General features: G+C 62.7%; 52 protein-coding genes (2 of these 52 only partly in view). 23 read left to right on the top strand and 29 right to left on the bottom strand.

All coding sequences use genetic code 11. The features are described from left to right. The 4 genes from AC1DYJ_RS04135 to AC1DYJ_RS04120 all read left to right on the top strand — a co-directional run. On the top strand, window positions 1–1749 hold the 3' portion of the coding sequence (locus AC1DYJ_RS04135) for a thiamine pyrophosphate-dependent enzyme (RefSeq protein WP_477280133.1). It extends 405 nt beyond the left edge of the window; the window shows 1749 of its 2154 coding nt (coding positions 406–2154); its start codon lies off the left edge, out of view; it ends in the stop codon at window positions 1747–1749. Next, on the top strand, window positions 1742–3340 hold the full coding sequence (locus AC1DYJ_RS04130) for an indolepyruvate oxidoreductase subunit beta family protein (RefSeq protein ID WP_477280132.1): 1599 nt from the start codon (window positions 1742–1744) through the stop codon (window positions 3338–3340). Before AC1DYJ_RS04135 ends, AC1DYJ_RS04130 begins: the two co-directional genes overlap by 8 nt. Before the next feature lie 416 nt (window positions 3341–3756). Next, entirely contained in the window at window positions 3757–4230 is a 474-nt protein-coding gene (locus AC1DYJ_RS04125) for a hypothetical protein (RefSeq protein WP_477280131.1), read from the top strand. 144 nt (window positions 4231–4374) lie between these two features. Next, window positions 4375–6387: a sigma-54-dependent Fis family transcriptional regulator gene (locus tag AC1DYJ_RS04120; RefSeq protein ID WP_477280130.1), complete on the top strand. Its 2013-nt coding sequence runs from the start codon at window positions 4375–4377 to the stop codon at window positions 6385–6387. Window positions 6388–6389: 2 nt separating this feature from the next. Here the strand turns inward: AC1DYJ_RS04120 and AC1DYJ_RS04115 are convergent, their stop codons facing one another. From AC1DYJ_RS04115 to AC1DYJ_RS04075, 9 genes are all read right to left on the bottom strand, one after another. Further along, entirely contained in the window at window positions 6390–6980 is a 591-nt protein-coding gene (locus AC1DYJ_RS04115) for a DUF1097 domain-containing protein (protein WP_477280129.1), read from the bottom strand. 142 nt (window positions 6981–7122) lie between these two features. Continuing rightward, window positions 7123–8166, bottom strand: a complete 1044-nt coding sequence (locus tag AC1DYJ_RS04110) for an NAD(P)-dependent alcohol dehydrogenase (RefSeq protein WP_477280128.1) — start codon at window positions 8164–8166, stop codon at window positions 7123–7125. Window positions 8167–8218: 52 nt separating this feature from the next. Beyond that, entirely contained in the window at window positions 8219–9850 is a 1632-nt protein-coding gene (gene groEL, locus AC1DYJ_RS04105; protein ID WP_477425954.1) for a chaperonin GroEL, read from the bottom strand. 77 nt (window positions 9851–9927) lie between these two features. Further along, entirely contained in the window at window positions 9928–10725 is a 798-nt protein-coding gene (locus AC1DYJ_RS04100; RefSeq protein WP_477280126.1) for an iron-sulfur cluster assembly protein, read from the bottom strand. Between the two features lie 5 nt (window positions 10726–10730). Beyond that, the gene (locus AC1DYJ_RS04095) at window positions 10731–11753 is read right to left on the bottom strand and encodes an amidohydrolase family protein (RefSeq protein WP_477280125.1); all 1023 of its coding nucleotides are present in this window, start codon (window positions 11751–11753) and stop codon (window positions 10731–10733) included. A gap of 71 nt (window positions 11754–11824) precedes the next feature. Next, window positions 11825–12196, bottom strand: a complete 372-nt coding sequence (locus AC1DYJ_RS04090; RefSeq protein WP_477280124.1) for an MmoB/DmpM family protein — start codon at window positions 12194–12196, stop codon at window positions 11825–11827. 17 nt (window positions 12197–12213) lie between these two features. Beyond that, window positions 12214–13272, bottom strand: a complete 1059-nt coding sequence (locus tag AC1DYJ_RS04085; protein WP_477280123.1) for an aromatic/alkene monooxygenase hydroxylase subunit beta — start codon at window positions 13270–13272, stop codon at window positions 12214–12216. A 47-nt stretch (window positions 13273–13319) separates the two neighbouring features. Continuing rightward, complete coding sequence (locus tag AC1DYJ_RS04080; protein WP_477280122.1) at window positions 13320–14381, bottom strand: 2Fe-2S iron-sulfur cluster-binding protein; 1062 nt, start codon at window positions 14379–14381, stop codon at window positions 13320–13322. Between the two features lie 54 nt (window positions 14382–14435). Beyond that, complete coding sequence (locus AC1DYJ_RS04075) at window positions 14436–16109, bottom strand: aromatic/alkene/methane monooxygenase hydroxylase/oxygenase subunit alpha (protein ID WP_477280121.1); 1674 nt, start codon at window positions 16107–16109, stop codon at window positions 14436–14438. A 544-nt stretch (window positions 16110–16653) separates the two neighbouring features. Between AC1DYJ_RS04075 and AC1DYJ_RS04070 the strand changes: the two genes are divergently transcribed. Genes AC1DYJ_RS04070 through AC1DYJ_RS04055 form a run of 4 tightly spaced genes read left to right on the top strand, consistent with a single transcriptional unit; the run spans window position 16654 to window position 18794 of the window. After that, window positions 16654–17127: a hypothetical protein gene (locus AC1DYJ_RS04070; protein WP_477280120.1), complete on the top strand. Its 474-nt coding sequence runs from the start codon at window positions 16654–16656 to the stop codon at window positions 17125–17127. Continuing rightward, the gene (locus AC1DYJ_RS04065; RefSeq protein WP_477280119.1) at window positions 17124–17447 is read left to right on the top strand and encodes a hypothetical protein; all 324 of its coding nucleotides are present in this window, start codon (window positions 17124–17126) and stop codon (window positions 17445–17447) included. The genes AC1DYJ_RS04070 and AC1DYJ_RS04065 overlap by 4 nt, the downstream gene beginning before the upstream one ends. A 13-nt stretch (window positions 17448–17460) precedes the next feature. Beyond that, the gene (locus AC1DYJ_RS04060) at window positions 17461–18588 is read left to right on the top strand and encodes a WD40 repeat domain-containing protein (RefSeq protein ID WP_477280118.1); all 1128 of its coding nucleotides are present in this window, start codon (window positions 17461–17463) and stop codon (window positions 18586–18588) included. 32 nt (window positions 18589–18620) lie between these two features. Then, a complete protein-coding gene (locus AC1DYJ_RS04055) occupies window positions 18621–18794 on the top strand; it encodes a hypothetical protein (RefSeq protein WP_477280117.1) in 174 nt (57 codons plus the stop codon). A gap of 37 nt (window positions 18795–18831) precedes the next feature. Here the strand turns inward: AC1DYJ_RS04055 and AC1DYJ_RS04050 are convergent, their stop codons facing one another. Beyond that, window positions 18832–19728: a LysR family transcriptional regulator gene (locus AC1DYJ_RS04050; RefSeq protein ID WP_477280116.1), complete on the bottom strand. Its 897-nt coding sequence runs from the start codon at window positions 19726–19728 to the stop codon at window positions 18832–18834. 288 nt (window positions 19729–20016) lie between these two features. Between AC1DYJ_RS04050 and AC1DYJ_RS04045 the strand changes: the two genes are divergently transcribed. The 10 genes from AC1DYJ_RS04045 (at window position 20017) to apnL (ending at window position 30459) form a co-directional block, all read left to right on the top strand. Continuing rightward, the gene (locus AC1DYJ_RS04045; protein ID WP_477280115.1) at window positions 20017–20751 is read left to right on the top strand and encodes an SDR family NAD(P)-dependent oxidoreductase; all 735 of its coding nucleotides are present in this window, start codon (window positions 20017–20019) and stop codon (window positions 20749–20751) included. 172 nt (window positions 20752–20923) lie between these two features. Beyond that, window positions 20924–21523 carry an NADPH-dependent F420 reductase gene (locus tag AC1DYJ_RS04040; protein ID WP_477280114.1) on the top strand — a complete coding sequence of 200 codons (600 nt, stop codon included), beginning with the start codon at window positions 20924–20926 and terminating at the stop codon, window positions 21521–21523. Between the two features lie 328 nt (window positions 21524–21851). Next, entirely contained in the window at window positions 21852–22052 is a 201-nt protein-coding gene (locus AC1DYJ_RS04035) for a hypothetical protein (RefSeq protein ID WP_477280113.1), read from the top strand. A 62-nt stretch (window positions 22053–22114) separates the two neighbouring features. Then, entirely contained in the window at window positions 22115–22942 is an 828-nt protein-coding gene (locus tag AC1DYJ_RS04030; RefSeq protein WP_477280112.1) for a phosphogluconate dehydrogenase C-terminal domain-containing protein, read from the top strand. Between the two features lie 299 nt (window positions 22943–23241). Continuing rightward, on the top strand, window positions 23242–24183 hold the full coding sequence (locus AC1DYJ_RS04025) for a substrate-binding domain-containing protein (protein WP_477280111.1): 942 nt from the start codon (window positions 23242–23244) through the stop codon (window positions 24181–24183). Between the two features lie 80 nt (window positions 24184–24263). After that, window positions 24264–24923, top strand: a complete 660-nt coding sequence (locus tag AC1DYJ_RS04020; protein ID WP_477280110.1) for a DUF2291 family protein — start codon at window positions 24264–24266, stop codon at window positions 24921–24923. After that, on the top strand, window positions 24920–26476 hold the full coding sequence (locus AC1DYJ_RS04015; RefSeq protein ID WP_477280109.1) for a sugar ABC transporter ATP-binding protein: 1557 nt from the start codon (window positions 24920–24922) through the stop codon (window positions 26474–26476). The genes AC1DYJ_RS04020 and AC1DYJ_RS04015 overlap by 4 nt, the downstream gene beginning before the upstream one ends. After that, the gene (locus tag AC1DYJ_RS04010; RefSeq protein WP_477280108.1) at window positions 26469–27533 is read left to right on the top strand and encodes an ABC transporter permease; all 1065 of its coding nucleotides are present in this window, start codon (window positions 26469–26471) and stop codon (window positions 27531–27533) included. The genes AC1DYJ_RS04015 and AC1DYJ_RS04010 overlap by 8 nt, the downstream gene beginning before the upstream one ends. A 2-nt stretch (window positions 27534–27535) precedes the next feature. After that, window positions 27536–28570, top strand: a complete 1035-nt coding sequence (locus AC1DYJ_RS04005) for a Gfo/Idh/MocA family protein (protein WP_477280107.1) — start codon at window positions 27536–27538, stop codon at window positions 28568–28570. Further along, window positions 28567–30459, top strand: a complete 1893-nt coding sequence (apnL, locus tag AC1DYJ_RS04000) for a D-apionate lactonase (RefSeq protein WP_477280106.1) — start codon at window positions 28567–28569, stop codon at window positions 30457–30459. Before AC1DYJ_RS04005 ends, apnL begins: the two co-directional genes overlap by 4 nt. A 6-nt stretch (window positions 30460–30465) precedes the next feature. Here the strand turns inward: apnL and AC1DYJ_RS03995 are convergent, their stop codons facing one another. Continuing rightward, complete coding sequence (locus tag AC1DYJ_RS03995; protein WP_477280105.1) at window positions 30466–31179, bottom strand: transcriptional regulator NanR; 714 nt, start codon at window positions 31177–31179, stop codon at window positions 30466–30468. A gap of 187 nt (window positions 31180–31366) precedes the next feature. On the opposite strand from AC1DYJ_RS03995, the gene oiaX reads away from it, so the two are divergent. The 4 genes from oiaX (at window position 31367) to dhaL (ending at window position 35833) form a co-directional block, all read left to right on the top strand. Then, the gene (gene oiaX / locus AC1DYJ_RS03990; RefSeq protein ID WP_477280104.1) at window positions 31367–32617 is read left to right on the top strand and encodes a 3-oxo-isoapionate-4-phosphate decarboxylase OiaX; all 1251 of its coding nucleotides are present in this window, start codon (window positions 31367–31369) and stop codon (window positions 32615–32617) included. A 3-nt stretch (window positions 32618–32620) separates the two neighbouring features. Beyond that, a complete protein-coding gene (locus AC1DYJ_RS03985) occupies window positions 32621–33949 on the top strand; it encodes a four-carbon acid sugar kinase family protein (protein ID WP_477280103.1) in 1329 nt (442 codons plus the stop codon). Between the two features lie 149 nt (window positions 33950–34098). Then, complete coding sequence (locus AC1DYJ_RS03980) at window positions 34099–35112, top strand: dihydroxyacetone kinase subunit DhaK (protein WP_477280102.1); 1014 nt, start codon at window positions 34099–34101, stop codon at window positions 35110–35112. A gap of 79 nt (window positions 35113–35191) precedes the next feature. Next, on the top strand, window positions 35192–35833 hold the full coding sequence (dhaL, locus tag AC1DYJ_RS03975; protein WP_477280101.1) for a dihydroxyacetone kinase subunit DhaL: 642 nt from the start codon (window positions 35192–35194) through the stop codon (window positions 35831–35833). A 23-nt stretch (window positions 35834–35856) separates the two neighbouring features. On the opposite strand, the gene derI is transcribed toward dhaL, so the two are convergent. The 17 genes from derI to AC1DYJ_RS03890 all read right to left on the bottom strand — a co-directional run bounded on the left by derI (window position 35857) and on the right by AC1DYJ_RS03890 (window position 55610). Then, window positions 35857–36294 (bottom strand): D-erythrulose-4-phosphate isomerase, encoded by a 438-nt coding sequence (derI, locus tag AC1DYJ_RS03970; RefSeq protein WP_477280100.1) that lies wholly within the window; start codon window positions 36292–36294, stop codon window positions 35857–35859. Window positions 36295–36319: 25 nt separating this feature from the next. Continuing rightward, window positions 36320–37087, bottom strand: a complete 768-nt coding sequence (locus AC1DYJ_RS03965) for a triose-phosphate isomerase (RefSeq protein ID WP_477280099.1) — start codon at window positions 37085–37087, stop codon at window positions 36320–36322. 40 nt (window positions 37088–37127) lie between these two features. Then, window positions 37128–38066, bottom strand: a complete 939-nt coding sequence (locus tag AC1DYJ_RS03960; RefSeq protein WP_477280211.1) for a sugar phosphate isomerase/epimerase family protein — start codon at window positions 38064–38066, stop codon at window positions 37128–37130. Beyond that, window positions 38066–39574, bottom strand: coding sequence for a glycerol-3-phosphate dehydrogenase (locus AC1DYJ_RS03955; RefSeq protein ID WP_477280210.1), 1509 nt, complete (start codon window positions 39572–39574; stop codon window positions 38066–38068). Before AC1DYJ_RS03955 ends, AC1DYJ_RS03960 begins: the two co-directional genes overlap by 1 nt. A gap of 5 nt (window positions 39575–39579) precedes the next feature. Further along, complete coding sequence (locus AC1DYJ_RS03950) at window positions 39580–41139, bottom strand: FGGY family carbohydrate kinase (protein WP_477280098.1); 1560 nt, start codon at window positions 41137–41139, stop codon at window positions 39580–39582. A gap of 108 nt (window positions 41140–41247) precedes the next feature. Next, the gene (locus tag AC1DYJ_RS03945) at window positions 41248–42189 is read right to left on the bottom strand and encodes a D-ribose ABC transporter substrate-binding protein (RefSeq protein WP_454576318.1); all 942 of its coding nucleotides are present in this window, start codon (window positions 42187–42189) and stop codon (window positions 41248–41250) included. Between the two features lie 37 nt (window positions 42190–42226). Next, the gene (locus tag AC1DYJ_RS03940; protein ID WP_477280097.1) at window positions 42227–43354 is read right to left on the bottom strand and encodes an ABC transporter permease; all 1128 of its coding nucleotides are present in this window, start codon (window positions 43352–43354) and stop codon (window positions 42227–42229) included. Between the two features lie 24 nt (window positions 43355–43378). Beyond that, window positions 43379–44917, bottom strand: a complete 1539-nt coding sequence (locus AC1DYJ_RS03935) for a sugar ABC transporter ATP-binding protein (RefSeq protein WP_477280096.1) — start codon at window positions 44915–44917, stop codon at window positions 43379–43381. Beyond that, on the bottom strand, window positions 44914–45570 hold the full coding sequence (locus tag AC1DYJ_RS03930; RefSeq protein WP_477280095.1) for a DUF2291 family protein: 657 nt from the start codon (window positions 45568–45570) through the stop codon (window positions 44914–44916). The genes AC1DYJ_RS03935 and AC1DYJ_RS03930 overlap by 4 nt, the downstream gene beginning before the upstream one ends. 33 nt (window positions 45571–45603) lie before the next feature. Beyond that, window positions 45604–46626, bottom strand: a complete 1023-nt coding sequence (locus tag AC1DYJ_RS03925) for a sugar-binding transcriptional regulator (RefSeq protein ID WP_477280094.1) — start codon at window positions 46624–46626, stop codon at window positions 45604–45606. Between the two features lie 432 nt (window positions 46627–47058). Next, the gene (locus AC1DYJ_RS03920) at window positions 47059–48717 is read right to left on the bottom strand and encodes a glycerol-3-phosphate dehydrogenase/oxidase (RefSeq protein ID WP_477280209.1); all 1659 of its coding nucleotides are present in this window, start codon (window positions 48715–48717) and stop codon (window positions 47059–47061) included. Between the two features lie 50 nt (window positions 48718–48767). Next, window positions 48768–49544: a DeoR/GlpR family DNA-binding transcription regulator gene (locus AC1DYJ_RS03915; RefSeq protein ID WP_477280093.1), complete on the bottom strand. Its 777-nt coding sequence runs from the start codon at window positions 49542–49544 to the stop codon at window positions 48768–48770. After that, complete coding sequence (locus AC1DYJ_RS03910) at window positions 49541–51064, bottom strand: FGGY-family carbohydrate kinase (protein ID WP_477280092.1); 1524 nt, start codon at window positions 51062–51064, stop codon at window positions 49541–49543. Before AC1DYJ_RS03910 ends, AC1DYJ_RS03915 begins: the two co-directional genes overlap by 4 nt. Window positions 51065–51775: 711 nt before the next feature. Beyond that, a complete protein-coding gene (locus AC1DYJ_RS03905; RefSeq protein WP_477280091.1) occupies window positions 51776–52798 on the bottom strand; it encodes a zinc-binding alcohol dehydrogenase family protein in 1023 nt (340 codons plus the stop codon). Window positions 52799–52868: 70 nt separating this feature from the next. Next, on the bottom strand, window positions 52869–53789 hold the full coding sequence (locus tag AC1DYJ_RS03900; protein WP_477280090.1) for a sugar ABC transporter substrate-binding protein: 921 nt from the start codon (window positions 53787–53789) through the stop codon (window positions 52869–52871). Window positions 53790–53877: 88 nt separating this feature from the next. Continuing rightward, the gene (locus AC1DYJ_RS03895) at window positions 53878–54663 is read right to left on the bottom strand and encodes an ATP-binding cassette domain-containing protein (RefSeq protein WP_477280089.1); all 786 of its coding nucleotides are present in this window, start codon (window positions 54661–54663) and stop codon (window positions 53878–53880) included. Next, window positions 54660–55610, bottom strand: coding sequence for an ABC transporter permease (locus AC1DYJ_RS03890; protein ID WP_477280208.1), 951 nt, complete (start codon window positions 55608–55610; stop codon window positions 54660–54662). The genes AC1DYJ_RS03895 and AC1DYJ_RS03890 overlap by 4 nt, the downstream gene beginning before the upstream one ends. A gap of 269 nt (window positions 55611–55879) precedes the next feature. Here AC1DYJ_RS03890 and AC1DYJ_RS03885 point away from each other — a divergent pair, with 269 nt between their 5' ends. Next, window positions 55880–56770 carry a GntR family transcriptional regulator gene (locus AC1DYJ_RS03885; protein ID WP_477280088.1) on the top strand — a complete coding sequence of 297 codons (891 nt, stop codon included), beginning with the start codon at window positions 55880–55882 and terminating at the stop codon, window positions 56768–56770. A gap of 73 nt (window positions 56771–56843) precedes the next feature. Here the strand turns inward: AC1DYJ_RS03885 and AC1DYJ_RS03880 are convergent, their stop codons facing one another. Next, window positions 56844–56895, bottom strand: the 3' end of a protein-coding gene (locus AC1DYJ_RS03880; RefSeq protein WP_477280087.1) for a DJ-1/PfpI family protein. 542 nt of this gene lie beyond the right edge of the window; 52 of the gene's 594 nt are visible here — the last part of the coding sequence; its start codon lies off the right edge, out of view; its stop codon occupies window positions 56844–56846.

The raw sequence follows: 56895 nt of genomic DNA, 5'->3' as shown, positions 1-56895 counted from the left end.
ATCATGCAGGAGCGCAGCCATGCCTTCGCCATGAAGAGCCAAGTCTGGCTGCTCGACCCTCGCCCGAACCTGCCGTCGATCGTCAAGGCGGTGGAGGACGGCTTTGAACTGTCCGAGGCCTCCAACACGCCGGTCATGCTTCAGGTCCGCATCCGCTGCTGCCATGTCCATGGCCATTTCATCGCCAAGAACAACAAGCGCCCGCCGATGACGGTGGCCGACGCGCTTGACGCGCCGCGCCGCGACACCGGCCGCATCGTGCTGCCGCCCGCTTCCTTTCTGCATGAGAAGGAGAAGGTGCAAAAACGCTGGCCGGCGGCCGTGGACTTCATTCGCGATAACAAGATCAACGAATTTTTCGGCTCGGACAACGGCTCCGTCGGCATCGTCATGCAGGGCGGCATGTACAATTCGGTCATCCGCGCCCTCCAGCGTCTCGGCCTTGCCGACACCTATGGCGAGACGGATGTGCCGCTCTATGTGCTGAACGCCGTCTATCCGCTGATCGACGATGAATTCCTGTCCTTCTGCGAAGGCAAGCAGGCGGTGCTGGTGGTCGAGGAAGGCCAGCCCAACTATATCGAGCAGGCCTTTGCCGCCATGCTGCACAAGGCCGGGCGCGGCAGCAGGCTGGTCGGCAAGGAGTATCTGCCGATGGCCGGCGAATATACCGGCCAGGTCATGCTCGACGGCATCGGCTCCTTCCTGCGCGCCGAGGCCCCGCATCTCTTACCGGGTGAAGTGCGCGCGCCCAACAAGGTCGGCGACGGCGTCGACACTGCTGATCTGATCAACGTCGTGCCGGGCCGTCCGCCGGGCTTCTGCATCGGTTGCCCAGAGCGGCCGATCTTTGCCGCGACCAAGCTGGTCGAGCAGGAACTCGGCAAGCACCACATCGCATCCGACATTGGCTGCCATCTGTTCTCGATCATGCCGCCCTTCGAGCTTGGCGCCACCACCATGGGCTATGGGCTCGGGCCGGCCTCGGCCTCGGCCTTCAATTCACCCGACGCCAAGCGCCGTTCGATCTCCTTCGTCGGCGATGGCGGCTTCTGGCACAACGGCCTGACCTCCTCGATCGGCAACGCCGTGTTCAACAAGAATGACGGCGTCATCGTCATCGTCGACAATTTCTACTCGGCAGCCACCGGCGGGCAGGACATTCTCTCCTCCCGCGCCGGCAACAAGACCAAGTCGACCAAGCATCCGATCACCGAGGCGGTGAAGGGCATGGGCGTCAAATGGCTGCGCCACATCGACCACACCTATGACGTGACCAGGATGCAGGACACGTTGCGCGAGGCGCTGACGACGGAGGAGAAAGGTCCCAAGGTTATCGTCGCCTCATCCGAATGCATGCTCAACCGCCAGCGCCGCGAAAAGCCGCTGGTCGATCAGGCGATCAAGGGCGGGAGCCGTGTCGTCAAGCCGAAGTTCGGGGTCGATGAGGACATCTGCACCGGCGACCACGCCTGCATGCGGCTGTCCGGCTGCCCGTCGCTGTCGGTGAAGTCGCTCGACGATCCCTTGCGCGACGATCCGGTGGCATCGATCGACCAGAGCTGCGTCGGCTGCGGCAATTGCGGCGAGGTCGCCGATGCGGCGGTGCTTTGCCCGTCCTTCTACCGCGCCGATGTCGTGCACAATCCGAGCCGATGGGATCGCTTTTTGGAGAGCGCCCGCCGCGCCACGATCGGCCTGATGCAGCGCCGCCGCGAGAGCCGGCGCCTGACCTTTGCCGATGCTTGACGCTGTCCCGCCATTCAGCGCCCGACGCGGCGCACAGGACGACGAGCGCGTCATCAAGCTCGCCGTGCTGGCGGTCGGCGGCCAGGGTGGCGGCGTGCTGGCCGACTGGATCACCGACGTCGCCGAGCGCAATGGCTACGTCGCGCAATCGACCTCGGTCGCCGGCGTCGCCCAGCGTACTGGCGCTACGATCTACTATGTCGAGATGGCCCGCGATACCGGCCGGCTGCCGGTCTTTGCGCTGTCGCCTTCGCAAGGCGACGTCGACATATTGATCGCTGCCGAGCTGATGGAAGCCGGCCGCGCCATCATTCGCGGCTTCGTCACGCCCGATCGCACGACGCTCATCGCTTCTTCACACCGTATTGCCGCCGTGTCGGAAAAGATCGAGCCGGGTGACGGCCGGGCCTCGTCTTCCAAGGTACACGCAACAGCGGAAGCTGCATCGAAACGCTTCATCGCTTTCGACATGGAAAAGATCGCCGCCGACAATGGCTCGATGATTTCGGCCAGCCTGCTTGGCGCGCTGGCCGGCTCCGATGCGCTGCCGTTCACGCGCGAAAGCTATGAGCAGGCGATCGGCGTCGGCGGCCGGGGCGTGAAAGCCAGCCTCGCCGCCTTTGGCGTTGCCTTTGATCGCGCCCGCGGCACCGGTTCACCAGCGCCACGGGCGGCGGAACCCGCGGTCGCCAGGATTGGCCTGGATGCGGCGGGAAAAGTCAGCGGACCGCAAAGCCTGCTGCAAGGTTGGCAGACCTTGGCGGCTCGCGTCGCCGCCTTGCCGGAGCCCTTGCGCGACATGGCGCTGCGCGGCCTGAAAAAGGTCGTCGACTATCAGGACATCGCCTATGGCGGCGAGTATCTGGACCGACTGGACAAGGCCGTTGCGCTGGATGATCCCGGCCATGCCTATGCGCTATCCATCGCCGCCGCGAAGCATCTCGCTAACGCCCTGTGCTACGATGACATGATCCGCGTTGCCGACCTGAAGACGCGTTCGACGCGCGACCGGCGTGTGCGCAAGGAGGTCGGCGTCAAGGACGGTTCTATCCTGCAGGTGACCGAGTATTTCCATCCGCGCATCGAGGAGTTCTGCGGCACGATGCCGGCGAGGCTCGGCAGCTACATCGAGAGCCGGCCGAAACTCGCCGCCTTTCTCGACCGGCGCATCAACCATGGCCGCCGCATTCGCACCGACAGCTTTGCCGGTTTTGCGGCGCTGTGGTTCATCGGCGGCCTGCGCCGCTGGCGCCGCCGGCTGTTGCGCCACAAGGTGGAGACCGCACATCTGGAGCGCTGGTATGCGCTGGCGCTCCGCCACGTGCCTCAGGACTACGCGTTGGCCATAGAAATCCTCAACTGCCGCCGGCTGATCAAGGGCTACAGCGACACCCATATCCGCGCCCAGTCGAAATTCGACCGCGTCCTGTCGGCGCTCGATCTGGTCAAGGGCCGCGATGACGCTGCCGATTGGATCAGGCGGTTGCGCGAGGCCGCGCTGAAGGACGAGAAGGGCGACATGCTCGATGGCGCGCTGATGACGGTGGCGTCATTGTCTGATCATAGTATGGGAGGAGGAGGTCGACCTTGATGGTGTTACCTCCCTCTCGCGTCTATGACGGCCTCGTCAATGGCGATGGCGCAGAAGAGCGGTTGGCCGTTTCCGTGAAACGGTGAAACGCGCTATCGATACCAATCGAGCATTTTTTGCACCTTCTGATGCGTAATCTCGGGTCAAAATCCGAGGGCTGGTTTCTTTGCTGTTTAGCATCACCATTGGCCGGCATCGACGGCGGCCTGCCCTCAGCCTGCTCCCCATTCCGGCGACCCTTCAGATGCCTGAACTGGCCTGGCGATCACCCCGTGTAGCAGCCGCCTACTACCAGGGACATCAATTTTGGCGCTATCGAATGGGAATGGCGAACTTCACGGAGGCGGTATAGGGTTGGCCACAAAAGAACAACAAATGAGTACCCTCGGCACAGCCGAGTGAATCTGGGAGGATTCATGGTCGAGATCATCTCCAAGCGGGACGGCCCGCGGCGCGAGGATGTTCAGGTCAAGCGGCTGATCGAGCAGAATCGCTCGACCATCGTTCGCCTTGCCGACCAGATCAGTGGCGGTGGCTATTCGGCTTCGAAGAAGCCGCGCCAGCAACCCAAGGCCGAAGGGCTGATCATCCATGTCGGCGGCAGCGCGGCGACCACCGCCGAAGCGAGCCCATCCATCCGCGTAACCATGAACGGCCGTGTGATCTCCAAGGATCAGAACAGCGGCCGGCAGCTTCATCATATCGGCGATGTTCGCAACCGCAATGGCGAGCAGATCTTCGTTCTGGCAACGAAACAGAATGGCTTCTTCTCGCCCGTCGACGAAAGCATCGCCGAGGCGCTTGCCGGGCTGGACGGATCCCGGCTGACCGCGACCTATACCGAAGAGCAGCTTGCCGCCGACATCGGTGCGAAACTCGGCATCGACTGACCGCCGGCATACGGGCGCCGCTGTCGACGTCCAACCCGCGAAGCATACAGAAATGGCATACCTCAAAGGTACTGTGATGACTGAATGAAACACGCGAGCGGCCCTAACAGGATGAAAAGCGATGCGCTTCCGACGCGTGCGTCGATGGCCACCGGACAGCTGGCTCTGGACAACATCGACTATGACGAGCGCGCCACCATGCGCGCCTGGGAGAGTTTTCTTTCCGACGAGCCGACATCTTCTCGCGATCCGGTCCATGTCCGCTCGCTGATTCACGATTCCTGGTATCGCAGCGCCACCGGCGGCATCAATGCGCAAGGCATCGAGGCGCCGCTGAGCAGCGACCGAAACGAGATCGAATATCTGACCCGTGCCAATGCCGAACTGCTTTCGGCGGCGAGGCGGTCATTCGCCTCGCTTGGCCGGTTGCTGGATGGTACCGGAGCGATGCTGGTGCTTGCCGACGGCGACGGCGTGCTGATCGATGCCATCGGCGACAAGAAGACACTGCATGACGGCATGGATATCCATCTCGCCGTTGGCGGCAAATGGAACGAGGATGCCGTCGGAACCAACGGCATCGGCACGGCACTGTGGACCGGTGAGCCGATCTTCGTCCACGCCGCCGAACATTTCTGTGCCGGTATCAAATCCTGGACCTGCGCCGGCGCGCCGATCCGCGATCCGCTGGACGGCAAGATCATCGGCGTCGTCGATCTGTCAGGCTATTCGCCGATCTTCCGGCCGCACAACACCGCGCTCGTCGCTGCCACGGCCAGGCAGATCGAAAAGGCGCTTGCCGAGCAGCAGCAGGAGCAGCGCACCCGCCTGCTCGAAGCCTTCATTTCCTCGGCGCCCAGCTACCGCCGCAAGGACGGGCTGGTGATCGTCGACCATCGTGGCCGCGCGATCTTCTGCAACAACGTGCCCAACGGCGACACGACGGAGATGATGGACGGCCCGATGGAACCCGGCCGTGGTCGCTGGCTGATGAACCTGCCGGTCTCGGGCTCCGATACAGATCTCGCCAACGCGCTGCCGCCGCATCTGCGGTCCTGCCATGTCACGCCACTGAAGCTCGACGGCGACCTTCGGGGCGCAGCTCTCGTGTTTCCCTCGGTGCCTGTCGTCTCCAGCATCACGGTGACAAGCCGCGAGGGGAACAAACACCTGCGGGCAGCCGCGGCGATGATCGTCGGCGAAAGCGAAAAACTGCTGGCCGCTGTCGATGTCGCCTCCAGGGTGGCGGGCTCGAACGGGGTCACCTCGCTGCTGATAGAGGGCGAAACCGGCGTCGGAAAGGAGCTGTTTGCGCGGCTGGTCCATGCCGGCAGCCGGCGCAGCGAAAACGATCCGTTCATCGCCATGAACTGTGGCGCAATCACCAAGGAATTGTTCGGCAGCGAATTGTTCGGCCATGTCGCCGGCGCCTTTACCGGCGCTTCACGCGACGGCAAGCCGGGCATTTTCGAACTTGCCAATGGCGGCGTGCTCAGCCTTGACGAGATCGGCGAGTTGCCGCTCGAAATCCAGCCATTCCTGTTGCGTGTGCTGGAAGAGCGCGTCGTCCACCGCATCGGTGACTCCAGAGGTCGGCCGGTGGACGTGCGACTGGTCGCGTCGACCAACCGCGACCTCAAGCGGGAGGTCGCCGCCGGACGTTTCCGCAGCGATCTCTACTACCGCATCGGTGCAGTCTCGATCCATGTCCCGCCGCTGCGCGAACGCGGTGACGATGTGCTGTTGCTGATCGAGCATTTCAACTGGCAGATCGCGAAGCTGGGAGGCAACGATCCGCTGGAGTTCTCAAACCAAGCACTCGACGCGCTGCTGGCCTATCGCTGGCCGGGAAATGTGCGCGAACTGAAGAACCTGGTCGAGCGGCTGCATATACTGGCGCGCGGCGGGACGATCGAACTGCAGGACCTTCCCGGAGAAATCAGTGCGGGCAATCGCAACAGCATGGCCATCGACCATCCCACGGCCATGCTCGAAGCGCCGGTGTACTCTTTCGAGGATGCGGAACGCCAGGCGATCAAGAACGCGCTTGTCGCGGAGGGCGGCAATCTCAGCAAGGTTGCGCTGCGGCTTGGCATCTCGCGGCCGACACTCTATCGCAAGCTCGGCCAATACGGCATCCGGCGCGGCTTTATCTAGACTCAATCACCGGCACAAAAACCCGCGGCATTCGCGCCGCGGGTTGGGGGAAATAGTCGACCAAAATTGCCTTCAGGCAACGGTCGTAGGCATGATCCGGTCTTCACGACAGCCCCGGTCACTTTCTCCGAGGCGTAGCCGAGGGTGTTGCCGATGATCAGCGAAACCACCACGGCCGCCGCGACCTTGACGATGCCTGCAGGGCCTTCGCCATAGGCGGCGGCACCGAGCAGAAAAAGCGCTGCGGTCGCTGCGTAGCCGTAGACCGCCGACGGAATGGCGCTCAAAAATGGCAGCTTGGCCGCGAGGATCAGGACAATGATTGAAATGCCGACACAAATGCCGGCCATGATCGCGGTAACGCCGATAGATGTCAGCGCAATCAAGGCACCGGCCGCACAGATCGCGCCCCACAGGTTTGCCACCGCCGAGTTCTTGAACCCGGCCTCCTTGCCGCCGCAGTGATAGAAACTTCCCCAGCCGACGAACACCGCCCAGATCAGCAGATAAGGGTTGCCGATCGTGATCGCCGCCCATGTTGCAATGCCACCCATAATGCCGATGACGACGGCCAGTCCCGTAACAAGATCCATGTTGTCCTCCCGTTTCTAAACACCGCGAAGCAAGGAAACTCGTATGGGGATCGCGCTTCGCCGACGTTCCCGATCTGCAAAAGACATGGCGTCGGCCATGACGCGGCACGCCCATTTGTGCCGCGTTCAGTCCGGAAGCTTCTCAGGGCACGATGACACCGCGACCGGTGAAACGGCGGTTCTTGAAGTCGTCGAGCGCGGTGTTGATGCTGGCGAGGTTGTACTCGGTGTAGTGCATCTTGACCTTGCCGTCGGCGTTGAGCTCCATCAGTTCGACAAGCTCGGTGAAATTGCCGACCAGGCTGCCGCCGATGTTGATCTCCTCGATGACAAGATGCGCGGTCGGCACGTTGATGTTGCCGCCATAGCCGACGACGAACAACTGCCCGCCCTTGCGCACCATCTTCCAGCAGATATTCTCGACACCGAGTTCACCGACGAAATCGATCACCACATGCGCGCCGCCGCCGGTGATCTGGCTGACCTCCTCGACGACGTTCGGTCCGCCATCGAGGATGAAGTCGGCGCCCAGATCCTTGGCCAGCACACGTGCTGCCGGCTCGCGGTCGACAGCGATGATGCGGCAACCCGAAATTGCGTGCAGCGATTGCAGCGCGATGTGGCCGAGCCCGCCAATGCCGAGCAGCACGCAGTAACTCCCTGGCCGCAGCAGTTTGGCGGCGCGCTTGGCGGCGCGGTAGGCGGTGATGCCGGCGTCCGCCAGCGGCGCCACTTCGATCGGCGTGACGTTGGCGTTCAGCTTGATCAGCGAACGCTCGCTGGTGATGAAATATTCGGCGAAACCGCCATTCATGCCGAGGCCGGGGAACTGGCCGTTGTCGCAATACATGTCCTCGCCATGGCGGCAGTTGAGACAGATGCCGCACGAGCGGAACGGGTGGCAGATCACCGCATCGCCGCGCTTGACCGATTTGACGCCGCTGCCGACCTCCTCGACCCAGCCGGCATTTTCGTGACCCATGATGTAGGGCAGCAGCGTGCCTTCGGGATCCATGGTCGGCTTCCACACGCCTTCGATGATGTGCAGGTCGGTGCGGCAGAGGCCTGCGGCTCCGACCCGCACGATCACCTCGTCGGGCGCGGTGATGGTCGGCGCCTTGACCTCCTCGATTTTGAGCCGGACGTTCATCTTCGGGTCGTATTCGTAGAGTCTGGCAGCTTTCATCGTCGTATCCTTCAATGTCGAAATTGTCTGGGTCGAAATTGTCTGGATTGCTTCAGGCGCGGCCGAGTTTTTCAGAGCCGCCGCCACGCGCCGGCCCGGCCGTCGGATCCTCATCCTCGGCAAGGTCGCCAATCAGCGTTTCGGTGGTCAGAATCAGCGTCGCCACAGACGCTGCGTTGGCGAGTGCGGTGTAGGTGACGCGGACCGGATCGATGATCCCTGCCTCGAACATGTTCTGGTAGGCGCCGGTCGACGCGTTGTAGCCGTAGCCGCCATTGATGCGGGTGACCTCGGTCACCACGGCTTCAGGATCGGCGCCCGCGTTTGTCGCGATGCGCCACAGCGGCCGCGACAGAACCGAGCGCACCAGGCGCACGCCCTCGGCGACGTCGCCATCGACACCGGCCGCCACCTTGTCGAGCAGAGGCGCGATCTGGGCCAGCGCTGAGCCGCCGCCGGCAACCACACCCTCCTCGGAGGCGGCACGCACCGCATTCAGCGAATCCTCGATCAGCTGGATGGTGCGTTTTTGCTCGACCGGCGTGACGCCACCGGCATAGAGGATCGCGGTGCCACCGGAGAGCTTGGCCAGGCGTTCGCGCAGCTTGTCCTGATCGATGTTGGGCTGCGATGCCTCATACTGCCGCTGCACCTGGGCGCGGCGCGAGGCGATTGCCGCGTGGTCGCCGCCGCCGCGAATGATCGAGGTGTAGGACGAGCTGGTCTTCACCCGATCGGCGGTACCGAGATCATCGGCGGTGATATCCTCGAGCCGGCCGCCGAGATCGCGCGCGATCACCTTGCCGCCGGTGATGATGGCCAGATCCTCCATCATCGCCTTGCGCCAATGGCCATATTCCGGCGGATGGACGACAAGGTATTTTCCCGGTCCCTGCTTGCCGAGCAGCGTCACCACCACTTCGGGCGACATCTCCTCGGACACGATCAGCAGCGGCCGGCCAGCCTCGTCGGCGATGCGGCGAACCGCATCGAGCTGCCCGGGCTCCTTGATCTTGAGATCGGTCATCAGGATGTAAGGCCGTTCGAGCACAGCCTCCATCTTCTCCTGGTCGGTTACCATGTGATGCGAGAGATAGCCGCGTTCGAAGGACATGCCTTCAACGACATCAAGCGTTGTCTCGGTGGTGACGCTGAAGTCGGTGGTGATGACGCCTTCGACCCCAACACGCTGATGCGCTTCCGCCACCAGTGCACCAAGCTTGGTGTTGGTCGCCGCGATGTTGGCGACCGACGCCAGAATGCCGTTGCCCTTTGCCGGTTTGGCCGATGCCTTGAGCGCGGCCACCACCGCCGCCACGGCAAGGTCGATGCCCTTGCACAGATCGACGGATTTCACCCCGCGCTCATTCGCCTCGACGCCGCCCTGGATGAGCGCGTTGGCAAGCACGATGGCGGTCGTGGTGCCGTCGCCGGCGACCTCGTTGGTCTGCATCGACACTTCGCGAACGACCTGCGCGCCCATGTTTTCGAAACGGTCGTGCAGCTCGATCTCGGAGGCGATGCTGACGCCATCGCGGGTCACCATCGGTGTGCCGATCGGGCGGTCGATCATGGCGTTCATGCCTTTGGGGCCGAGTGTCGGCTCGACAGCGGCGGCGAGCCGGAAGACGCCGCGGGCGAGCGCGCGGCGGGCGTCGGAATTGTGAAGCATTATTTTGGGCATGATTCCTCCTTCCGCCTTACGGGCGGGTTGTTGGTTGGGGGCCTCGTGCGAGGGAGGCCGTTGCTGTCAGTTCTGCTTCAGGCGGTCGTCGCGGTTCGCGCCGGCACGCGATCCAGAATGAAATCGACCAGCGTCGGCTCGCCATCGACCACATCCAGTTCCTTGTATCTGCTCTGCTTGAGCCCCCGGCACAGCGCGCCGTTGAACTCCATGTTGATGCGCACACCGCGCAACTCGGCGAGATGGGCACCGAGTGCGCCGTGCGGGATACGCTGCCCTTCCCAGGTCACGAAGACAGGATCATCCGCCCGGCGGTCGGGAAAACGCTCGAGCAGAGCCGCCCGGTATCTTGGCTTCTGTTTGGCTGGCTCGCCCGGTTCGAACCGCGCGACATCGTAGGCCGGCAGGTCCATGCGGAGGATTTCCCGATCGGTGAGACCGTGCGCCTTGAGGCCACGCAGGACCGCCTCCTGGCGCCGCTTGAACGCCTTCATTCTGAAGGTTTCGCGCAAGGCGCCGAGGTCCTGATCCTCGGCAAGCAAGGCGAAGATGTCGCCAAAAGTCTTGCCTTCCGCCATGCCGCGATTGACCTCGTCCGCGAACATGTGGTCGTGCAGCTTGACACGATAGGCGGGCGCCCAGGAGAGCTGGTCGAGCGCCTTGCGGACGCCGTCCAGCATCAGGAACGCGAAGTTGGGCGAGCACCAGTAGGTCGGCAGGCGGAAATCAATCTCCACGCTGCCATCGCCCGTCACATCAGCCCGTTCGACGAAACCCATCTCGGTGATGGGTTCGTCGAGTTCCGGGTCGTTGACCTCACCAAGGCGCCGCCAGAGTTCCTTCTGGCAGTCGCCGGAAACGCTGGCGGTTGCCATGGCTCCTACTCCGCCGCGATGCTGAAGGGCGAACTGGCGAGCGCCTTCTTCTTGGCTTCGACGTCGATGTTGTAGAGACGCGCGGCGTTGAGGCCGAGGATCTGCTCCTTGATCTCGTCGGTCAGCTGCACGCCGCGTTCGGCGGCGATATCCTCAGGGATCTGGTAGGCCCAGAATTTCTCGACCAGCCAGCGCGGCGTCCAGATCGCATAGTCGGAACCAAACAGGATCTTCTCCGGCCCGAGCCAGAACAAAAGCTCGGCAATGACCTCGCCGAAATAGCGCGGGCGTGCGTGGATGAAGGGCAGCGCCACGGCCAGGCCGCCATAGACATTGGTTTCCTGCGTCGCGATCCAGCAGAAATCGTCTAGACGCGGCAGGCCGCAATGCTCGATGATCCAGTTGAGGCCCTGGAAATCCGTCGCCGCGTAGTCGACATCGTGGACGTCGAAGGCGTCCTTCGAAAGCGGTATGATCGTCGGACCCTTGTGGACATGGATGTTCCTGATGCCGAGCTTGTCGCAGAGTTCGAAGCATTTATAGGCATCGGGATCGGTGAGCTTCCAGCCCTTGGAGGCGCCGTTCCACTCGGCCGTGTACATCTTCACGCCCTTGACGTCGTAGGTCTCCTTGAGGAAGTGGATGTATTCCAGCGCCTTCTCGCCGTCGCGCGGATCGAAGGCGCCGTTAACGATGAAACGCTCGGGGTAGCGCTTGGCGACCTCGGCGTTGCGCTCGATCGTGTTGAAGCCGTTCTTGTAGAAATCCTTGAGGTAGGTCGACTGGACGATCGCCACATCGTCAGGCCCGTCGATGAACAGGTCGCGATAGAGATCGTCGGCGCTGTATTTCTCGAACTTGCTCTTTTCCCACAGCTGTTCCTTCGGGCTCAAGCCGGTGTGGTAAGCATAGAAGCATTCGATGAACTGTTTGCCGTGGATGTTCTTCTGGTTTTCCGGGCTGCCGTCCCAGAAATGAGTGTGGCCATCGACCACGAAAATGTCCTTGCCTTCCGGTGTTCTGTACATGGTTGCCTCCGCAGCAATCGCATTGATCGGTTCGGCGCGCCGCACCTGCGGCGCGCCAGTTTCCTTGGCGGCTATTCGATGTATTCGAACATCTCATCCATGTTGCCGAACAGGATCACGGTGTTGTCATCGACGCGGACCATGCGGCCGTAATGGGTGGAGGTGTTGACCTCGAAGGTCTCGGCCGAAATCTCGCGGCCGAGATATTCGCCGATCGCGTCCATCTTGAAGATCAGTTTGCCGTCGCCGTCGATGCGGATCAGCGCCGGCTGGTAGGTGATGGTGACGCCGGGCTTCTGACCCATGAATTCGGCGATGGCGCGAGCCTCGACCGAGTCGTTCATGGTGACGCCGCACTGATGCGAGATCGTCTGCTCGAAGGTGATGTCCTTCATCGCCTTGAAGATGTTGGAATACGTTGCGTCGCGTGCTGCTAGTGACATGACGATTTCTCCCTGTTTCAGCGCTTGAGGCCGAGTTCGCCGAGGATCTGGCCAATCCGCTCCTCGGATTTGGCGCGGACATCAGCGAACGCGACCGGCTTGGAATGCGGCATCGACCAGATCGGCTGCAGGCCGGTGGCTGCCTTGTCGGCGAGCGCGCCGTGTTTCTTGACCCAGCCCTGGAAGAGCTTCCTGTTCGCCGCGCCGTGCGTCTCGTCGTTGGCGAGCATGTGGATGAGGTCGATCGTGTTGGCGAGATTGCGCTCGTAGTCGGCCTCTGCGGCCGAGATCACCGCCGGCGTGATGAAGTCGTGGTTGGCGGCGGCGATCTGCATCAGGAAGCCTGAGCGGAACACCTCGCCGACCAGCGGCTCGAAGACGATGTTGATGGCGAAATACTGCTCGAGATAATCGGTCGCGCCCATGATGGTTTCGACCGCTTCGCGCGTGCCTTGCCAGTTCTTGTCGTCGAGCCAGGCCTTCTTGCCGAGCTCATCGTCCCAGCCGGGAAGGTCCATGCCGATCTCGGCGAGGTAAAGCGTGATGTCCTGGGCAAGCCTGAGCTTGTAGGACGAGTTGGTCAGCGTCGCGTTGTTGATCATCTGGGTGTAGCCGTAACGCTGCGCCTGCATCAGCGATGTGCCGAGGCCGAATTCGGCATGCTTCCAGGCGCCGAGTTGGGTCTGCAGGATCTTGACCCAAGCCTTGTCGAAGGTCTTCGGCGCCCCGGACTTACGCGCATTGTTGATGACGCTCTGCACCATCGTCTCGATCTTCGACTGGCGCTGGTAGTGCGTGCGCTCCCATTCCTGGTCGGGGGCGCGGAAGGCATGCCAGTTGGAGCTCTGCGCGGCGGTGTTCTGCTTGACGTAGGCGCCCTTGCCGTCGGCGAAGGAGATGATCCAGTTCTGGATCAAATAGCGTTCCGGATCGGGCTGCACGTCGACCGTCATGTCCTCATAGTGGGTGGCACGCTGGCCTTTCGGCTCGAAATACCGGTACTTCCGACTGTCGGAGTCGGCGAAGATCGCAGCACCGGCGGCTCCGGATCCGACTGAACTCGAGGTTGCAGGCATAGTCTCTCTCCCTTGTTGCAGTTGTGGTGGCTTGCGCGTTGCCGCCCTCAATGGGCCGGCGTTGCACCTGCCGATGTGGTGAACTTGTCGAAGAAGATCCGCTCCGTCTCGAAGCCGTTCATGAACAGCACCGGCTGCAGCGCATCGATCATCGGCGGCGGGCCACAGGCATGGACATCGCCCTGCCCGTCGACCGCGAGTTGCTTGAGCATGGCGTCGACGCTCTGGTGAACGAAGCCGCGTTCGCCCTGCCATTCGGCGTCGTCATTGGCGTGCGACAGCACGGGAATGAAGGTGACATCGGAATGGTTGCCGACCAGCTCGGCGATCCTGTCGAGGTAGAACAGGTCGTTGCGAGTGCGGGCGCCGTAGAAGAAATACACCGGACGTTTCTCACCGCTCTTCAGATGGTCGTTGAGGATCGACCAGATCGGCGACATGCCCGATCCGGCACCGACCAGGATCAGGGGTCCTTGCCGTTCGTCGCGGCGGAAACAGGTTCCGTAGGGTCCGACGACGGTGACTTCGGCTCCGGCCCTGATGCCTCCGGAATCGAGTTCGCCTGAGAACTTTCCTTCAGGGTATTTTTTGATGATGAAGGAGAGTTTCTGGGTTTGGTCCGGCGTATTTGCCATGGAGAACGAGCGCGTAATCGTCTCCCCTTTTTGCGTGGTAACCGTGATGTCGACATATTGCCCCGCCCAAAACTTCATCGGCGAGCCGAGTTCGATCTCGATGCCGCGAATGTCGTGGGTCAGGTGCTCGATGCGAGCAATCCGGCCCCTGTAGGTTTTCACGGCGATCGCTTTCGCCAGGATCTCCTCGTCGTAGTTGAGGAGCTCGACTTCCAGGTCGGAGTAGGCGATGCAACGGCACAACAGGACGTGGCCGCTTTCCTTCTCCATGTCGTTGAGGGCGAAGGTCGAGTATTTCAGCATGTCGACCTCGCCTTCGAGCAACACGCTTTTGCAGGCCGAGCATTGCCCTTCCTTGCAGCCGTGCGGCAGGGCGATGCCCTGGCGAAACGCGGCGTTGAGCACCGTTTCGCCGTTCTCGACCTCGAATTCGACGCCGACCGGACTGAGCCTGACCGTGTGGGTTTCCGACATACGGACCTCCAGTGAAAGGAAGGGGCGGGACGAACCCGCCCCCCTTTGGCCTGATCAGTTGCAGGGATTGATCGTGAAGCCGGCCCGGTACTCCGCCAGGTGCTTCTCACGGTCGGTGGGCGACATGCCACGCAGCGCGTTGAGCGGCGATCCGAGCGTGTTGCCGCGCACATCGTCGAGCGTCCACATCTCCTTGTCGTCGAAGCGCAGATGCGGCTGCGGAACCAGTGTCTTGCCGTCGGAGCGGACGAAGTTCAGGTCCTTGATGGCGTCGGCCAGATCCCAGCCGTCATAGAGCGTCTCCCACTCGCGCTTGCCGCTGAAGCGGCCCATGGCGGGCGTCGGACGGCCCTCATACTCGTCGTTGAAGGCGACCATCGTGGTCCAGCGATCGAGCTCATGGGCGAAGGTGTAGAGTTCGCCGTTGATCTCGCCGACCACCATGTCCTCACGGATCAGGCAAGGAACGAGGCACGACCAGCAGCGGTGCGGATAGACGTAGCCGACGTCGCTGTTGAACAGCAGCACCTTCTCGCCCTTGTGGCTGAGCTTGGCGTACCATTTCCAGAACTCGCCGAACTCGGCATACCAGCCCGGATATTTGTGCTCGAACCACTCGAAGTCCTTGTCGGTCTGGGCTTCGATACGCCAGAAGTTGACCGGCCAGCCGACCGCGAAGAACTGCCCGACCTTGTGGACGTAATTCTTCTTGGTGATGCGCTCCCAGGCTGCCTGGACATCGTCGTGATGGACCTTGATGCCGTATTTCTCGAGCGGCAGCATGTAGGTGCGGTAGTAATCCTCATAGATCCAGCGATGCCACATTTCCGCGTAAGACTCCTTGTTCTTGTCGCGGTTGGTGGTGCCGTATTCGATGAAGGTGCCGATGGCGGCATCGACGATGGCGTGGTTCTGCCAGAAGGCGTAACGAAGGTCGCGTTCGAGCAGGAGGTGGTTCTCCGGCTCCTTGAGCGCCGCCATCAACAGCGAGTGGCCGTTGCCGATATGCCGGCTCTCGTCCGATTGGACCGACAGGAATACGGTCGGCAGCGCGTAGTCGCCGTTACGGGCGGCCTCCGAAGGCATGGCGACGAACAGCGTGTTGGTGAAGGCGGTCTCGGCGACCACAGTCAGGTACATGCAGGCGGCGGTCATCGTATCGCCGGTGATGAAACCTTCCGCGAACTGACGGCCGATGGTGGTGGCGTAGCACTTTCCGAAGGCTTCCTCGGTGATGTCGAAGCCGGCCGGATCGATGTAGTTCTCCATGTACCATTTCTTCAGATTCATCTGGATCGTCGAGTGACGAAACTCGTCGATCATCTGCATGGTGAAGCCGGTTCTGAGTTCCTCACCGGGGGCGATGCGGGCGACCATCGCCATCGAGCGGGCGGCGGAGATTTCCGGGAAGGGAATGATGGCCAGGAACAGCTTCATCCATTCGACCCAGCGCGGTTCGACGTTGCGGAACATGTCGCCGCGCAATGCCGCGTCGAGTGCGCCGTAGACACGGTTGTCCTTCTCTTCCTGCATCGGGAAGTAGGACCGCAAAACCTGCTTCATCGGGTCGCGCGGCGTCTTGTTGATCTTGTAGTCGGTCGGGAATGTCATCGCTTCCTGGACGTAGGAAGGATTCCAGCCGAGATCGGCAATCTTCTTGGTCGCCTCGCCCAGGGAAATTCCGCGTTGCGAGGTAATCTTGTTGAGCGTCAGAGACGTCATGGTCATAAGCCTCCACCAGGTTTGAGCCGCAGGTCCCTTGACCCCGGCATGAAGCGGCAAAGCACCGCCAGTGAGAGTGCGAGCGGCATGACAAAGCGTTGCGCGCCGAGGCGCGACACAAGGTCCGGCCGTTCAAGTGGATCGGGCAAAGGTTTCGAGGCGTCTGACAGGGATCCGCGGCGCCAACCGCATGTGCGATGGGCGTATCGAAGCGGTCCTGCTTCCTCCGTTCCTTCGTTCTTTTGGCACCGCGTCAAGCGCGATGGGCTTCTTATGGAAATGAACAAAGCAAGCGCCGTGCCAGTTTTGAAATAGCGCTTGCATCCGGCATTCAAACAAGACCGCCGCCTTTTCGGTACGCGATCCGGAATCAAACTGTAACGTTATTTTACAGTTGTAACTTACGCCTGTAATATTTATCTCTTATTCGCACATGCAGCATGTTTAGTTAGCATACGCAGCATATAGTGAGTTTTATATTGCCTGTTTAATTCTTTGCCTTTCCAGACTATTTGAGAGTCATGGGCAGCCTTGGCGCTGGAGAAGGACAATGCCGAACGACAAGGACGCAAGCGGGCCGACCGGGCGGATGTCCAGCCATGCCGATGGCGTCACCGGCGACCTCGTCAAGCTGATGCCCCGCGATCTGGTCTTCGTCATGCGCTTTATGGGCGAGAGCCAGCACCGCCTGCAGAGCCATTTCCAGGACTTCATCCGCGCCGAACTTGCCGCCGGCGGCGTCACCACGGAGACGCATCCGATGATCCATCTGTTCATCGAAAGCCATGCCATCCTGCTGCGCGATTTCGTGTTTTCCGGCGTTTCTCTGACGCGCCAGTTCCGCGTCGACGAGATCGAGCGGCTGACCGGCGATACGACATCGATGATCCGTGTCGACATCTGGGACCAGCTCAAAAGTCACATCGAAACAGCCGAACAACAGTTCCAGTCGCAGGCCGGCACATTGCCCAAATTGCTGTCGGCTTTTGAAAAACCGCCCGGGCCTTCGGGAAGCGAACGATGACCGAAGGATCCGAAACCGCCAGGCGTGACGCGCTGCTTGCTCGCCGGCTCGATCTCGTCGCCGGCGTCTCGGCGCTTACCGCGGAGGCACTGCGGCTCAACCAGAAACGTGCCGGTATCGAAATGGAGGTGCTGCGGCTGGAGCTTGAAATCGGAAGGAGCGGCGCCAATGCGCAACTGGTGCGGGACTTGCATGAGGCTGGGCAGAGCATGACGGCAATCTTGCAGGCGTGCGCGGCCTGTGAGGATCGCATCGTCGCGGCGGAAACCGACGTAGAGGAGCTTGATCGCCGGCTTGCCGCAACGGCGAACAAGAACTGACGGGAGAGAGAACATGAACCAGCAGTCGATGCAGAGCCTGACCTTGTTCGACCTCCTGGCCCGCAGCTGGCAGCGACCGTCGGCGATCGCCGATCTGCGCTTCAGCACCGACGGTTCGGCTGTCGCTTTCACTGCAGTCGACGGAACCGTCGCCATTGCCGCGGTCGCGGATCAGGAACCGCCGGAATCGCGGATCAGGGTGAGCAACGATCTCGGCCAGACGACGATCCGCCCGAGGGAGAAACCGCTCGTGCCGCTGATCGCGACAGTGGCATTCGGAGATGGCGATGTTCCGATCGCCGCCCATACGCATTCCGGTTTTCTGGTCGGCGCAGCCAGCGGCGAAGTGCTGCCTCTGACCGCCGGCGGTGAAGTCTTGGCCCCCCTCGTGAAGATCGATGGACCGATTGTGGCCATCGACCACAGCGCGAAGGCGGACAGGACAGCCATCAGCAATGGGCACGATGTCTTCCTCGCGCGCGGCCACAGCGGCGCGATGCGACTGGGGCGCGGCGAGATATCGTCGACAGGGGCCCTCGCCTTCTCGCCGGGCGGGCGGCGCCTCGCCTGCAGCGTTGGTGAAGGGCTGTCGATCTGGGCGGTCGAAGGCGATGCAGCGTTGATACGCGATATCTCCCTTCCGTCGCACCCGGTGTCGATCCGCTGGAGCGGCGACGGCACATGGTTGGCCTGCGGGCTCGAGACAGGCGGCTTCGCCCTGGTCAGCATGGCCGATGGCCGAGCGGACATCGTTGCGGGATTTCCATCACCGGTGCGGACGGTGTGCTGGAGCCAAGCGGCAAATGCGCTGTTTGCCTCGGGCGCCTTCCGGATCGCCGGCTGGTCGATGACCGCCCCTCCGGTTGGCGGCGAAACCTCCGGCGCACTGGAGACAGGCCGCGCCGGGCTGGTTCTTGTCGAGGCGGTGGCGGCACACCCGGAAAAGAAGCTGATTGCGGCGGGCTATGCCAACGGCCGCATCATCGTCGCTCAGACCGGAGGGCGGGACGAGCTCCTCGTCAGGCCACTGGGCAGCGCGGTCACGGCGCTTGCCTGGTCTGGCGATGGACGACACCTGGCGGTAGGCGCCGTCGACGGCACCGCCGCGATCGTCACCTTTCCCGCGCAGATGTTCAAATAGCGGACGCGGTCCGTATGAAACAGGAGGATGAAATGCAGACCGAACTCACAGCCGAGGACAAGAGCAAGGACGAATTTTTCGAACGGCTGGCCGAGCTGTCGCAAGAGATGGTGGCAAAGCATGGCAAGGATTTCAGCATGGGCGCGCTGGTGCTAGCCGCCCGCTGGATCGCCGAAAATCGCGTGGGCAAGCTCAAGACCAACTAGATCGACGAGACGATCCGTTCCTCGGGCGGCCCGGCGATCAGTCGCGCGGCACCGACAGCCCCGTGAGAAGCGGCGCGTAAGCGGCGAGCCTGCGGGATACGAACTCGGTGAAGAGCCGCACGCGCTTCGTCTTGCGCGTTTCGCCCTGCGTGAGAAGCCAGAGCGTCCCATGCATGGGCAGGTCGGTGCCTGGCACCCTCACCAATAGAGGGTCGGCATCTCCGACGAAGCACGGCAGCTTGGTCATCCCGATCCCTTGCTGCGCCGCTACGATCTGCGTCTCGGCGTCCGGGGTCCTGAACGGAACTCCCGTGGTGTGAACCTCTCCCTCGCGCGCCCAGTTCGGGAGTCCATGATCGTCTATGACGATCCACCGGATGGAATCAGGCGCGCCCGCACGCCACGCGGCCAGTCGATCGCGAGACATATAGACGCCGCTGAACAGCTCCGGTCCCTTCAGTCCGTGAAGATTGAGCGGCAGGGTCTTGCGGTCGGTGACAATGCGGATCGCGACGTCGGCCTCTCGGTTGGTCAGATTCGCTACGTCGCCGGACGACAGGATCTCCATCTCGATGTCTGGATGGAGACGCGCGAAGTCGGCGAGATCCGGCATGAGCAGGTGTGTGGCGAGGAACGGCGGAAGCGTGACCCGCAAAAGCCCGCGCGCGCTCTGGTCGCGCCCGAATACGCGTGTCTCCAGTTGGTGCGACGAGGCTTCCATCTGATTCGCGAGTTCGAGAACCTCCTCGCCCGCAGCCGTCAGGCGGTAGCCCGAAGGCAGCTTTTCGAACATCTGCGCCCCGAGGCGTTCCTCGAGTTGGGCGATGCGTCGCAGCACGGTTGAATGATTCACCCCGAGGTGCGCGGCGGCAGCCCGGACCGAGCCTCCGCGTGCGACGGCAAGAAAGTAGCGAACGTCATCCCAGTCGATCATGGTGCAATCTCGCACCGTGCGGTGCGCCTTCCAACCCCGTGTCCGACACATCGAACAGCATCTCGTATGTGGGTGGCACAAAGGGGATATCACAACCGATGCCGACAAGTGTGGCCTAATCCTGAATGGCGGACACCGACTTCGCGGCTGACGTCAATCGTGCAACCGGATCGATTTTGCACCACCGATGTGCGCGTTTCCCCACTCACTGCCTGACCCCGGCAGACTTATCTCCAGGCTCTCGGGGTTCTTCCCTAACGACCAAGGCAGAGCCTGAAAGGAAAAGTCATGGGAAAGTTGGACGGTAAGGTTGCAGTCATCACGGGTGGATCGAGCGGCATGGCGCTGGCGAGCGCCAGGCGGTTCGTTGAAGAAGGCGCTTATGTCTTCATAACGGGCCGAAGGCAGGAGGCGCTCGACGAGGCCGTCAGGCTGATTGGCCGGAACGTGACAGGCGTTCGCGGCGACGCGGCCAATCTCGACGACCTCGACCGCCTGTTTGACACGGTCAAGCGGGAAAAGGGCAGGATCGACATCCTGTACGCGAGCGCCGGTATCGGCGAAGCCGTCCCACTGGGCGAGATTGCCGAGCAGCATTTCGATGCGACCTTCGGCCTGAATACGCGCGGTACGCTGTTTACGGTTCAGAAGGCGTTGCCGCTGTTCAACGATGGCGGATCGATCTTCATGACCGGGTCGGTTGCTTCGGTGAAAGGTTTTCCTGGTTACGGCGTGTATGCGGCGAGCAAGGCGGCGTTGCGCTCATTCGCACGCACCTGGCTCAACGAACTGAAGGGCAGGAATATCCGGGTGAACGTGCTGAGCCCGGGGCCGATCGCCACACCGATGCAGGACCAAGTTCTCACCGAGGAGGCGAAGCGGATGTTCGAAACCCTGATCCCGAGGGGAAAGATGGGCCGTCCGGAGGAAATTGCGGCGGCCGCGCTGTTTCTCGCTTCAGACGAGTCGAGCTTTGTGAATGGGGTGGAGTTGTCCGTCGACGGCGGCTTCTCGGCCATCTGAATTCGCGCCGGATCGCAGGAATGGTGGAACGACTTCCGCGCTGGACAGCCGGTCCGGCCGCGCGAACTCGTTCACGGCCGGGCGCCTCCACGAAGATCGCCATGCGGCGAGACGGATAACCCGGCGCCGTTGAAGGCCGGGAATCAATATCAACACAGATCGGAGAAATATTATGAGCTACGCGATTGTAGGATTCGGCAAGATTGGCCAGGCTCTCGCCCACGCCTTCGCCCGTAGAAACATCGACGTGACCGTCGCGAGCCGCCGGCCGCCCGAGGCGTTGGCGCCGCAGGCTCGGGCGATTGGACCCACGGTCGTCGCCAAGTCGCTGCGGGAGGCGCTCGAGGCCGACACGATCATCCTGGCAGTCCCGTTCGGGGAACATCGCGAGGTTGCGAAGGCGCTGCCGAGCTGGAAAGGCAAGACGGTCATCGACGCGATGAACGCGTTTCCTGTCCCCGAGGAGCTGGACGGCCTCCCCTCCTCAGCCTTCGTTGCGAAGTCGTTCACCGGCGCCAAGTTCGTGAAAGGCTTCAATCACCTGATTGCGGCCACCCTGGCTGCCGATCCAATCGTCGAGGGCGGCCACCGGGTGGTCTTTCTGTCGAGCGACGACGAGGACGCGACCGCTCCCGTGGCGGATTTGGCCAAACAACTCGGGTTCGCACCCGTCAGGCTGGGAAAGCTCAACGAGGGTGGCGCGCTGGTGCACGCACGCGGCCGTACTTGGGGCCAGCTCATCTTCCAGGATTTGTTCAAGAAGGAGCAGTAATCGATCCAACCTTGCGATCGACACCGAGAACTGGTCGCGCGCTAACCTCTATTCCCACTCGATGTTTTTAGCCCAGCTAGGTCATTGATCTCGCTGGGTTTTTTCTTGCTTGCGGCACCGAAAGCCGACGCATGGTCCGTCAAAAAGTTACGCTTTTGATTTTAAAGGGAAAATCGCCGCGAAAAATATTTGGAGGTTTCACCAACTATCGGGGCCAATTGGGCAATTTTTTGCCCTTTGCCGTGTCCGACGGCGCGCGCAAGCCGTCTCAAAAAAAGTACCGTCACCGCTCCAACTAGCGCATCTTTTCATAGTCATGGCAGGCCCGATGGGCGTCGTATTTTCAACAAAATCAATTAGTTATTTTGCTTTTCGCCCAACCGCATCCTTCGCATCGATTCCAGCCAACGGTACCATCGGCATCAGTTTCGCCGCCGCAGGTGAAGACGTTGCCGGCGTGAGCCGGGCGTGCGGCGAATCGATTGGCGGACGAAGGCTCTGGCCAAACCACCAAGTTGTGGTAGAGTGATTATACCAGTTGATAACGTGACGATTGGCGCGGCCATCGTTTGGAAATCGGAGCAAGCATAGATGACAACGATTGCGCTGTTCGGAGCCGGCGGAAAAATGGGCTACCGTCTGTCGACCAATTTTCGCGGATCGGACTACACGATCCGTCACGTCGAGGTCAGTGAGGCGGGCCGCGAGCGACTGAAGACCGGACTGGGCTTCGATGCAGTCGGCGCCGACGAGGCGCTCAAGGGCGCTGACGTGGTGATCCTGGCCGTTCCCGACACCCATATCGGCAAGGTCGCGGCGAGCATCGAGAACAAGCTGGCGGCGGGCACAATGGTGGTGGTGCTCGATGCCGCCGCCCCCTTCGCCGGCCACCTGCCGAACCGTCCCGACCTCACCTATTTCGTCACCCATCCCTGCCATCCGCCGATCTTCAACGACGAGACCGACATGGCCGCCAAGAAGGACTTCTTCGGCGGCGTCAAGGCCAAGCAGCATTTCGTCAGCGCCCTGATGCAGGGGCCGGAGGCCGACTACGCCAAGGGCGAGGCGATCGCCAGGATCATCTGGGCGCCGGTGATGCGCTCGCATCGCGTCACGGTCGAGCAAATGGCGCTGCTGGAGCCCGGCCTTTCGGAGACGGTCTGCGCCTCGCTGCTGGTCGTCATGAAAGAGGCGATGGACGAAGTCGTGGCGCGCGGCGTCGAACGGCAGGCCGCGCTCGACTTCCTGCTCGGCCACATGAACGTGCTCGGCGCCGTCATCTTCGGCGAGACCCAGGGCGTGTTCTCCGACGCCTGTAACAAGGCGATCGAATTCGGCAAGCCGGTGCTGATGCGCGACGACTGGAAGCGTGTCTTCGAACCGGAAGAGATCGCGGCGAGCATCCAGCGGATTACGTGAGAGATGGCAGGACTTTCCCCTTCTCCCCTGCGGGAGAAGGGAAAGCTCCAGCAGATCATCAGATACATATCACCTGAAATAGTGGTTGACTCATTATACCAGTTGGCTAAGCTGTTCTCGAGCTCGGATCGTCAGGTTTCGCGGGAGTCGAAGCCTGAACGAGTGGAGGACGGGGAGTGACGATCTGCTCGGGAGGAGCCGGCGAGCGGCTTTTGAATCCGACGCGATCCGCCGCCTGACCAATTCAGACGCATGGCCCCGATCTACCAGGGCAAAAGTTTTTTCAACGGGAGGACTTCATGAAACTCACTCGCAGAATGACCCTTGCGGCTTTCGCCGGCATGCTGGCGCTCGGCACGGCGATGCCTGCCTATGCGGCGGACCTGATCGCCATCATCACGCCGTCGCACGATAATCCGTTCTTCAAGGCGGAGGCCGTCGGCGCCGAAGCCAAGGCCAAGGAACTCGGCTACGACACGCTGGTGCTGGTCCATGACGACGACGCCAACAAGCAGTCGGAGCTGATCGACACGGCGATCGGCCGCGGCGCCAAGGCGATCATCCTCGACAATGCCGGCGCCGACGCCACCGTCGCCGCCGTGCAGAAGGCCAAGGACGCCGGTATCCCCTCCTTCCTGATCGACCGCGAGATCAACGCCACCGGCGTCGCCGTGGCGCAGATCGTCTCCAACAACTACCAGGGCGCCCAGCTCGGTGCGCAGGAGTTCGTCAAGCTGATGGGCGAGAAGGGCAACTATGTCGAGCTGGTCGGCAAGGAATCCGACACCAATGCCGGCATCCGCTCCAAGGGCTATCACGACGTCATCGACGACTATCCGGACCTCAAGAAGGTGGCCCAGCAGTCGGCCAACTGGAGCCAGACCGAAGCCTACTCCAAGATGGAATCGATCCTGCAGGCCAATCCCGACATCAAGGGCGTGATCTCCGGCAACGACACGATGGCAATGGGCGCCTATGCCGCCCTTGCTGCCGCCGGCCGTAAGGATGTCATCGTCGTCGGCTTCGACGGCTCGAACGACGTGCGTGACTCCATCACCTCCGGCGGCATCAAGGCGACCGTGCTGCAGCCGGCCTTCGCGCAGGCGCAGACGGCTGTCGTACAGGCCGACGACTACATCAAGAACAAGAAGTCCCCCGCCCAGGAAAAGCAGCTGATGGACTGCGTGCTGGTCAATGGCGACAATGCCAAGAAGCTGGAGACCTTCGCGCTCACCAACTGAGCCGCGGCATCACATCAATCACAGGGGACGGACCTGAGGTCCGTCCCCTGCCCAATTTCCGTGGGTGCTTCCTGACCGCCATGCCGAACAAGCTGACCTGGTTGAGCTTCGCCGTGCCAATCCTTGCCGGAATGGCCGGCCTCGGACTCACCGCCTGCAAGATCCTGCCGACGCCGTCGGCGCAGGACGGCGGCAACGCGCCGGCCTTCAATCCCGACAAGATGGTCGAGGACATCTGGGCGCCGAAAGTGATCCCCTATCTTCAGCAGAAGGGCGGACCGTTCCCGGAAGTGCACGCCTTGGCCATCACCGACCCGGCCGCCGCCGGCGCCAAATACGGCAATCCGAAGAAGCAGGCGAATTCGCCCTGGACCTTTGCGGTGCGGCTGGAGGGCAAGATCGTCGCCGCCAACACGCAATCGCGCGCGGCGACCATCGACCTCGATGTCGACGGCGACGGCAAGGCCGATGCGCGGGTGCAGATCGGACCGGCTGTGCGCGGCACCGCGTTGCGCGACAGCCTCGACTTCATCCAGTTCAACGACTTCACCAACCAGATCGACTTCGCCCAGTTCGGCAAGGCGTTCAACATCTATGCCGACAAGACAGTGCTATCCAAGCTGCCGCGCGAAGCGCTCGAGGGCCGCAGCGCCAAGGTGCTCGGCGCCTATACGCTGGGCAGCGGCCAGGACCTGCCGCTGGTGACGCCGGCGGAGGCCGAGATCGGGCCGAAGCCATGAGCGCGGAAGCCGAGCGCGACGTCATCCTGAAGTTGGAGGATGTCTCCAAGGTTTATTCCGGCACGGTCGCGGTCAAGCGCGCCAATTTCGAGGTGCGCAGGGGCGCGGTCAACGTGCTGGTCGGCGAAAACGGCGCCGGCAAGTCGACGCTGATGAAGATTATCGCCGGCGTCGAGCAGCCAACCGCCGGGCGCATCCTGCTCGAGGGCGAGGAGGTGTCGTTCTCGTCGTCCGGCGATGCGGTGAACCGCGGCATCGGCATGGTGTTCCAGGAGCTCAACCTGTTCGGCAACTTGACCGTCGCCGAAAACATCTTCGCCACCCGCGAGATCACCAACCGGTTCCGCAAGATCGACCGCAAGGAGCAGGAGCGGCGCGCCGCGGAATTCCTCGAAAGGCTGCAGGCCGGCATCCGGCCGGACATGCTGGTCGAGGATTTGCGCATCGGCCAGCAGCAGCTGGTCGAGATCGCCAAGGCGGTCTCGCTCGACGCGCGCATCCTTATCATGGACGAGCCGACCTCGGCGCTGAGCGCGGCGGAAGTCGAGATCCTGTTCAAGGTGATCGCCGACCTCAAGGCGCGCGGCGTCGCCATCGTCTACATCTCGCACCGGCTGGAAGAGCTGATCCGCATCGGCGACTACATCACCGTGCTGCGCGACGGCCGCATCACCGGCCAGGAGCAGATGAGACAAGTCGACACGCAGTGGATCGTGCGGCAGATGATCGGCTCCGACGCCAAGGATTTCGCCAAGGCCGACGGCCACGCTCCCGGCGAGGAAATCTTTCGCGCCGAGGACATCTGCCTGCCGCGCGCGACCGGCGGTCTCGCGGTCGACCACGTCTCGCTGTCGCTGCGGGCCGGCGAGATTTTAGGCATTTACGGCCTGATGGGTGCCGGGCGCAGCGAATTGTTTGACTGCATCATGGGCCGTCACGGCCACGCCACCGGTTCGATCTTCATCGCCGGCAAGCAAGTGCGCGAGCGCGACACGACGCGGCGCATCCGGCGCGGCCTGGCGCTGATCCCCGAGGACCGCCAGCGCGAGGGCCTGGTGTCGATCCTGTCCGTCGCGAGCAATCTGACGCTGGCCAGCCTGTCGCGCTTTGCCCGCCTGTTCCACATCCGCGGCGCCGAGGAGAAGCAGGCGGTGACTGGCATGGTGCGGGAGTTGGCGATCAAGGTCGCCGACCCGGCGCAGGAGGTCTCCTCGCTGTCCGGCGGCAACCAGCAGAAGGTGGTGATCGGCAAGGCGCTGCTCACCCGACCTAAGGTGCTGTTGATGGACGAGCCCAGCCGCGGCATCGATGTCGGCGCCAAGGCCGACGTCTTCCGCACCATGCGCAAGCTGTCGCGCGATGGGCTGGGTATCCTGTTCGCCACTTCCGATCTCGACGAGGTGATGGCGCTGTCCGACCGCATCGCGGTGATGAGCAATGGAAAACTGACCGGCATGTTCGATCGCGCCGAGGCGACGGAAGCGGCAATCGTCGCCGCATCGGCGTTCGGCCACGGGCCGGCGGGGCATAGGGAGACCACCACCCATGACTGACATCCCGGCCAAGGCGGCTGCCCCCTCCACGTCCAGTGGCTCGATTCTTCTGACATTGATGAAGCTCAGGACCTTCATCGCGCTGATCGCGGTGCTGGTGTTCTTCTCGATCGCGGCGCCGAACTTCCTGTCGGCGGCAAACCTGATCCTGATGGCCAAGCATGTGGCGCTGAACGCCTTCCTGGCCATGGGCATGACCTTCGTCATCATCACCGGCGGCATCGACCTCTCGGTCGGTTCGATCGTCGGCCTGTGCGGCATGGTGGCAGGCTATCTCGTGCTCAATGGCATCGACCTGCAGATCGGCTACACCATCTATTTCAACGTCGTCGAGATCGCGCTGATCACGCTTGCCGTCGGCATAGCGATCGGCGCCGTCAACGGGCTGCTGATCACCAGGCTGAACGTCGCGCCCTTCATCGCCACGCTCGGCGTACTCTATGTCTCGCGCGGCCTGGCGCTGCTGTCATCCGACGGCCGCACCTTCCCCAATCTGGTCGGCAAGCCGGAGCTCGGCACCACCGGCTTCGGCTTCCTCGGCGCCGGCAAGCTGCTCGGCCTGCCGGTCTCGATCTGGATCCTGATCGTGGTGGCGCTGGGCGCCGCTTACCTCGCCAAGTACACGCCGCTCGGCCGCCACATCTTCGCCGTCGGCGGCAATGAGCGGGCGGCGCGGATTTCGGGCGTGCGCGTCAACATGGTGAAGATGTTCGTCTACATGTTCTCCGGCTTCTGCGCGGCCATCGTCGGCCTGATCATCTCGTCCGAGCTGATGGCCTCGCATCCGGCGACGGGCGAAAGCTTCGAGCTCAACGCGATCGCCGCAGCGGTACTCGGCGGCACCTCGATGTCTGGCGGGCGCGGCACGATCGGCGGAACCATTGTCGGCGCTTTCGTCATCGGCATCCTGTCGGACGGGCTGGTGATGATGGGGGTGAGCTCGTTCTGGCAGATGGTGATCAAAGGTCTGGTCATCATCGTCGCCGTCGTCGTCGACCAGGCACAGCGCCGGCTGCAAAGCCGCGTTACACTGATGCAGATGGCGAAGGTGGGTTGAGCATGGTGGCATTGCGGGGAGCGCTGATCGGCTGCGGCTTCTTTGCCGTCAACCAGATGCATGGCTGGCGTGACATTGACGGCGCCTCGATCGTCGCTATCTGCGACCGCGATCCGGAACGACTGCAGATCGTCGGCGACCAGTTCGGCATTGCGAAGCGCTATACCGACGCGGCCGCTTTGTTCGAAGGCGAAACGCTGGACTTCGTCGACATCGCCACCACCGCGCCCAGCCATCGGCCGCTGGTCGAGATGGCGGCGAAGCATCGCGTGCCAGCGATCTGCCAGAAGCCTTTCGCGCCGACGCTTGCCGACGCCAAGGCGATGGTGAAGGCTTGCGCAGATGCCGGCGTGCCGCTGATGGTGCATGAGAATTTCCGCTGGCAGTCGCCGATCCAGGCGGTGCGCGCCGTGCTCGACAGCGGCGAGATCGGCACGCCCTTCTTCGGCCGCATCTCGTTCCGCTCCGCCTATGACGTGTTTTCCGGCCAGCCCTATCTGGCGACCGGCAAGCGCTTCATCATCGAGGACCTCGGCATCCACATAATCGACATCGCCCGCTTCCTGCTCGGCGACATTTCGACGATCACCACGCGGACGGCGCGCATCAACCCGGCGATCGCCGGTGAGGATGTCGCGACGATGCTGATGGACCATGAAAGCGGTGCCACGTCGGTGGTCGATTGCAGCTATGCCAGCGGGCTTGCCACCGAACCGTTCCCGGAGACGCTGATCGAGATCGACGGCAGCGACGGCACGATCCGTCTGGCGCAGGGCTACAAGCTGACCGTCACCGGCAGGAGCGGGACGGTGGTGAGCGATGTCTCGCCGCCGCTGCTCCCCTGGGCGTCGCGCCCCTGGCACAACATCCAGGAAAGCGTCGTCGCCATCCAGAAGCACTGGGTCGACTGCCTGGCGATAGGAATAGAGCCCGCCACCTCCGGTGCCGACAATCTCAAGACCTTCGCGCTGGTCGAGGCCGCCTACGCCGGTGCGGCGAGCCACGAGCCGGTCCATCTCGATGCCTTGCTGAAATGACCGCCGACGCTTTTTCCCTCTACGGCACGCATGCGGTCGAAGCCGAGCCGGTCAGGCTGAGTGCGGGCGCGCTCAGCGCCGACTTCGTCAACGGCAATCTGCGCACCATTCGCCATGGCGGCACCGAGGTGCTGCGCGCCATCGCCTACATCGTGCGCGACCGTGACTGGGGCACCTACGAGCCCGAACTGACCGACCTTGTCATCGACCAGCGCGCCGATGCCTTCTCCGTCAGCTATGCGGCACGCTGCACGGGACCGGACGGGAGCAAGCTCGGCTTCCGCGCCACCATCAAGGGCTCTGCCGATGGCGCGCTGGTGTTCGATGTCAGCGCGCTGCCCGAGAGCGATTTCGAGACCAACCGCTGCGGCTTCTGCGTCCTGCATCCGATCGCCGGCCTTGCCGGCAGCCCGGTGACGGTCGAGCACACCGACGGCAGCGTGGCGGACACCAAGCTGCCCCTGCTGATCGATCCCTGGCAGCCGTTCAAGGATATTCGCGCCATCACGCATCAGGTCCGGCCGGGTGTGGCCGCCGAATGCCGGATGGAAGGCGATGCTTTCGAGATGGAAGACCAGCGCAACTGGTCCGATGCCTCCTACAAGACCTATGTGCGGCCTCTGGCGTTGCCATGGCCGTACGTGCTGCCGGCCGGCGAAACCAACCGCCAGACGATCACGCTGCGCATTGCCGGCAACGGCAAGGCGCCGGCAGTTGCCGCTGCGCCCGAGCCAGTCCGCGTGACGCTCGGCGAGCCCGGCGCCTCGCTGCCCGAGATAGGCGTGGTCATCTATTCCGATGATGTCGAGGCGACGCTCGCGAAGCTTTCCGCGCTGATGGAATTGGGGCCACGGCAGCTGCTGCTCCACTACGATCCGACGCGCGGCCACGGCTTCGAGGCGCTGCACGCCTTCTCCCGGCTCGCCGAGGCCTATCCGTCTGGCACGACGCTCGAATGCGTCGTCGCCTGCGACGGCGATCTCGATGCCGAGCTTTCCGGCGTCGCCAGCATGGTGCGCCGGGCCGGCCTGCGGCTTGATGCCATCGCCGTCTCGCCCTCGGTCGACCGGCAGTCGACGCCGCCGGGCAGCGCCTGGCCGCCCTGCCCGCCACTCGACGACGTCTATGCCGCCGCGCGGCGCGCCTTTCCGGACATCCGCCTCGGCGGCGGCATGTTCAGCTATTTCACCGAACTCAACCGCAAGCGTGTTCCCGCCGGCCTGCTCGACTTCGTCACCCACTGCACCTGCCCGATCGTGCACGCGGCCGACGACCTCAGCCTTATGCAGTCACTGGAGGCGCTGCCCTTCATCACGCAATCGGCGCGGGCGATCTTCGGCGACAAGCCGTACCGGATAGGACCATCGACCATTGCCATGCGCCAAAACCCCTATGGCGGCGCGACCAAGGACAATCCGGAGGGACAGCGCATCGCCATGGCCAATCGCGATCCGCGCCATGCCGGGCAGTTCGCCGCCGCCTGGACGATCGGCTATGCCGCGCGCGTGGCATCTGCCGGGCTGGAGATTCTGACGCCTTCCAGCTTCATCGGACCGTTCGGCCTGCTCGCGTCATCGGACGAGCCCGCCGAGGAAGGCGCGCCCCGGCCGCTTTTCCATGCCGTGAAGATGCTCTGCGACCTGGCCGGCCACCGGTATGTCACTACCGCGGTCAGCGACGACACAAGAGTAGCAGCACTTGCCGGCCGCTCGCCGGCGGGTGAGACGGTCGTCTGCCTGGCCAACCTGACAGCAGGCGATGTACCGGTCGACATTTCCGGTCTGGGCAAGGCTTCGCTCACCATTCAGGATGAAAGCGGGCCAGCCATCAGCCGGGATGCGGGCGGCAGGCTGGTGATGCCGCCTTACGCGATCGCCCGGATCGGCTGAACCGGGTTACTTTTCGGAATTCATCACGTAGAGGGCGCGCGAGCGTTCGAGGTGCTTGATCATCGCTTTCTCGGCGCCGTCGGCATCCTTCTTCTCGATGCGGCCGATGATCTCCTCGTGCTCGGTCAGCGTGAACTTCTCCTTGCCGGTCCAGATCAGCATCTCGGTGTGATATTCCTTGAGCCAGCCGAGCATCGCCTCGCTGACGGCGACATAGATCGGATTGCCGGAAATCGCCGCGATCTGGGTGTGGAACTTCATGTCGGCGGAGATGAAGGCTTCGGAGTCGTCGCGAAAGCCGCGCTGCTCTGCGATGGTGGCCCGTAGCCGCTGCACGTCCTCGGCGGTGGCCTTCTCGGCCGCTTCCCGCACCATGCCGCGCTCGAAGAAGATGCGCGCGCTTTTGAGATGCTCCAGCGTGTCCTTCGACGACGACAGGATCATCTTGGCGGCGCCATCGACCTGCCTGATGATCGACTTGGCAGTCAATTGCAGCACCTTGGCGCGCTCGCCATGCGAGATGGCGACGAGGCCCATATTGCTCAGCGCCTGCATCGCCTCGCGGATCGCCGGACGGCCGACCTCGAAACGCTCCATCAGTTCGCGTTCCGACGGCATGTCGTCGCCCGGCTGCAATTCGCCGCTGGTGATCAGGCGCTTCAGCCGCGCAAAGACTTCATCGGAAAGCTTGCGCCGGACGATCGGCTCCGAACGGTTCATCGTCGCGAATCACTCCCTTGACCAGTCCTGTCTAGCATCGCCGGCCTGATTCCCGGAAATGCCAGCGTGCTCGCCCGCGCCTATCGCCTCGACGGCGTATTTGCTTGCAAAGCTTATGTACTCATTATACCAGATTTCAAATAACGAGGAACCTTTTTCGGAACGCCTCGGCAGGGTCACAGGCAAGATGATCACCCTCACCTATCGCATCGAAACGTCCGGCAGCATTGAGGCGATGGCGGCCAAAATCGCCAGCGACCAGTCGACCGGAACCTTCGTCGCGCTGCCCGGTGAGACTGAGGAACTAAAGGCGCGCGTCGCGGCCCATGTGCTGGCAATCCGGCACTTGCCCGATGCCGAGCAGCCTTCCATCCCCGAAGCCGACCCCGGCCCGTTCAAACGCGCCGATGTCGACATCGGCTTCCCGTTCGATGCGATCGGCACCGACCTTGCGGCGCTGATGACGATTGCCATCGGCGGCACCTATTCGATCAGGGGCTTTTCCGGCATCCGCGTCGTCGACATGAAGCTGCCGGAAGAATTCAGGGGCGCGCATCCCGGCCCGCAATTCGGCGTCGCCGGCAGCCGCCGGCTGACCGGCGTCGAGGGCCGCCCGATCATCGGTACCATCGTCAAGCCGGCGCTCGGCTTGCGGCCGCAGGAGACGGCCGCGATGGTGGGCGAGCTGATCGAAGCCGGCGTCGACTTCATCAAGGACGACGAGAAGCTGATGAGCCCGGCCTATTCGCCATTGGCGGAGCGGGTGAAGGCGATCATGCCCTTGATCCTCGACCACGAGCAGAAGACCGGCAGGAAGGTGATGTATGCCTTCGGTATCTCGCATGCCGATCCCGACCAGATGATGCGCAACCATGATCTTGTGGTCGAAGCCGGCGGCAATTGCGCGGTGATAAATATCAACTCCATCGGCTTCGGCGGCATGGCTTACCTCCGGAAACGCTCCGGCCTTGTGCTGCACGCCCACCGCAATGGCTGGGACATCCTCACCCGCCATCCCGGCCTCGGCATGGATTTCAAGGTCTGGCAGCAGTTCTGGCGGCTGCTCGGCGTCGACCAGTTCCAGATCAACGGCATCAGCTCGAAATACTGGGAGCCGGACGACTCCTTCGTCCGCTCCTTCGAGGCGGTGACGACGCCGCTCTTCACGCCCGACGACTGCGCGCTCCCTGTGGCAGGTTCCGGCCAATGGGGCGGCCAGGCGCCGGAGACCTATGAGCGCGCCGGCCGCACGGTCGACCTGCTCTATCTGTGCGGTGGCGGCATCGTCAGCCATCCGGACGGACCGGGCGCCGGCGTGCGCGCCGTGCAGCAGGCCTGGCAGGCGGCGGTCGACGGCATTCCGCTGGCGGATTTCGCCAGGAGCCATCCCGAGCTGGCGCGCTCGATCGAAAAGTTCGGCGACGGCAAGGCGGCCTGACGCATGAGGGACCTTCTGCTCAGCTATTATGGCGATGACCTCACCGGCTCGACCGATGTTATGGAGGCGCTCGAACTCGGCGGCGTGCCGACCGTGCTGTTCATGCGCCAGCCGGACGCGGCGCAGCTGGCGCAATTCCCGTACTGCCGCGCCGTTGGCCTCGCCGGCACCAGCCGCAGCGAGACACCGCAATGGATGGACACGCATCTCAAGGACGCATTCGCCTGGCTGAAGACGTTGAACGCCGCCATCTGTCACTACAAGGTTTGCTCGACCTTCGATTCCAGCCCCACGATCGGCAGCATCGGCCGGGCGATCGAGATCGGCCGCGCGGTGTTCGCACAGGACAGCGTGCCGCTGGTGGTCGGCGCGCCGCAGCTCAAGCGCTACACCGCCTTCGGCCATCTGTTTGCCGCCTATCGCGACAAATACTACCGCATCGACCGCCATCCGGTGATGAGCCGCCATCCGGCGACGCCGATGGATGAGGCCGATCTTCTGATCCATCTGTCGCGGCAGACCGCGCTGCCCTCAGGATTACTCGACCTGGCGACGCTGCGTTCGGCCAACCGGTCGGCGGCCTTCGATCGTCTCGCCGAGGAGGGCGCCGCGATCGTGCTCATCGATGTCGACAGTCCGGAAAGCCAGGCGCTTGCCGGCAAGGAGATCTGGCGCAGCCGCAAGCCCGGTGGTTCCTTCGTCGTCGGCTCGTCCGGCGTCGAGTATGCGCTGCTCGCCGAATGGGCGGAGACCGTTCGCCCGGAGTCCCGCTTTTCGCCACCGGGCGCTGCCGGCCGCGTCGCGGTGGTCTCGGGCAGCTGTTCACCGACGACCGAGCGGCAGATTCGCCATGCACTGACCGATGGATTCGACGGTATCGAAGTCGATCCCGTCGAACTTGTCTCGGAGAACTCCGAACAGGCGATCGCGCTCGCGGCAGCAAGCGGCCGCACCGGCCTGGAAGCCGGGCGCAGCGTCATCCTCTACACCGCGCTCGGACCCACGGCCGATCGCGGCGCCGAGATCGACCGTGAGCAAGGCGCTCGCCACAAGCTCGGCCGCGGCCTCGGCACGCTGCTGCGGCAACTGACCGAAGAGCAGGACCTGAAGCGCGTCATCATCGCCGGCGGCGACACGTCGAGCCACGCGCTGGGACAGATGGGCGTCGATGCGCTGACAGTCAGGATGCCGCTGCCCGCCTCCCCTGGCTCCCCGCTGTGCGTCGCCCATTCGCGCATCAAGGCAATCGATGGGCTGGAAGTGGCGCTGAAGGGCGGACAGGTCGGAACCGACCGCTATTTCTCTGCCATCCGCGATGGCGTTGGCGGCTAGCGGCCCCCCACACGGCTTGAGGAGAAAAACAGCTAGCGCCTGCGTGCAGATCCAGGCGGCAGGTGAAGAACTTACCTCGCGAACCTTTCCTGCCGGGTGGAAATCACGATAACACTCGGTACTATTTGCGGAATACCGAGATCGGGAGGATGCCGGTGCAGACCAAGAAGATCATCAACGACGGCAACCGCGCCGTCGACGAGATGCTGGAAGGTATTCTCGCCGCGCATCCGCGCCATCTCAAAAGCGCGGGCGGCAGTCCACGCTCGATCGTCGCCCGCGATGGGCCGCGCCCCGGCAAGGTCGGCCTCGTCATCGGCGGCGGCTCGGGCCACGAGCCGACCTTTCTAGGCTTTGTCGGCAAGGGGCTGGCCGATGCCGCGGCAATCGGCAACGTCTTCGCCTCGCCACCCCCAGACCCGATCCTCGAATGCGCCAAAGCGGTCAGCGGCGGCGCTGGGGTCCTGTTCATGTACGGCAACTATGCCGGTGACGTGATGAATTTCGATATGGCGGCCGAGATGGCAGCGATGGACGATATCGAGGTGCGCACGGTTCTGAGCACCGACGATGTCGCTTCCGCGCCCGTTGGCGACAGGCACAAGCGGCGCGGCGTCGCGGGCAATTTCTTCATTTTCAAGGCGGCCGGTGCGGCCTGCGACCGGATGCTGTCTTTCGACGAGTGCGAGCGCGTCGCAAAAAAGGCCAACGATCACACCTTCACCGTGGGCGTGGCGTTGTCGCCGTGTTCGCTGCCACAGACCCGCCGGCCGAATTTCGAGATCGGGCCGGACGAGATGGAGATCGGCATGGGCATCCACGGCGAGCCCGGCATCGCGCGCGGAAAACTGAAGACGGCCAATGAGATCACCGACGAGATGCTGGACAGGATCCTCGACGAGATGGCGCCGTCGCGCGGCGACAAGGTCGCCGTGCTCGTCAACTCGCTCGGCTCGACGCCACTGATGGAGCTCTACATCATGAACCGTCGGGTGAAGCAAAGGCTTGACGATATCGGCGTTTCGATCCACGCGACCTGGGTCGGCAACTACTGCACCTCGCTTGAAATGGCCGGCGCCTCGATCACTTTACATCAACTGGACGACGAGTTGCAGACGATGCTGGACCACCCATGCGACTGCGCCATGTTTCGCGCCGGCTAGACCATGGTCCCGAAAAGTGGGGTGTCGCTTTTCGGAAATCATGGTCAAACAATAGACCTCAGCGGCAAGGGACGATGACATGACGACAATCGATACTGCCCGCCTTGCTGCGATGTTCGTGGCTATCGCTGACGCCATGTCAGCCGACAGGGACCGGCTGTGCGCACTCGACGGGGTGATTGGCGATGCCGACCACGGCATCGCGATGGAGCTGGGATTTTCCGCGGTACGCGATGCGGTGGCAGTGCTTGATACCGGATCCACCGATCCGTCCACCTTGCTCAACGCCGCGGCAAAATCGTTCCTGAATGCCGTCGGCGCCTCCTCCGGTCCGCTCTATGCCACCGCGCTCATGCGCGGCGCGGCAGCCGTGAAGGGCAAGACGACCCTCGACGAGGCCGACGTGGTCGCGCTGTTCCAGGCCATGGCCAAGGGCATTCAGGATCGCGGCAAGGCCGAGCCAGGCGAAAAGACGATGATGGATGCCTGGGCGCCGGCAGCGCATGCGGCGGGCGAGGCGCTGGCCGCCGGCAAGGGTCTGGCGCAGAGTTTTGAGGCGGCTGTGCAGGCGGCAAGGGCAGGCGCGGAAGCGACCAAGACGATGATCGCCGCCAAAGGCCGGGCATCGCGCCTTGGCGAACGCTCGCTTGGCCATATGGATCCAGGCGCGGCGTCCGCCGTGACCGTGATCGAGGCTATGCGGATCGCCTTGACCAACTGACCAAGAACGATCCGCAGGATATCTCAGCGCTTCGCGTCGAGCTTGTCGACCGCCTGCACGTTGGCGGCAGAGGGGCCGTTTGGATCGAACTCCGAGGCCAGCCACGCATCGGCGATCGATTTCGCCAGTTCAGGACCTATGACGCGCGCGCCCATGGTGATGATCTGGGCGTTGTTTGATTTCGCGGCGCGCTCCGCCGAATAGGTGTCGTGGGTCAATGCAGCACGAATGCCCGGCACCTTGTTGGCCGAGATGCTGACGCCGATGCCGGTGCCGCAAAACAGGATGGCGCGGTCGTAATTGCCGTCGATAATTTCATGGCCAATTGCGGCGGCGATATCGGCGTAAAATCCGGCCTGGCTGAGATCGACGACCTGCAGCTCTGGCTTGGTGGCGAGATGCTTGGCGATGACGTCGAGCAGAGGCTTGCCGGCGCTGTCGGCTCCAAGTGCGATCTTCATGACGATAAACTCCTTTGCCTCGTGGTCAGCGCGCGATAGCGGCCGACGCCTTTTTCAGAATATCGATATAGCCTTCCGCATGCCATGCCGAGCGGCCGATGAACAGGCCGTCTATATGCGGCTGGCCGATCAGTTCGGCGGCATTGCCGGGATTGACGCTGCCGCCGTAGAGCACAAACGGGGCAACGGGCAGCCGGCTCGCGGCGACCTGTTTGATCAGCGCCTGCTGCTTGTCGGCATAGTCGGCGCTGGCCGGGATGCCCTTCTCGCCGATCGCCCACACCGGCTCGTAAGCAAAGAGGATTTCCGCCGACAACTCATTGTCCGCGAGGCCTTGCAGTGCGCCCAGAACCTGCGCGGTCAAAACCTCGTCGGCGCGGCCGCCTTCGCGCTCTGCGAGCGTCTCGCCGACGCAGATCAACGGCACCAGGCCATGCCTGACTGCTGCAGCCGTTTTCAGTCCCACGGTCTTGTCCGTCTCGCCAAAATGTTCGCGGCGCTCGCTGTGGCCGAGTTCGATCAGGTCGAGCCCGCAATCCCTCAGCATCGGCGGCGAAATCTCGCCCGTCCAGGCGCCGGCATCGGCCCAGTGCATATTCTGCGCACCAACCTTGACGCGGGTGTTGGCAAGCGCTGCCTTGACCTCGCGCACGGCGGTGAATGGCGGAATGACGAAAGGCTGTATCGCCGGATCGAAGCCCGGCACGAACGCCGCCAGCGCCTCGGCGAATTGCAACGCCTCCGCCAGCGTCTTGTTCATCTTCCAGCTAGTGCCGACCCAATATGGGGTCATTCTCTTCTCCTTCGATCCGAAATTCGGATGATGCGTTGCCTCAGCCGTGAGGCTTGAGATCGTCGCGGCCGCTGTCGATGTAAGGCGCCCAGAAATCCACCGACTCGCGGATCATTGCAACAACCTGATGATCGACCGGTTCCCTCTCCCGGAACGAAAGCTCAAGGCAGATCTCATTGTCGGTTCCGCCACCCGCCCGCACGGTATCGAGCAGCTTCTCCGGGATAATGCGGCCATCCTTGTTGTACGCCGCCGTGAACGGCCAATGCCCGCCCTTGTTCATCGACGACTGCTTGATGTGGATGATCGGCGATTGCAACGGAAAGGCTTTCGCCCAGGCATAGGGATCGGTGTCGTCAGGGTTGGGTGAGGTCACGTCGCCATGGTCGATGTCGACCATCATCTGCATCGGTATCGGCAGCCTGGCCGCATCGATGGCGCCCTGCAGTTCGACGCAGCTTTGGATCGTGTGACCAAATTCGCGGCCCACCGACATCGGCTCCCAGAACAGATAGGTCAAGCCGGCCGCCTTGGCATGCTCGGCCACCTCGCGCCAGCATTCGAGCGCGATGTCGAGAAGCACTGCCCGCCGCTGCGGATCGTCAAAATCCTTGTAGGTGAATATGGCGAACTGCGTGCCCATGCCCGACGCGCCGAGTTCGGCGGAAATGTCGGCGAAGGTCTTGAACCAGTCGACATAGTAGCGCCGCACATCCGCGTCCGGGTGCCCGAAATGATTGAGCCGGCCATAGGGCCCGGTCATCCCTGAGGTGATGCGCACGCCGGTCCGCGCCAGCGCGCTGTTGAACAGGCGCAGGAACTTGGCAATCGTTGCCGCCGGCCAACCCGGATTGACGAATTCATGCGTCAACTGCACGTCGCGAATGCCGATGCCATAAGCAATCGCGTCAATCAGATCGTCCGGATCGGCGAAGCGATTGACCAGCGGGTTGGTGTTGAGGGAAAGCGTGAAGGCCATCAGTTTGCCGCCGCCATGATCTTGGTGGACCACTCTTCGAATGTTTTCCGCTCGGCCGCATTGATATGCAGGCCGTGCTTGGTTCGGCGCTCGAGAACGTCGGCAGCGGTCATCGCCCATTCGGTCTCGAACAGGAAAACAGCTTCCCGCTCGTAGAAATCCGGGCCGAAACGACGGCCGAGATCGGCCTCGTTTTTGACGCCCTTCAGCAAGGCGCGCGTGCGCGTGCCGTAGCTTCGCGCATAGTGCTTCACCAGCGACGGGCTAAGCCAGGAAAACTCGGCGTGCAGATCGCCCAGAAACTGCTCGAAATCCGCGTTGGGCAAGTCACCCCCCGGCAAGGGAATTTTTGCCGTCCAGGCCTTCTTCATCGCCGGGAAGAACGGCTGGATTTTTTCCAGCGCATGTTCGGACAGCTTGCGGAAAGTGGTGATCTTGCCGCCGAACACTGAAAGCAGCGGCGCACCGCCATTTGGGGCATCGAGCTCGAAAATATAGTCGCGCGTCACCGCACTCGGATTGTCGGCATTGTCGTCATAGAGCGGACGCACGCCCGAGAAACTGTAGACCACGTCCTGCGCGGTGAGCTGTCGCTTGAAATAGCGATTGACGACCTTGATCAGATAATCGACTTCGCTAGCCTCGGCCGCCACTTCTTCGGGTCGGCCTTCATAGGGAATGTCGGTGGTGCCAATCAGCGCCAGGTCGTTCTCATACGGGTTGACGAAAATCACTCGCTTGTCGTTGTTCTGGATCAGATAGGCCTGCCGTCCCTCCCAGAATTTGGGCACGACGATATGGCTGCCCTTCACCAGGCGAACGTTGCGGGTGGAATTCTGGCCCGCAACGCGGCTGACAATGTCGTTCACCCATGGTCCAGCCGCATTGACCAGCCCCTTTGCGCGGACTTTCGTCACCGCACCGGAGCGGCCGTCCTGCATGTCGATCGACCACAGGCCGTCTTCGCGCCGCGCAGCGATACAGGCAGTGCGGGTGAACACTTTTGCGCCGCGCTGACTGGCGTCGAGCGCGTTGAGCAGCACCAGCCGGGCATCATCGACCCAGCAGTCGGAATACTCGAACCCGCGCTTGAATTCGTCCTTGATCGGCGCCCCTTCCGGCGCGGTCCTCAGGTCCAGCGTTCGCGTGCCCGGCAGCCGCTTGCGGCCGCCAAGATGGTCGTAGAGAAACAGTCCGAGCCGGACCAGCCAGGCCGGCCGGTCTTCAGGGCTGTGCGGCAGCACGAAGCGCATCGGCCAGATGATGTGCGGCGCAGCCTCCAGCAGCACCTCGCGTTCGATCAGCGCTTCGCGCACCAGCCGGAACTCGTAATATTCGAGATAGCGCAGGCCGCCATGCACCAGCTTGCCGGAGCGCGAACTGGTGCCTTGCGCCAGATCGTCCTTCTCGCACAGGATGACCGACAGCCCGCGACCGGCCGCATCGCGCGCGATGCCGGCGCCGTTGACGCCACCGCCAATCACGAAGAGATCGACAACATCAGACATATCGCTCAAGACTTTGCTCCTGTGCGGTGCGCCATGCCCTTCCACACCGGCCGCAGCGCCTGACGCGCCGCGACGAAGGATGGAAACAGCGCATCGTAGGTGTGGGAAAGCGCCTCGTCATAGGCATCGCATTCGCCCAGCAGCGGCGTCACCCATTCGGCGCAACACTCATCCATGGAGCGATAGATGCCGAGCCTGACCGCGGCCATCATCGCCGCACCCGCAGCACCTGCTTCCTGGCGGCTGCTGGTTCTGACTTGCGCGCGGGTCGCAGCAGCAATGATGCGGCGCAATGACGGACTGCGCGCCGCGCCGCCCGACAGCCGGATCTCGCTCGGCATGCTGCCCATCGCCTCGTAGCAATCGCGGGCCGCGAAGGCCAGGCCTTCGAGAACCGCGCGCGCCAGATCGCCAAAGCCGTGCTTGACGGAAAGGCCTATGAACCCTGCCCGCGCATCGGGATCGACGAACGGTCCGCGTTCGCCGGCCAGCGAGATATAGGGCTGATAGACCAGCGATCCCGGCTCCGATCCTTCGACCCAGACGTCGAGCGCTTTCAGTAGCTCGTCGCGCGACGGCTTGGCGCCGCTGGCTGTAAGCACGTCGCGCGCCAGGCCAAGCAGCCAGTCGATGTTGAGCGTCGCCGCCATATTGGATTGCAGTTGCGCATAGGCGCCGGGAACCGGCATGGCGATCGTGTAGCCGGATGCGTTGTCGTTGAGGACGACATCGTCAGGAGTGCGCGCCAGGCGGGTGTGGATGCCGGTCGAGCCGATAACCGTGCAGCCGACAGTGCCGCTCGGATCGTAGAGGCCGGCGCCAAGCGCGGTGCTGACCATGTCGACGTAACCCAGCACCACCGGCGTGCCCGCAAGCAGGCCGGTCTCGCCTGCAGCCGACACAGAGAGCGGGTGATGGTCGGTCGTGCCTTCAAGCATGGGCGGCAACAGGCGGCGATGCGTCGTCAGATCGAGAATGTCGAGCACCTCGTCGGAATAGCTGCGCGAGCGGAAATCGCCGAAGGTGAAAGTGCCTTCCGAAGGATCGGTGGCGCGCTCGCCGGTCATTTTGAAATAGAGCCAGTCCTTGCAATGAAAGGCCGTGGCTGCCCGCTCCAGGATTTCCGGGCCGTTCCTTTTCAGCCAGCTGAGCTGAGCGCCTTGCTGGCAGGCATTCAGCCCGGTGCCGGTAATCTCGAACCGCGTGCGATCCCGTGTATCGCCGCGCATTTCTTCCACCAGATGTCCGGCGCGGGCGTCGAGCCAGAGCCAGGCGCGCCCGACCGGCAAGCCGTCGCCATCGATCAGCCAGGTGCCGTCGCCCTGCCCGGTGATCGCAATCGCTGCGGTTCGCCGCTCGAGATCGGGAATTTTCGTCGCCAGCTCGCGCACCGTCTCAACCATGTCGCGCCAGGTCTGATCGAGATCCTGCTCGGCGCCGCCGCCTTCCAGCGTGACAAAGGTGTTGGTCACCGACGCCATGGCGAGCTGCCGCCCCGAAAGATCGAAAGCGACCGATTTGATCACGGACGTTCCCGCGTCGATCCCGATCAGCAGGTCTTTCATGCGGCAAGTTCCGGATGGTTATGAAGGCAATTCAAAGCAACAGTCTTTGTTGTAGGGAAGCCGTAGAAGAGGCAGGGAGTGTCCGCAAGGACACCCCCTGTGCAGGTCTTACTCCGACAGCACGAAGGGTGCGGTGTACTTGTCCACATTGTCCTTGGTGATGAGCAGGCAATCGAACAGCTGCTTCTCGCTGGTGGCACCGGTAGCGCCCGACTTGATGAACGAGTCGGCCTGCTGCACGGCCTTGGCCGAGAAGATGGCGACTGGCTGAAGCACGGTGTACTGCAGTTCGCCGGACTTGATGGCCGCAACCGCATCCGGCGAGCCATCGAAGCCGCCGACCTTGATGCCAGCCAGCTTGCCGGCTTCCTTCAGCGCGGCAACCGCACCGAGCGCCATTTCATCATTGCCGCTGATCACGGCGATGATGTCGGGATTGGCCTGCAGCATGCTCTGCATCTTGTCATGGCCCTTGGTACGATCCCAGTCGGCGACCTGCGAAGCTGCCTTTTCGAGATCCGGGTACTGGCTCAGCACGGTCGCGTAGCCGTTCGAGCGTGTGGCGGCGTTGTTGTCCGACGGGGCGCCAAGCAGTTCGACATACTTGCCCTTTTCACCGACCGCCTGCACCCACTGCTGGGCACCGAGAGCCGCGCCCTGCGCGTTGTTGGAAACGAGCTGACCCTTGGCGAGGCCTTCCTGGTTGATCTCGGCATTGACGAGGAAAACCGGGATGTTGGCGGCAATCGCCTTCTTCACCGCGCCGACCGAACCATCGGCATTGGCCGGGTCGAGGATGATCGCCACCGACTTGTTGGTGATGGCGGTGTCGATCAGATTGCTTTCCGTGTTTGTGTCGCCCTTGTGGGCAGCGACATTGGCCGTATAGCCAAGCTTCTCGGCCTCGGCCTTGGCGACGTTGCCCTCGGTCAGCCAGTACGGGTTGGCCGGATCGTTGACGATGATCGAGATCAGGCCCGCGGCCGATGCGGCTGCGCTAAACCCAACCACCATCGCGGCGGCAAGCAAACTTCTAAGCACGATTTTCATGTACATTCCTCCAATGATTTACGCGGTGTTGCTCCAGTCACCTGGCAGTCTTCCCTTGGGCAGGATTGGCCGGTTCGGCCTTCCCCCGTTTCTGAGAAGTCGGTTGGCCGCCCGTCGAAGCCGGAAGCTTGCTACGGCGGCGATACTGAACGGCATTGAGGAGCACGGCGAGCACGATGACGGCGCCGGTGAACACTGTCTGCCAGTAGGATGAGATGCCGATGATCACCAGACCATCGGACAGGAAGCCGATGACGAAGGCTCCGAGCAAGGTGCCGCGGATGTTGCCGCGCCCGCCGGTCAGCGCAGCACCACCGATGACGACGGCGGCGATCGCCGTCAACTCGTAGGTGGTGCCCGCGGTCGGTCCGGCCGAGGTCAGCTGCGAGGACAGGATCAGGCCGGCAATGGCGGCGCAGATGCCTGAAAGCACATAGACGGAAATCTGCACTCTCTTGACCGGAACGCCGGAGAGTTCGGCGGCGCGCTCATTGCCGCCCGAGGCGTAGAGCCAGCGCCCGAAGGCGGTGCGGTTCAGGACGATGCTGCCGATCAGCGCTATGACCGCCAGCACCACGACGCCGGTCGGCACGCCAAACAGGCGGTTGAAGCCAAGCGCGTCGAAGCCGGTGTTACCCAGCTCCGGCTTGCCGCCGAGATTGTTGTAGGTCAGGCCGCTGGTCATCAGCAGCGCCAGGCCGCGCGCCATGTACATGACGCCGAGCGTGGCGACGAAGGCCGGAACCTTGAACCGCGCGATCAGCACGCCGTTGATCAGCCCGACGGCGGCGCCCAGCATGCAGGCAAGCACCGCGACCACCCAGACCGGCGGATAGAGAACGACGCCCAGCCAGGTCAGCGTCACGCCTTGCATCAGAAAACCGGCGACGACGCCGGCAAGCCCCAGTGTCGATCCGACCGACAGGTCGATGCCGCCATTGAGGATGACCAGCAGCATGCCGACGGCGAGAATCCCGAAGATGGCGACATGCGAGGCCATGGTCAGGAAATTCGCCACCGAGAGGTAGTAGGGCGACAGGATGGAGAACACGACGATGATGACGATCAGGGCAAAGAAGGCCCGGCCCTCAAGCAGCAGCTTGGCCAGGTCGAAGCCTTCGCCGCTGGGGCTGGACTGTTTGCTGGCCTGGCTGACATCGGTCATGGTCGGGGCTCCGAAATTCTGTGATCAAGCGACCACGGCTTCGCCGGAGGCGGCCATGATCTGCTCTTTGGTGGCGTTCGCGCCGAATTCGGCTGAAATCTTGCCGCGCCGCATGACGACGATGCGGTGGGCGATACTGAGGCACTCATTGACCTCCGACGTCGAGAAAACGACCGCCAGGCCCTGCGCGGCGCGCTCGCTGAGCAAGCGAAACACTTCGGCCTTGGCGCCGACATCGATGCCGCGGCTCGGCTCGTCGAGAAGAATGACCTTGGGATTTGTCGTCAGCATCTTGCCGATGACGACCTTCTGCTGATTGCCGCCCGACAGCGATCCGATCATGGCGTTGCCGCCGGCGGTCTTGATGGTCACCTTGCGGATCGACTCGTCGATCAGTGCGCGTTCCCTCGGCCGCGAGAGGAACAGGCCTTTGGCGAAGGCCTCGATGCTGGCAAGCGACAGATTGCGGCCGACGGTCATGGTCTGAACCAGCCCGTCGCGCTGGCGGTCCTCGGGCACGAGCACAAGGCCTCTGGCGATGCGCTGGGCAATGGTCAGCCCCGAGACGTCCTCGCCTTCCAGCAGCGCCCGTCCGCCCGCCATCGACACGCGTCCGGCGACTGCCTCCAGCAACTCCGTGCGTCCCGCGCCCATCAGCCCATAGATGCAGACGATCTCGCCTGCCCTGACATCCAGCGACAGATGGTCGACGACATAGCCTGAACCCGAAGCGTCGGTGACGCTGACATCCTCGATCGACAGCGCCACCGCGCCGAACGCATGGCCGGTCGGCGGTGAGCCGAGGTCGAAATTCTCGCCCACCATGTTGCGGACGATCCACTCGAGGTCGATATCCCTGGCTTCGGCCGTCGCGGTGATCGCCCCGTCGCGCAGCACGACGGCGTAGTCGGTGATCTGCAGCGCCTCTTCGAGGTGGTGCGATATGTAGACGATCGAGACGCCGCGGCTGGTCAGGTCGCGGATCACCTTGAACAGCACTTCCACCTCTGTCGCGCTGAGCGCCGAGGTCGGTTCGTCCATGATCAGGATGCGGGAATCGACCGACAGCGCGCGGGCGATCTCGACGATCTGCTGCTGCCCCAGGCGAAGGTCCTCGACCAGGGTCATCGGGTCGATGTCTTCTTCGAGGTCGGCCATTAGGGCGCGTGCCTGGCGCGACTCCTCGGCGAAGTCGAGGCCGGTCCTGGTGCGCAGCTCGCGACCCATGAAGATGTTGTCGCGAACGCTCAGGTTCGGCGCCAGGCTCAATTCCTGGTGGATGATCGAAATACCGCGATCGCGCGCATCCGACGATGAGGAAAAGCTGACGAGATTGCCATCGAGCACGATGTCGCCGGATGTCGGCGTCACCACGCCGGACAGGATCTTCATCAGTGTCGACTTGCCGGCGCCGTTCTCCCCGAACAGGGTGGTGACCTTGCCGCGATGGATGTCGAAGTTCACGCCCTTGAGCGCGTGGACGCCGCCATACGACATGACGACATTGCGCGCCGAAAGCACGGCGTCGCCATTGGCGGGCTCTGTGCCGGAAGCCGAATTCATTTGACCTCCAGCCTCACCGGCGTGACCAGCCAGCTCTTCGGATTGACCAGCTTGAAGGCGCCGACCACCGTTATGGTCTTGCCGGTCAAGGCACTGGTCTCGACGTTCGCCAGCACCTCCTTCTTCATCTCGTTGTTCAGCGCCGACCCGGCGTCCTGATACTCGATCTGGTTGGTGAACTGGCCGAAGGTGATCTTGCCGGTGGCGTCGCGAAGCTCGGTTCCGTTGATCGCCGGCCCGGTCTGCACGCGCACCGTCAACGTATCCGGCAGACCATCGACGGCGACCTTGTAGATGCCCGACTTTCCCTCGCCGACGACGCCGGTGAATTTGACCGAGATGACCGGTCCGACACCCGCCGGCACGCCATATTCCTTTTCTGCGGTCGCCCTGTCCTTGGCGATTGCCGCCGCCACCGTCGCGGCATCGGCGGCGCGCGCCTCGACATCGGCCTGCACCTTGGGGAATTCCGACTTGCCATAGTCGGCGGCGGAAAAGACGGCGTTGCGAACGTCGCCGGCGGAGCCGATCGTCACCACCTTGGTGTCGAGCGCCATGGCGCCGAGCAGCACCAGAACCGCAGCCCCGGCAAGTGCCCGGCGCAAGCCCGGCGAGGCCTGCCGGGCGGGTGCGGTGCCAGCCTTCGCGCTCATGATGCGGCCACCAGGCAAGCGGATTTTCCGTTGTCACGCATTCGTCGATCCTCCGTTCGCGCGGCGCTTCGCGGCACCGGCCGCATCGTCGAGCCGGCTCTGCTCGACCAGCGCGCGGGCCGTGCATTCGTCGGTGATCAGGCCGCTGAGATAACGGCTTTCGAGCACTGACTTGATGGCCTGCACCTTCACCTTGCCGCCGGCGACGGCGACAATCCTGCGGCCCTTCAACTGGTCACGCGGAAGCGCCAGTATTCTCTCCGACAGCGCCGTTTCGACCGGGCGCCCTTTGTCGTCGAAGAAATGCGCCAGCAATTCACCGACGCCGCCGTCACGCTTGACCTCGTCGATTTCGGACGGCTCGATCATGCCTGTCGCGACCAGCGAGGCTTCCCGCTCGGCCGTGCCTATTCCGACGAACATCAGGTCGGACCGGCCGGCGAGCGCGAAGACATCGCTGATGCCGCGCTGGCCAAGCAGCACCTCACGGTCCTCGGCGGTGTTGGCGACGAAAGGCACAGGCATCACATAGGCCTGCGCGCCGGTCCGCTCGGCCAACCGATGCATGACGTCGTGCGGATTGGCTGCGAATTTTCGCGTCACCCCGCCAAGCAGCGAGACGAAACGGATATGGGCGGCAGCGGTGCGTGTCAGATATTCGACGCTTGCTGCGAGGGTGCGGCCATGGCCGACGCCGATCAGCATGTCCTCGCCACGATCGATCTCGCGCTTCAGGAATTGCGCCCCGGCGATGCCCAGCCCCCTGAGCGGCAGGTCTTCCTGATCCAGATCCGGAACCACCTCGCAATAATCGAGCCGGTATGCGGCGGTCAGGCGATGCTCCAACTCCACACATTCGGCAACGTCGCCGTCGATGAAGACCCTGACCAGGCCTTCCTGGTTGGCCTTGGTGATGAGCCGGTGCGCCTTGAGGCTGGTCAGGCCAAGCCGCTTGGCCACCTGAGCCTGGGTGAGACCTCCGGCATAGTGAAGCCAGGCCGCGCGCGTGGCGAGGCTGGACTCATGATCGCGGTTAGCGCTTCCGCCGGATTTCAAGCCATCTCCTCCCTGAGATGATATTATTATCTTTGTGTGCAAAAATTTTCACATCCCTGCATCGCTGTCAATCCCTCCGCCGAGTGCCTCTCAAGCCACGGCGAGAAATTCACAGCCGTCGCTGCTCCCCTGACACGCCGCAATACCCAGCGCATTGGCCAGTCAGCGCTAGCCTATTAGGAAGTCCGCATGTTAATCGATCATACTTGTGTGTTATTTTAACGTCAATATGTGTTAATTCGCGCAATTGCTCGTGAGAATGCAGAGGCCTCCGTCACCGATCTTTCACTTAAGCTCTTGTTTTTGAAAAAATATCTATGAAGGGGAACATCCCAAGATGTCTGTGAAGTGAGACGTTGCGGTATAAGATGCAGCCATGGGCAATCGGTCGGATTGCCTGGGAAAAGCCCATCGGCTTTGTCGATGGCGCGATCAGACAAGCCGCATCAAGTTCCTGCCTTCGAGCTCCACGACAGCGGTGTCGACTTCCCGCATTGTGCGCTGGGCATTCCAGCCCAACGCCCGCCCGGCGATCGCGGCAATCTCCTGCAGGTCGCGGCTTGTCAGGGTGCCGCCTATGGCCAGCGTGGTGCGTCGCATGACGATATCGGCCAGATGTTCGACGAATTCGTTACGGACGATGTAGTCGATTTCCAATTTGCTGTAGCTGTCCGAGTCCGGCAGATCGCCCTCGCCATCCAACCCATGCCTGACAATCTCCAAGGCTCTGGTTCCGTAGCGCGACAGCAACTGCTCGACACGTCGCTCGTCGACCCGAGTCTCCGTCCGGGTCTGGGCCAACCAGCTTGCGCGTGCCGCAGCATCGGACGGGAAATGCTTGCCGCCACCGATCGGCATGGCTTTCGTCGTTACCTTGCGGCTGCGTTGCAGACGGCCGAGAACGGTGTTGGCGACTTCCTCGGCGAAGCCGCGAAACGTCGTCCACTTGCCGCCAACCAGCGAAATAACAGCGAAAGGCCTGCCCGCGTCCGGCTCGGCGACCGGGGCCGAATGATCGCGGCTGATCAGTCCGGGCGTCGATGCCTCGGACGTCGGCAAGGGTCGGATGCCGCTATAGGCATAGACGATCTGGTCGCGCTCGAACGCCATGCCCGGCAAAAGCGTGCGTACGCTCTCGAGCAGATAGTCGACTTCGTCCGGTTCGCAGCGCACCGCGTCTGGATTATCGGCCTTGATGTCGGTCGAGCCGACCAGCGCCAGACCTAGATAATCGTAGACCAAGCAGATGCGGCCGTCATCGGCCTCGAAATAGAGCATGCGCCCAGCCAGGCTTTTGACCAGATCGTCATGCTTGAGCAGGATGTGCGAGCCCTTGGTGCCGCCGATCATCTTCGACGGCGCGCCTAGCAGCGCATTGACGTCGTCGATCCACGGACCGGCAGCGTTGACCACCAGCTTCGGCCGCACTGAAAATGTACTGCCGTTTTCAGGCCGGAGGGTGAGCACGCCATCGGCTGAAGCCACCAGAGCCGTGTAGTTCGCGCTGGCGGAAGCTGCATTGGCCTGCAGCCCATCGAGGATCAGTTCCAGCACCAGCCTTTCGGGGTGGCTTATCTTGGCATCGTAATAGGTGCCGGTGGCGACGATCGAGGGATTGAGCGCAGGCATCTCACTGAGCGCCTGCCGCCGCCCGACCATACGGTGGCGCGGCATGACCTGGTTTCGCGAGCCATAGAAATCGTAGATCATCAGGCCGATCTTGATCAGGATGGCGCCGCGGCTGCGCGGCGCGCTGGTCGAGCCGAACAGAGTTCGCAACGCCGCCAGCATGCCCTTGCCCCAGGAGAAGATCGGGATGACGGTCGGTAGCGGGCTGACATAGTGCGGCGCGTTTTGCAGAAGCAGATTGCGTTCGAGCGTCGACTGCGCCACCAGCCCGAACTCGCCGGTTTCGAGATACTTCAGGCCGCCATGGATGAGCCGCGACGGCGCGGCACTGGTTCCTGAGCCGAAATCCGCCTTGTCGACGATCAGGCAGCTGACGCCCTGCGCGCACAGGTCGCGAAAAAGGCCCGCGCCGTTGATGCCGGCGCCAAGAATGACGACGTCGACCTCACCGGTCGCAGCCATGGCGGCGACACGCCCGGCGGGACTGTCCGCCCCTGCTCCGCCGGTTGCGCTCATGGCGCCTTCGTCTTGACAATGCGCAGCTTCACCCCGGCCCGTTCGAGGCTCTGCGCCTGCGCGTCGCCCAGGCCCTCGGTCACCAGCACGGCGTCGAAACTGGTCAGATCGTCAAAGACATGCAATGCGATCCGGTCGAATTTTGAATGGTCGACCAGCAGGATGCGTTTCACCGATGCGGCCATCATCGCCTGCTTCACCCGCACGACATTCGGATCCTGGATGAAGGCGGTGGTCCCGGTGATCGCCGAGGCCGAACAGATCAGCACATTGGCGCGCAGCTGCGCCACGGCATTCTCGCAGACGATGCCGATATAGGCGTTGTAGGTGCCGTGATACTGGCCGCCGAGACAGATGAAGTCGATGTCGTCGACATTGATCATCAGCGCCGCCATCGACACGCTGTTGGTGACGACCGTCAGCGGCTTGACGTCGAGCAGCAGCGTCGCGACCGCGTTTGCGGTCGATGAATCGTCGAGCATTACCACCTGGCCAGCTTCGACATAGTCCAGTGCTGCCCGCGCCAGCGCATCCTTCTCGGCCCTGTTGATCGTCACCCGGTAGCGGAAGGCGCTTTCGTAGAGGCCCGACGGCTGAACCGTCACCGCGCCATGCAGCTTGCGCAGCACGCCCTGCTGCGCCAACCGGTCGATGTGCCGGTGGATAGTCATGCGCGATACACCGAAATGCTCGACCAGATCGTCGATGCGCACCTGGCCGAGCTTGATCACATAGTCGGCGATCTCTTCGCGTCGTTCGTCGGCCTTGATCATGCGTTTCCTCCTGGTCGCGCCAGCCTTTCGATCTCCGGCCAATGCGACTTCATCTGCTCCGCGATGCGGCAGTAGAGCGAAAACCGCTCATTGAGCATAGCACTGGAGGCGGGCGCTGGCTGATATGTCCGCGCCGTCATGCCGACCTGCCTTGCACCCTCTTGTGGCGTCTTGAACAAGCCAACCGCAGCGCCTGCGCAAAGGGCGGCACCAAGGGCGGCGGCCTCATCCGTGGAGGTGACGGTGACCGGGGCGTTCAATACGTCTGCAAACATTTGCACGAAGTCTGGGTTGCGGGAACTGCCGCCGGTCAGGCGGATCTCGCTGATAGCAAAGCCGTCACGCAAGGCTTCGACATGGGTGCGATGATTGAAGACGATGCCTTCCAGAACCGCCTTCAGCATATCGCCGCGATTGTGCCAGCCATGCAGGCCGACAAAGCTGCCGCTGGCGACATCTCCATAGGGAGAGCCGAACAGATAGGGATGAAACAGGATGGTCGAAGGTTTTTTCAGCGCAGCGCCGATTTCTGCCGCCAGCAATTCGTGGATGGAGCCGCCATCCGTCATGTCCTGCTCCGTGCGGCAAAACGTGTCGAGAAACCAGTCGTAGTTGGCGGTCGAGGCCGGCGAGATCGCCATGTTGTTCCAGCGGCCGGAGTCGAGGGCGTTGCGGCAGAACCAGCGCCGGTCAACGCGCGGTTTTGACGAAACGACCTCGTTGATGGAATAGGTGCCGGCGACGATGGCGAGCGTGCCCTCCTCATGGCCGCCGATGCCAAGCGCGGAGGCGGTCACGTCATGCAGGCCGCAGGCGACGGGCGTGCCCTTGGACAGGCCAGTCATTTCGGCGGCCTCGGCGGTGACCTGTCCTACGATGTCGGCCGAATGCGCCACTGGCGGCAGCGCCTCGAAAAGATCGTCCAAGCCGAAGATGCGCATCGCTTCCGGGGCAAAGGCTTGCGCGCGGAAATCCGTGAATGAGGTGCTGGCCTCCGTCCGGTCGGTGCCGATCGTGCCGGTCAGGCAAAAGCGCAGCCAGTCCTTGCAGGCCAGCACATGGCCAATGCGCCCATAGCGGTCCGGATCGTTCTGTCTGATCCATGCAAGTAACGCTGAGGGCGCCGAAACATGCGGCGCCTGGCCGGTCAGCGCCAGCGCTTCGTCGAAAACCGAACCTTGAGACCATTTTTCGACGACCTCGCCCGCACGACTGTCGAGCGACAGGATCCCAGGTCCCAGCGGGCGGCGGTCCTTGTCGAGCAGATACAGCCCATCGCCATGCGCGGTCGCCGCCACAGCCTTGATGTCGTCAGCTGGGCGGCCACACAACGCGATTGCCTCGCGGATGGCCTCGGCGGTCGATTTCCAGAGGCCGGCCATATCGCGCTCCACCCAGCGCGCATGCGGCATTGATTGCGGCACTCGTTGCCGCGCCACCGACAGCTGCGAACCGTCGGCATCGAAGATCACAGCCTTGGTGACAGTGAGACCGTTGTCGATTCCGAGCAGGCTGGGCATGATACCGCCTCATTCAGCAATTGACGATGCGCACTGCAAAGCGATCCTGCAGGCAGAGGCGACCGACATAGCGACAATCAATGGAGCAACGGCGATACAAAAGCGGCAGGCACCTTACGGATGAAACGAACCATACCGAGATGTTAACTTAACGTCAAGATGTGAGACAAATAGACAGAAATATGGGCTCTAAGAGGTGAGATCGTTGCAAAATTGGCCGATTTTTCGACTTTTTTTGATAGAAATATCTCACTTTTAGTCGTTCATTTTTCAGAATCGCACGCTTTTGGCAGAACCATCGCGCGACACAGGTATGTCGCCATCAGGTTACGGGGTAGCATATTACGCGACGTTGATCTCATTCCATTCAGCTGCGCTTAGCCGACTCGGTGGGCGTGGACCTCAGAGCGAAGTCCGCCGATTTGCACGCCATTCTACGCCGTTGCCCTATGCCACGCCGATGGCGATTTACATCCATCGCCGGGTGCGTTTCAGATTGGTCAGGCCGTTGACGCGTTCCGAGGCGCGTCCAAACGTCCTGAAAAAGTAACGTCATCGCTCCAACCGGATCATTTTTTCTTGGCAAAATCAATCGTCATGGCAAGCCTGGTCGACCGGCAGGGGCTGCGCTGAGCAACGACGAGATCGGCAAAGGAGCCAAGCCGCGATTGAGCGGCCTGATGCGAGGTCTGATGATCATGCTTGCTGAACTCAGCCAGACCCTGCCACGTCGATGACGGCCTTGATCAAACCGGACTTCTGCTGAGCCCAGATCGCGATGTCGCGGGGGCTGTTGCGCAGGGTCGTACGGTGGGTGACGAGTTGGTCAATTGGTATTTTACCAGCGCGGATTGAGGCAATGACGTGCTGGAAATCGCTGTGCGTCGCGTTGCGACTACCGATCAGCATCATTTCGCGCTTGTGAAACTCTGGGTCGGAGAAGGTTATGTCGTCCTGCACGACACTGACCATCACCATGACGCCGCCATGGGCGACATAGGCAAAGGCAGACTGCATCGAACGGCTGTTTCCCGTTGCATCGAAGACGACATCGAAACCTGCCTTGGCGGTTCGCTCCGCTATCGTCTCGACGATCGATCCCTTCGATCCGTCGATCACCAGGAAACCCAATTGCGCGGCAAAGGCCAACCGTCCGGCATCGACGTCCATGATGGTCACACTTTGTTGCGCTATGCGGGCGAAGAGCGCGGTGCCGAGGCCGATCGGCCCGGCGCCGATAACCAAAGTGCGAGTGCCCGATCCTGCCATGGATCTGCGCACCGCGTGAGCCCCGATGGCCAGAAACTCGACCGTAGCCGCCTCGATCAATGAAAGGCCGGTCGCTGGAATCAAGTTCTGTGCCGGCACGAGAAGCTGCTCGCTCATGGCACCGTCACGGTGTACGCCAAGCACTTCGATCGCGACGCAGCAGTTCGGCTTGCCTTGGCGGCAGGCCGCGCATTTCCCGCAGGCAAGATAGGGATTGACGAGAACTTGCTCTCCGACCGCGATGTCCCCCGGCGCGTTGATTGCCGCAATGGTTCCCGAGACCTCATGGCCCATGACGCGTGGATAGGCGAGGTACGGATGCTTGCCCGCGAAGATGTGGTAGTCGGTTCCACAGATGCCGACATGGCTGATGCTGACCAGCGCCCATCCAAGGCCCGGCGAGCCGGGCGCCGGGCGATCTTCGAAGCTCAATTCGCCGGGCTTTCGGCACACGAGCGCTTTCATCCGGGCCATCCTGAAAAGTTGCAAAAAGGGACCCGGCGGCTGGGATGCCCGCCGGGCCAAGGTGTGGAGCCTATTCGAAGTCTTTGACGTTCTGCAGCGTCACCAGACCGGCACCGGTATCCACATTGGCCTCGACGGCCTCCCCGCGGATCGCCTTGACGACCGTGTCGATGCCAAGCTCGCCCATCTTTGCCGGAAATTGCGCAACGCTGGCATCTTCCGCGCCGGACTTGATCGCTTCGATCTCACCGCAGCAGGCGTCGAAGCCGACCAGGATGATCTTGTCGTTGGCAATGCCCGCATTGCTGATCGACTTGACGGCGCCCGGGATGGGCGGGCCGCAGGCCGCGTAGATCGCCTTGAGATCGGGATTGGCGGTCAGGATGTCTTCGGTCACCGACGTGCCGAGTTCCAGTGTGCAATTGGTTGCACCCTTGCCGACGACCTCGACCTTGACGTCGCCAAGGCCCTCCATCATGCCGGTGACCCGGTCGTCCAGCGCCGGCACTCCGGGAACGCCTTGCAGGATGCCGATCTTGTCGCCGCTCTTGAGCACGGTTTTCAGATACTCTCCGGCGATCTTGCCGCCGTTGAGATTGTTGGTCGACACCAGCGCTGTCTGACCTTTCCAGTCAGGGATGCTGTTGTCGACGAGGACCACCTTGATGCCGGCGGCGACCGCCTTGTCCAGCGCCGGCGCAACCGTCGGATCGACCGGAGTGATCGCCAGTCCTTTGACGCCTTGCGTGATCATGGACTCGATCAGCGCGATCTGGCCCTCGATGTCGGTAGCCGCCTGGCCCTGGCCGGTGACCAGTTCGATTTCGGGATGAGCGGCCGCGTATTTCTTGGCGGCATCCTCCATGGTCGAGTAGAACGGCACCGGGAATTTGGTAATCAGGCCGACCTTGATCTTGTCGGCGGCCGAAGCCGGCATCGCAAACGCAACGGCGATCGCCAGCCCCGCGAACAGTTTTGAGTTTATTGGCATTCCATTCCTCCCTTGGAATTGAGGCGTCTTCCCACGGAAGTCGCTTCAGGCATTTGCGGACCGGAACGGCCCCCAAATTTCGAACGGATCAGGCTCCAACGATCATGGAAACGAGCTCCTGCTTGTTGTCCTTGGTCGGCACAAGTTCACCAACCTTGCGGCCCTGGCGAAGCACCACCGCGCGATCGGCAAGCTCGACGACATGCTCCATATTGTGGGTGATCAGGATGACCGCGTTGCCCTGGTCGCGAAGCGCTGCGACCAGGTTGAGCACTTGCCTGGATTCACGCAGGCCAAGTGCGGCGGTCGGCTCGTCCAGGATCACAACCTTGCGGGCAAACACTGTCGACCGGGCCACGGCTATGGCTTGCCTTTGACCGCCCGACATCATGGCGACAACGGCATCCAGCCGCGGCAGCGTGACTTTGAGGTCTGTCAATAATACGCGGGTCTCGGCGTCCATCCTGCGCTGCTGGAGAAAGCGCAGTCCGCGCGGAAGCCATTGCGGACCAGCCAACTCTCGACCGGCAAAGAAGTTCTGCCCCGGCGTCAGATTGTCGAAGAGCGCCAGGTCCTGATAAACGGTCTCGATGCCGGCAAAGCGCGCATCTGCAGGGGAGCGTATCTGCGTTGGCGCACCGCCCAGAAGGATTGCGCCGGCATCGAGTTGGTGCACGCCGCTGATGCATTTTGTCAGTGTCGACTTGCCGGCACCGTTGTCGCCGAGAAGCCCGAGGATCTCACCGCGCCGGACCTCGATGCTGACGTCGTCAAGCGCGACGACCGAGCCGAAACGCTTGGTGGCGCCACGCACCGCCAGCACGGGATGGTCAGCGGTGGCTGCATGATCGACGCTGGAGGCAACCGCGCTCATGACTGCCTCCCGGCCTGCATGACGCGCACGCGCCCTTCGAGATAGTTGCGCAGCACGTCGGACTCGACCGCTATGACAATGACCACGCCGATGACGATGAGCTGGAAAAAGACGTTGACGTTGAGCAGGTTGAGCGCGTTGCGGATGACACCGATCATGATGGCGCCGATCAAGGCATGGCCGAGATGGCCGCGACCGCCGAGAAAACTGGCACCGCCAATGATCACCGCCGCGATCGTATCCAGTTCCAGCAGATTGCCGAACAAGGGCGAACCGGCGTCGGTACGGCCGGCAAGGATGACAGCGCCGATGCCGGCGCACAGCCCTGAAATCACATAGACCGAAACCAGGACCCAGGAGACCGGAATGCCCATGCGCAGGGCAGCGTCGGGCCGGCCGCCGACGGCGTAGATCCAGCGCCCCCAGACCATCGTTTTGGCCATGACGAAAAGGACCACTGCAACGCCGGCAACCACGAAAACCGATCCCGGCAAACCCCAGACCGCCTCGCGGCCAAGCGCGTCGATCGAATCCGGCATGCCTGGGATGGCTCGGCCGTCGGCCAGTTGCAGCGCCAACCCCTTGGCGATGCTCAATGTCGCCAGCGTGATGATGAAAGGATGTGGCAGGCGGCCGAAGACGTAGAAGAGACCGTTGATGGCGCCGACCGCCGCACCACATCCAACCATCACTGCGATCACCACGAAGGCGGGAGCGCCGGCATGAAAGCTGAGCGCGCCGACGACGGAAGCCAGCGCAACGTTCGAGCCGACGGAGAGATCGATACCGCGTGTCAGGATGACCAGATGCTGCCCCATCGCCACAACCGAGATGACGGCGGTCTGGGCGAGGATGTTGCTGAGGTTTCGCCCCGTCAGGAAATAGGGCGACAGAAAACTGAGAACGACGATCAGCAACACCAGGATGACGACCGGACCAGCGCTCAGCAGGGCAAGGCCAAGCGCAAGGCCGGGAACAGCATCCTGCTTCCTGGATGCTGGCAACGCGGCCTCGCCGGCAGTGGTGCCGGTGTTTCCCGTTTCGGGCAAAATTCCCCTCCCCGCCGAAGCTCGTGCGAGCCGCGTCGTCAAAAACTCAAATCGTGCTTAGGTCCTCTTCTTATCGATAAAAAACAACTGGCTTGATTGGGTCAAGTTGTTTTTTATGGATAAAGTTCATGCTAAAAAGGACAAGGTATTGTTTGGAGGAAGGTGCGATGCGAACCGACACCGTCTACAAGAAGGCCTTCAATCGAACTGCAACTATGCTGCGCGATGGACAACTGGTCGGGGAACTTCCCTCCGAAAATGAGCTGAGGCGGCTCATCGGCGTCAGCCGCACCACCGTCCGAAAGGTTCTGCAAGAACTTGTTCGCCGCAAGCTCGTCGCTGTACACAACGGTATCAGGACGGTGGGACGAGAGGTCGATGAAAATGACTGCTATCCCGACGCCGAAACCACGCCGCGGGCCAAGCATGTCGAGCAGCAATTCATGGAGTGGATGCTGCGGGGCGACACCAGACCCGGAACAAGCATCAACGAGCTTGAACTGGCGCGGCAATTCGGCGTTGCGACCAACGGAATTCGCGAATTCCTGATCCGCTTCAGCCGCTTTGGGCTGATCGAGAAGAGGCCGAATACCGGCTGGCTTTTCAAGGGCTTCACGGAGGATTTCGCCCTTGAGCTGTTCGAGATCCGGGTGATGTTCGAGCTCCGCTCGGCGCATCTGTTTTCACGGCAGCCGGACACATCTCCCCTGTGGGACAAGCTCGCCGCGCTCAGGATTGCGCATGCCGAACTGCTGAAGCAGATTGAAATCCGCTTTCACGACTTTTCCGGCCTCGACAACCGCTTTCACCGGCTCATAAACGAGGCTGCACCGAACCGCTTCATCGACGATTTCTACGACATCATCAGCTTCATTTTCCACTACCACTACCAGTGGAACAAGCAGGATGAAAAGCAGCGTAACCAGGCGGCAATCCTCGAACATGTCGCCTATATCGATGCACTCGAAAGCCGCGATTCCGACCGCATCAAACGAGCCTGCCAGGCGCATCTCGCTTCGGCAAGGGCAACGCTGATGCGTTCGCTGATCTGGAGTTGATGAAGGGAGGAAATCAGGACGCCATTGTGGGCGCCGACGTATCCCCTCAGGATGCGTCGGGACAAAGAGGCTCTCAAGCGTGGCGGATTTCCGTTCCCAGCACCTTCAGGCATTCGCGGATGAAC

It is taken from the genome of Mesorhizobium sp. P2_B11 (genome assembly GCF_056404855.1).
Note: the sequence above shows the minus strand (reverse complement) of the source record. Positions and strands in the feature narration are given on the sequence as shown.

Excerpts from the sequence above, each read along its gene's own strand:
- AC1DYJ_RS04050 (WP_477280116.1), bottom strand. The coding sequence starts at position 19,728 with ATGATCGACTGGGATGACGTTCGCTACTTTCTTGCCGTCGCACGCGGA.
- AC1DYJ_RS03920 (WP_477280209.1), bottom strand. The coding sequence starts at position 48,717 with ATGGCTGCGACCGGTGAGGTCGACGTCGTCATTCTTGGCGCCGGCATC.
- AC1DYJ_RS03995 (WP_477280105.1), bottom strand. The coding sequence starts at position 31,179 with ATGAACCGTTCGGAGCCGATCGTCCGGCGCAAGCTTTCCGATGAAGTC.
- AC1DYJ_RS04040 (WP_477280114.1), top strand. The coding sequence starts at position 20,924 with ATGAGCTACGCGATTGTAGGATTCGGCAAGATTGGCCAGGCTCTCGCC.
- AC1DYJ_RS03985 (WP_477280103.1), top strand. The coding sequence starts at position 32,621 with ATGAGGGACCTTCTGCTCAGCTATTATGGCGATGACCTCACCGGCTCG.
- AC1DYJ_RS04095 (WP_477280125.1), bottom strand. The coding sequence starts at position 11,753 with ATGTACAGAACACCGGAAGGCAAGGACATTTTCGTGGTCGATGGCCAC.
- AC1DYJ_RS03940 (WP_477280097.1), bottom strand. The coding sequence starts at position 43,354 with ATGACCGATGTCAGCCAGGCCAGCAAACAGTCCAGCCCCAGCGGCGAA.
- AC1DYJ_RS03930 (WP_477280095.1), bottom strand. The coding sequence starts at position 45,570 with ATGAGCGCGAAGGCTGGCACCGCACCCGCCCGGCAGGCCTCGCCGGGC.
- AC1DYJ_RS04020 (WP_477280110.1), top strand. The coding sequence starts at position 24,264 with ATGCCGAACAAGCTGACCTGGTTGAGCTTCGCCGTGCCAATCCTTGCC.
- AC1DYJ_RS04060 (WP_477280118.1), top strand. The coding sequence starts at position 17,461 with ATGAACCAGCAGTCGATGCAGAGCCTGACCTTGTTCGACCTCCTGGCC.
- AC1DYJ_RS04120 (WP_477280130.1), top strand. The coding sequence starts at position 4,375 with ATGGCCACCGGACAGCTGGCTCTGGACAACATCGACTATGACGAGCGC.
- AC1DYJ_RS03885 (WP_477280088.1), top strand. The coding sequence starts at position 55,880 with ATGCGAACCGACACCGTCTACAAGAAGGCCTTCAATCGAACTGCAACT.
- apnL (WP_477280106.1), top strand. The coding sequence starts at position 28,567 with ATGACCGCCGACGCTTTTTCCCTCTACGGCACGCATGCGGTCGAAGCC.
- AC1DYJ_RS04035 (WP_477280113.1), top strand. The coding sequence starts at position 21,852 with ATGGGCGTCGTATTTTCAACAAAATCAATTAGTTATTTTGCTTTTCGC.
- AC1DYJ_RS04045 (WP_477280115.1), top strand. The coding sequence starts at position 20,017 with ATGGGAAAGTTGGACGGTAAGGTTGCAGTCATCACGGGTGGATCGAGC.
- AC1DYJ_RS03900 (WP_477280090.1), bottom strand. The coding sequence starts at position 53,789 with ATGCCAATAAACTCAAAACTGTTCGCGGGGCTGGCGATCGCCGTTGCG.
- AC1DYJ_RS04130 (WP_477280132.1), top strand. The coding sequence starts at position 1,742 with ATGCTTGACGCTGTCCCGCCATTCAGCGCCCGACGCGGCGCACAGGAC.
- AC1DYJ_RS04085 (WP_477280123.1), bottom strand. The coding sequence starts at position 13,272 with ATGCCTGCAACCTCGAGTTCAGTCGGATCCGGAGCCGCCGGTGCTGCG.
- AC1DYJ_RS04075 (WP_477280121.1), bottom strand. The coding sequence starts at position 16,109 with ATGACCATGACGTCTCTGACGCTCAACAAGATTACCTCGCAACGCGGA.
- AC1DYJ_RS04065 (WP_477280119.1), top strand. The coding sequence starts at position 17,124 with ATGACCGAAGGATCCGAAACCGCCAGGCGTGACGCGCTGCTTGCTCGC.
- AC1DYJ_RS04100 (WP_477280126.1), bottom strand. The coding sequence starts at position 10,725 with ATGGCAACCGCCAGCGTTTCCGGCGACTGCCAGAAGGAACTCTGGCGG.
- AC1DYJ_RS03915 (WP_477280093.1), bottom strand. The coding sequence starts at position 49,544 with ATGATCAAGGCCGACGAACGACGCGAAGAGATCGCCGACTATGTGATC.
- AC1DYJ_RS03910 (WP_477280092.1), bottom strand. The coding sequence starts at position 51,064 with ATGCCCAGCCTGCTCGGAATCGACAACGGTCTCACTGTCACCAAGGCT.
- AC1DYJ_RS04015 (WP_477280109.1), top strand. The coding sequence starts at position 24,920 with ATGAGCGCGGAAGCCGAGCGCGACGTCATCCTGAAGTTGGAGGATGTC.
- AC1DYJ_RS04070 (WP_477280120.1), top strand. The coding sequence starts at position 16,654 with ATGCCGAACGACAAGGACGCAAGCGGGCCGACCGGGCGGATGTCCAGC.
- AC1DYJ_RS04005 (WP_477280107.1), top strand. The coding sequence starts at position 27,536 with ATGGTGGCATTGCGGGGAGCGCTGATCGGCTGCGGCTTCTTTGCCGTC.
- AC1DYJ_RS04125 (WP_477280131.1), top strand. The coding sequence starts at position 3,757 with ATGGTCGAGATCATCTCCAAGCGGGACGGCCCGCGGCGCGAGGATGTT.
- dhaL (WP_477280101.1), top strand. The coding sequence starts at position 35,192 with ATGACGACAATCGATACTGCCCGCCTTGCTGCGATGTTCGTGGCTATC.
- AC1DYJ_RS03960 (WP_477280211.1), bottom strand. The coding sequence starts at position 38,066 with ATGGCCTTCACGCTTTCCCTCAACACCAACCCGCTGGTCAATCGCTTC.
- AC1DYJ_RS04025 (WP_477280111.1), top strand. The coding sequence starts at position 23,242 with ATGAAACTCACTCGCAGAATGACCCTTGCGGCTTTCGCCGGCATGCTG.
- AC1DYJ_RS04055 (WP_477280117.1), top strand. The coding sequence starts at position 18,621 with ATGCAGACCGAACTCACAGCCGAGGACAAGAGCAAGGACGAATTTTTC.
- AC1DYJ_RS04115 (WP_477280129.1), bottom strand. The coding sequence starts at position 6,980 with ATGGATCTTGTTACGGGACTGGCCGTCGTCATCGGCATTATGGGTGGC.
- derI (WP_477280100.1), bottom strand. The coding sequence starts at position 36,294 with ATGAAGATCGCACTTGGAGCCGACAGCGCCGGCAAGCCTCTGCTCGAC.
- AC1DYJ_RS03955 (WP_477280210.1), bottom strand. The coding sequence starts at position 39,574 with ATGTCTGATGTTGTCGATCTCTTCGTGATTGGCGGTGGCGTCAACGGC.
- oiaX (WP_477280104.1), top strand. The coding sequence starts at position 31,367 with ATGATCACCCTCACCTATCGCATCGAAACGTCCGGCAGCATTGAGGCG.
- AC1DYJ_RS04080 (WP_477280122.1), bottom strand. The coding sequence starts at position 14,381 with ATGTCGGAAACCCACACGGTCAGGCTCAGTCCGGTCGGCGTCGAATTC.
- AC1DYJ_RS04010 (WP_477280108.1), top strand. The coding sequence starts at position 26,469 with ATGACTGACATCCCGGCCAAGGCGGCTGCCCCCTCCACGTCCAGTGGC.
- AC1DYJ_RS03980 (WP_477280102.1), top strand. The coding sequence starts at position 34,099 with ATGCCGGTGCAGACCAAGAAGATCATCAACGACGGCAACCGCGCCGTC.
- AC1DYJ_RS04110 (WP_477280128.1), bottom strand. The coding sequence starts at position 8,166 with ATGAAAGCTGCCAGACTCTACGAATACGACCCGAAGATGAACGTCCGG.
- AC1DYJ_RS03895 (WP_477280089.1), bottom strand. The coding sequence starts at position 54,663 with ATGAGCGCGGTTGCCTCCAGCGTCGATCATGCAGCCACCGCTGACCAT.
- AC1DYJ_RS04090 (WP_477280124.1), bottom strand. The coding sequence starts at position 12,196 with ATGTCACTAGCAGCACGCGACGCAACGTATTCCAACATCTTCAAGGCG.
- AC1DYJ_RS03950 (WP_477280098.1), bottom strand. The coding sequence starts at position 41,139 with ATGAAAGACCTGCTGATCGGGATCGACGCGGGAACGTCCGTGATCAAA.
- groEL (WP_477425954.1), bottom strand. The coding sequence starts at position 9,850 with ATGCCCAAAATAATGCTTCACAATTCCGACGCCCGCCGCGCGCTCGCC.
- AC1DYJ_RS03935 (WP_477280096.1), bottom strand. The coding sequence starts at position 44,917 with ATGAATTCGGCTTCCGGCACAGAGCCCGCCAATGGCGACGCCGTGCTT.
- AC1DYJ_RS04030 (WP_477280112.1), top strand. The coding sequence starts at position 22,115 with ATGACAACGATTGCGCTGTTCGGAGCCGGCGGAAAAATGGGCTACCGT.
- AC1DYJ_RS03905 (WP_477280091.1), bottom strand. The coding sequence starts at position 52,798 with ATGAAAGCGCTCGTGTGCCGAAAGCCCGGCGAATTGAGCTTCGAAGAT.
- AC1DYJ_RS03965 (WP_477280099.1), bottom strand. The coding sequence starts at position 37,087 with ATGACCCCATATTGGGTCGGCACTAGCTGGAAGATGAACAAGACGCTG.
- AC1DYJ_RS03945 (WP_454576318.1), bottom strand. The coding sequence starts at position 42,189 with ATGAAAATCGTGCTTAGAAGTTTGCTTGCCGCCGCGATGGTGGTTGGG.